53 protein-coding genes and 1 pseudogene (2 of these 54 cut by a window edge) are annotated in these 57,671 nt (G+C 46.6%); 20 read left to right on the top strand and 34 right to left on the bottom strand.

Going from position 1 to position 57,671, the window contains the following annotated elements; translation table 11 throughout:
• Both ACP4IT_RS04975 and ACP4IT_RS04970 read right to left on the bottom strand, forming a co-directional pair.
• A protein-coding gene (locus ACP4IT_RS04975) for a glycerate kinase family protein (RefSeq protein WP_011667202.1) crosses the window boundary here: on the bottom strand, positions 1-996 show its 5' portion. Its footprint begins 141 nt before the window's first position; 996 of the gene's 1,137 nt are visible here — the first part of the coding sequence; it begins with the start codon at positions 994-996; its stop codon lies off the left edge, out of view.
• 12 nt (positions 997-1,008) lie between these two features.
• A complete protein-coding gene (locus tag ACP4IT_RS04970; protein ID WP_015473273.1) occupies positions 1,009-2,313 on the bottom strand; it encodes a GntP family permease in 1,305 nt (434 codons plus the stop codon).
• 294 nt (positions 2,314-2,607) lie between these two features.
• Here ACP4IT_RS04970 and ACP4IT_RS04965 point away from each other — a divergent pair, with 294 nt between their 5' ends.
• A complete protein-coding gene (locus ACP4IT_RS04965; protein WP_011667200.1) occupies positions 2,608-3,648 on the top strand; it encodes a CdaR family transcriptional regulator in 1,041 nt (346 codons plus the stop codon).
• Between the two features lie 124 nt (positions 3,649-3,772).
• Here ACP4IT_RS04965 and ACP4IT_RS04960 read toward each other — a convergent pair whose 3' ends face one another.
• From ACP4IT_RS04960 to ACP4IT_RS04940, 5 genes are all read right to left on the bottom strand, one after another.
• Positions 3,773-4,711 (bottom strand): ABC transporter permease, encoded by a 939-nt coding sequence (locus ACP4IT_RS04960; RefSeq protein ID WP_011667199.1) that lies wholly within the window; start codon positions 4,709-4,711, stop codon positions 3,773-3,775.
• 12 nt (positions 4,712-4,723) lie between these two features.
• Positions 4,724-5,617 carry an ABC transporter ATP-binding protein gene (locus ACP4IT_RS04955; RefSeq protein ID WP_011667198.1) on the bottom strand — a complete coding sequence of 298 codons (894 nt, stop codon included), beginning with the start codon at positions 5,615-5,617 and terminating at the stop codon, positions 4,724-4,726.
• On the bottom strand, positions 5,614-5,988 hold the full coding sequence (locus ACP4IT_RS04950) for a GntR family transcriptional regulator (RefSeq protein ID WP_011667197.1): 375 nt from the start codon (positions 5,986-5,988) through the stop codon (positions 5,614-5,616). The genes ACP4IT_RS04955 and ACP4IT_RS04950 overlap by 4 nt, the downstream gene beginning before the upstream one ends.
• A gap of 152 nt (positions 5,989-6,140) precedes the next feature.
• Positions 6,141-6,860 carry a DUF975 family protein gene (locus ACP4IT_RS04945; RefSeq protein WP_011667196.1) on the bottom strand — a complete coding sequence of 240 codons (720 nt, stop codon included), beginning with the start codon at positions 6,858-6,860 and terminating at the stop codon, positions 6,141-6,143.
• A 24-nt stretch (positions 6,861-6,884) separates the two neighbouring features.
• Positions 6,885-7,598 carry a B3/B4 domain-containing protein gene (locus ACP4IT_RS04940; protein WP_011667195.1) on the bottom strand — a complete coding sequence of 238 codons (714 nt, stop codon included), beginning with the start codon at positions 7,596-7,598 and terminating at the stop codon, positions 6,885-6,887.
• A 181-nt stretch (positions 7,599-7,779) separates the two neighbouring features.
• Here ACP4IT_RS04940 and ACP4IT_RS04935 point away from each other — a divergent pair, with 181 nt between their 5' ends.
• Positions 7,780-9,501, top strand: coding sequence for an aryl-sulfate sulfotransferase (locus ACP4IT_RS04935; protein WP_011667194.1), 1,722 nt, complete (start codon positions 7,780-7,782; stop codon positions 9,499-9,501).
• Between the two features lie 78 nt (positions 9,502-9,579).
• On the opposite strand, the gene ACP4IT_RS04930 is transcribed toward ACP4IT_RS04935, so the two are convergent.
• Positions 9,580-9,795: a hypothetical protein gene (locus tag ACP4IT_RS04930; protein ID WP_011667193.1), complete on the bottom strand. Its 216-nt coding sequence runs from the start codon at positions 9,793-9,795 to the stop codon at positions 9,580-9,582.
• Positions 9,796-9,978: 183 nt separating this feature from the next.
• On the opposite strand from ACP4IT_RS04930, the gene ACP4IT_RS04925 reads away from it, so the two are divergent.
• Positions 9,979-10,920, top strand: coding sequence for a nucleoside hydrolase (locus tag ACP4IT_RS04925; RefSeq protein ID WP_011667192.1), 942 nt, complete (start codon positions 9,979-9,981; stop codon positions 10,918-10,920).
• A 69-nt stretch (positions 10,921-10,989) separates the two neighbouring features.
• Positions 10,990-11,919, top strand: a complete 930-nt coding sequence (locus ACP4IT_RS04920; RefSeq protein WP_128491724.1) for a DMT family transporter — start codon at positions 10,990-10,992, stop codon at positions 11,917-11,919.
• Between the two features lie 74 nt (positions 11,920-11,993).
• Here the strand turns inward: ACP4IT_RS04920 and ACP4IT_RS04915 are convergent, their stop codons facing one another.
• The 4 genes from ACP4IT_RS04915 to ACP4IT_RS04900 all read right to left on the bottom strand — a co-directional run bounded on the left by ACP4IT_RS04915 (position 11,994) and on the right by ACP4IT_RS04900 (position 17,238).
• A complete protein-coding gene (locus ACP4IT_RS04915; RefSeq protein WP_047021805.1) occupies positions 11,994-13,625 on the bottom strand; it encodes an ABC-F family ATP-binding cassette domain-containing protein in 1,632 nt (543 codons plus the stop codon).
• A gap of 125 nt (positions 13,626-13,750) precedes the next feature.
• Complete coding sequence (locus tag ACP4IT_RS04910) at positions 13,751-14,611, bottom strand: AraC family transcriptional regulator (RefSeq protein ID WP_047021804.1); 861 nt, start codon at positions 14,609-14,611, stop codon at positions 13,751-13,753.
• A gap of 453 nt (positions 14,612-15,064) precedes the next feature.
• Positions 15,065-16,255: an MFS transporter gene (locus ACP4IT_RS04905; protein WP_011667188.1), complete on the bottom strand. Its 1,191-nt coding sequence runs from the start codon at positions 16,253-16,255 to the stop codon at positions 15,065-15,067.
• Between the two features lie 95 nt (positions 16,256-16,350).
• Entirely contained in the window at positions 16,351-17,238 is an 888-nt protein-coding gene (locus ACP4IT_RS04900; RefSeq protein WP_082265146.1) for a LysR family transcriptional regulator, read from the bottom strand.
• A 109-nt stretch (positions 17,239-17,347) separates the two neighbouring features.
• Here ACP4IT_RS04900 and ACP4IT_RS04895 point away from each other — a divergent pair, with 109 nt between their 5' ends.
• Positions 17,348-18,379, top strand: a complete 1,032-nt coding sequence (locus tag ACP4IT_RS04895; protein WP_015473268.1) for a YeiH family protein — start codon at positions 17,348-17,350, stop codon at positions 18,377-18,379.
• A 63-nt stretch (positions 18,380-18,442) separates the two neighbouring features.
• On the opposite strand, the gene ACP4IT_RS04890 is transcribed toward ACP4IT_RS04895, so the two are convergent.
• Positions 18,443-19,048: a cadmium resistance transporter gene (locus tag ACP4IT_RS04890; RefSeq protein ID WP_015473267.1), complete on the bottom strand. Its 606-nt coding sequence runs from the start codon at positions 19,046-19,048 to the stop codon at positions 18,443-18,445.
• 71 nt (positions 19,049-19,119) lie between these two features.
• Between ACP4IT_RS04890 and ACP4IT_RS04885 the strand changes: the two genes are divergently transcribed.
• Entirely contained in the window at positions 19,120-19,458 is a 339-nt protein-coding gene (locus ACP4IT_RS04885) for an ArsR/SmtB family transcription factor (protein ID WP_015473266.1), read from the top strand.
• Positions 19,459-19,504: 46 nt separating this feature from the next.
• Here the strand turns inward: ACP4IT_RS04885 and ACP4IT_RS04880 are convergent, their stop codons facing one another.
• On the bottom strand, positions 19,505-21,040 hold the full coding sequence (locus ACP4IT_RS04880; protein WP_015473265.1) for a multicopper oxidase family protein: 1,536 nt from the start codon (positions 21,038-21,040) through the stop codon (positions 19,505-19,507).
• Positions 21,041-21,178: 138 nt separating this feature from the next.
• On the opposite strand from ACP4IT_RS04880, the gene ACP4IT_RS04875 reads away from it, so the two are divergent.
• Positions 21,179-21,862, top strand: coding sequence for a VTT domain-containing protein (locus ACP4IT_RS04875; protein ID WP_015473264.1), 684 nt, complete (start codon positions 21,179-21,181; stop codon positions 21,860-21,862).
• A 63-nt stretch (positions 21,863-21,925) separates the two neighbouring features.
• Here ACP4IT_RS04875 and ACP4IT_RS04870 read toward each other — a convergent pair whose 3' ends face one another.
• The 6 genes from ACP4IT_RS04870 to ACP4IT_RS04845 form a co-directional block, all read right to left on the bottom strand.
• Positions 21,926-23,734, bottom strand: a complete 1,809-nt coding sequence (locus ACP4IT_RS04870) for a heavy metal translocating P-type ATPase (protein WP_082265143.1) — start codon at positions 23,732-23,734, stop codon at positions 21,926-21,928.
• A gap of 136 nt (positions 23,735-23,870) precedes the next feature.
• Positions 23,871-25,202: a collagen binding domain-containing protein gene (locus tag ACP4IT_RS04865; protein WP_128491722.1), complete on the bottom strand. Its 1,332-nt coding sequence runs from the start codon at positions 25,200-25,202 to the stop codon at positions 23,871-23,873.
• A 179-nt stretch (positions 25,203-25,381) separates the two neighbouring features.
• Positions 25,382-25,786, bottom strand: a complete 405-nt coding sequence (locus ACP4IT_RS04860; protein WP_011667179.1) for an iron-sulfur cluster biosynthesis family protein — start codon at positions 25,784-25,786, stop codon at positions 25,382-25,384.
• 140 nt (positions 25,787-25,926) lie between these two features.
• On the bottom strand, positions 25,927-26,298 hold the full coding sequence (locus ACP4IT_RS04855; RefSeq protein WP_011667178.1) for a GntR family transcriptional regulator: 372 nt from the start codon (positions 26,296-26,298) through the stop codon (positions 25,927-25,929).
• Between the two features lie 38 nt (positions 26,299-26,336).
• Positions 26,337-28,148: an ABC transporter permease gene (locus ACP4IT_RS04850; protein WP_015473259.1), complete on the bottom strand. Its 1,812-nt coding sequence runs from the start codon at positions 28,146-28,148 to the stop codon at positions 26,337-26,339.
• Between the two features lie 11 nt (positions 28,149-28,159).
• Complete coding sequence (locus ACP4IT_RS04845; RefSeq protein WP_011667176.1) at positions 28,160-28,918, bottom strand: ABC transporter ATP-binding protein; 759 nt, start codon at positions 28,916-28,918, stop codon at positions 28,160-28,162.
• 170 nt (positions 28,919-29,088) lie between these two features.
• Here ACP4IT_RS04845 and ACP4IT_RS04840 point away from each other — a divergent pair, with 170 nt between their 5' ends.
• Positions 29,089-30,042, top strand: a complete 954-nt coding sequence (locus ACP4IT_RS04840) for an aldo/keto reductase (RefSeq protein WP_015473257.1) — start codon at positions 29,089-29,091, stop codon at positions 30,040-30,042.
• A 64-nt stretch (positions 30,043-30,106) separates the two neighbouring features.
• Here the strand turns inward: ACP4IT_RS04840 and ACP4IT_RS04835 are convergent, their stop codons facing one another.
• On the bottom strand, positions 30,107-31,312 hold the full coding sequence (locus ACP4IT_RS04835) for an MFS transporter (protein ID WP_011667174.1): 1,206 nt from the start codon (positions 31,310-31,312) through the stop codon (positions 30,107-30,109).
• A gap of 130 nt (positions 31,313-31,442) precedes the next feature.
• On the opposite strand from ACP4IT_RS04835, the gene ACP4IT_RS04830 reads away from it, so the two are divergent.
• From ACP4IT_RS04830 to ACP4IT_RS04820, 3 genes are all read left to right on the top strand, one after another.
• On the top strand, positions 31,443-31,805 hold the full coding sequence (locus ACP4IT_RS04830) for a winged helix-turn-helix transcriptional regulator (RefSeq protein WP_011667173.1): 363 nt from the start codon (positions 31,443-31,445) through the stop codon (positions 31,803-31,805).
• 251 nt (positions 31,806-32,056) lie between these two features.
• Positions 32,057-32,989 carry a hypothetical protein gene (locus tag ACP4IT_RS04825; protein WP_011667172.1) on the top strand — a complete coding sequence of 311 codons (933 nt, stop codon included), beginning with the start codon at positions 32,057-32,059 and terminating at the stop codon, positions 32,987-32,989.
• Between the two features lie 9 nt (positions 32,990-32,998).
• Positions 32,999-35,305, top strand: a complete 2,307-nt coding sequence (locus tag ACP4IT_RS04820) for a CDP-glycerol:glycerophosphate glycerophosphotransferase (protein ID WP_156646494.1) — start codon at positions 32,999-33,001, stop codon at positions 35,303-35,305.
• A gap of 39 nt (positions 35,306-35,344) precedes the next feature.
• Here the strand turns inward: ACP4IT_RS04820 and ACP4IT_RS04815 are convergent, their stop codons facing one another.
• Together ACP4IT_RS04815 and ACP4IT_RS04810 are read right to left on the bottom strand one after the other, a co-directional pair.
• On the bottom strand, positions 35,345-35,785 hold the full coding sequence (locus tag ACP4IT_RS04815) for an Rrf2 family transcriptional regulator (RefSeq protein ID WP_011667170.1): 441 nt from the start codon (positions 35,783-35,785) through the stop codon (positions 35,345-35,347).
• 49 nt (positions 35,786-35,834) lie between these two features.
• Entirely contained in the window at positions 35,835-36,692 is an 858-nt protein-coding gene (locus ACP4IT_RS04810; protein WP_024855191.1) for an NAD(P)H-binding protein, read from the bottom strand.
• A gap of 158 nt (positions 36,693-36,850) precedes the next feature.
• On the opposite strand from ACP4IT_RS04810, the gene ACP4IT_RS04805 reads away from it, so the two are divergent.
• Positions 36,851-37,615 (top strand): glucose 1-dehydrogenase, encoded by a 765-nt coding sequence (locus ACP4IT_RS04805; RefSeq protein WP_011667168.1) that lies wholly within the window; start codon positions 36,851-36,853, stop codon positions 37,613-37,615.
• An 80-nt stretch (positions 37,616-37,695) separates the two neighbouring features.
• Here the strand turns inward: ACP4IT_RS04805 and ACP4IT_RS04800 are convergent, their stop codons facing one another.
• A complete protein-coding gene (locus ACP4IT_RS04800; RefSeq protein WP_114670292.1) occupies positions 37,696-38,421 on the bottom strand; it encodes an SDR family oxidoreductase in 726 nt (241 codons plus the stop codon).
• Positions 38,422-38,559: 138 nt separating this feature from the next.
• Between ACP4IT_RS04800 and ACP4IT_RS04795 the strand changes: the two are divergent.
• Positions 38,560-39,299 (top strand): annotated as a pseudogene (locus ACP4IT_RS04795) (sulfite exporter TauE/SafE family protein).
• A gap of 54 nt (positions 39,300-39,353) precedes the next feature.
• Here the strand turns inward: ACP4IT_RS04795 and ACP4IT_RS04790 are convergent.
• A complete protein-coding gene (locus tag ACP4IT_RS04790; protein ID WP_011667161.1) occupies positions 39,354-41,441 on the bottom strand; it encodes a collagen-binding domain-containing protein in 2,088 nt (695 codons plus the stop codon).
• A 223-nt stretch (positions 41,442-41,664) separates the two neighbouring features.
• On the opposite strand from ACP4IT_RS04790, the gene ACP4IT_RS04785 reads away from it, so the two are divergent.
• The 3 genes from ACP4IT_RS04785 (at position 41,665) to ACP4IT_RS04775 (ending at position 43,479) form a co-directional block, all read left to right on the top strand.
• A complete protein-coding gene (locus tag ACP4IT_RS04785; RefSeq protein WP_024855193.1) occupies positions 41,665-41,898 on the top strand; it encodes a hypothetical protein in 234 nt (77 codons plus the stop codon).
• A gap of 333 nt (positions 41,899-42,231) precedes the next feature.
• Positions 42,232-42,507, top strand: a complete 276-nt coding sequence (locus ACP4IT_RS04780; RefSeq protein WP_024855194.1) for a hypothetical protein — start codon at positions 42,232-42,234, stop codon at positions 42,505-42,507.
• A gap of 195 nt (positions 42,508-42,702) precedes the next feature.
• On the top strand, positions 42,703-43,479 hold the full coding sequence (locus ACP4IT_RS04775) for a C40 family peptidase (protein WP_024855195.1): 777 nt from the start codon (positions 42,703-42,705) through the stop codon (positions 43,477-43,479).
• Positions 43,480-43,598: 119 nt separating this feature from the next.
• Here the strand turns inward: ACP4IT_RS04775 and ACP4IT_RS04770 are convergent, their stop codons facing one another.
• The 3 genes from ACP4IT_RS04770 to ACP4IT_RS04760 form a co-directional block, all read right to left on the bottom strand.
• On the bottom strand, positions 43,599-44,027 hold the full coding sequence (locus ACP4IT_RS04770) for a Spx/MgsR family RNA polymerase-binding regulatory protein (RefSeq protein ID WP_011667158.1): 429 nt from the start codon (positions 44,025-44,027) through the stop codon (positions 43,599-43,601).
• Between the two features lie 410 nt (positions 44,028-44,437).
• Positions 44,438-46,249 (bottom strand): glycoside hydrolase family 55 protein, encoded by a 1,812-nt coding sequence (locus ACP4IT_RS04765; protein ID WP_226769645.1) that lies wholly within the window; start codon positions 46,247-46,249, stop codon positions 44,438-44,440.
• A 148-nt stretch (positions 46,250-46,397) separates the two neighbouring features.
• On the bottom strand, positions 46,398-46,781 hold the full coding sequence (locus tag ACP4IT_RS04760; RefSeq protein WP_011667156.1) for a MarR family winged helix-turn-helix transcriptional regulator: 384 nt from the start codon (positions 46,779-46,781) through the stop codon (positions 46,398-46,400).
• A gap of 247 nt (positions 46,782-47,028) precedes the next feature.
• On the opposite strand from ACP4IT_RS04760, the gene ACP4IT_RS04755 reads away from it, so the two are divergent.
• The gene (locus tag ACP4IT_RS04755) at positions 47,029-47,847 is read left to right on the top strand and encodes a Cof-type HAD-IIB family hydrolase (protein ID WP_015473239.1); all 819 of its coding nucleotides are present in this window, start codon (positions 47,029-47,031) and stop codon (positions 47,845-47,847) included.
• Between the two features lie 2 nt (positions 47,848-47,849).
• Here the strand turns inward: ACP4IT_RS04755 and ACP4IT_RS04750 are convergent, their stop codons facing one another.
• The gene (locus ACP4IT_RS04750; RefSeq protein ID WP_086231795.1) at positions 47,850-48,674 is read right to left on the bottom strand and encodes an alpha/beta fold hydrolase; all 825 of its coding nucleotides are present in this window, start codon (positions 48,672-48,674) and stop codon (positions 47,850-47,852) included.
• 269 nt (positions 48,675-48,943) lie between these two features.
• Here ACP4IT_RS04750 and ACP4IT_RS04745 point away from each other — a divergent pair, with 269 nt between their 5' ends.
• The 3 genes from ACP4IT_RS04745 to ACP4IT_RS04735 all read left to right on the top strand — a co-directional run bounded on the left by ACP4IT_RS04745 (position 48,944) and on the right by ACP4IT_RS04735 (position 50,993).
• On the top strand, positions 48,944-49,975 hold the full coding sequence (locus tag ACP4IT_RS04745; RefSeq protein WP_024855198.1) for an aldose epimerase family protein: 1,032 nt from the start codon (positions 48,944-48,946) through the stop codon (positions 49,973-49,975).
• Between the two features lie 186 nt (positions 49,976-50,161).
• Positions 50,162-50,431, top strand: coding sequence for a 30S ribosomal protein S14 (rpsN, locus tag ACP4IT_RS04740; RefSeq protein WP_011667153.1), 270 nt, complete (start codon positions 50,162-50,164; stop codon positions 50,429-50,431).
• A gap of 124 nt (positions 50,432-50,555) precedes the next feature.
• Entirely contained in the window at positions 50,556-50,993 is a 438-nt protein-coding gene (locus tag ACP4IT_RS04735; RefSeq protein ID WP_156646496.1) for a hypothetical protein, read from the top strand.
• A 55-nt stretch (positions 50,994-51,048) separates the two neighbouring features.
• Here the strand turns inward: ACP4IT_RS04735 and ACP4IT_RS04730 are convergent, their stop codons facing one another.
• From ACP4IT_RS04730 to ACP4IT_RS04710, 5 genes are all read right to left on the bottom strand, one after another.
• Entirely contained in the window at positions 51,049-53,319 is a 2,271-nt protein-coding gene (locus ACP4IT_RS04730) for a maltose phosphorylase (protein WP_024855199.1), read from the bottom strand.
• 52 nt (positions 53,320-53,371) lie between these two features.
• The gene (locus tag ACP4IT_RS04725) at positions 53,372-54,745 is read right to left on the bottom strand and encodes an SLC45 family MFS transporter (protein ID WP_021742436.1); all 1,374 of its coding nucleotides are present in this window, start codon (positions 54,743-54,745) and stop codon (positions 53,372-53,374) included.
• A gap of 200 nt (positions 54,746-54,945) precedes the next feature.
• A complete protein-coding gene (locus ACP4IT_RS04720; RefSeq protein ID WP_021742437.1) occupies positions 54,946-55,911 on the bottom strand; it encodes a LacI family DNA-binding transcriptional regulator in 966 nt (321 codons plus the stop codon).
• A gap of 150 nt (positions 55,912-56,061) precedes the next feature.
• Positions 56,062-57,402 carry a HAMP domain-containing sensor histidine kinase gene (locus ACP4IT_RS04715; protein ID WP_087612658.1) on the bottom strand — a complete coding sequence of 447 codons (1,341 nt, stop codon included), beginning with the start codon at positions 57,400-57,402 and terminating at the stop codon, positions 56,062-56,064.
• Positions 57,392-57,671 carry the end of a response regulator transcription factor gene (locus ACP4IT_RS04710; RefSeq protein WP_011667147.1) on the bottom strand. The gene runs 413 nt beyond the window's last position, so the window shows 280 of its 693 coding nt (coding positions 414-693); its start codon lies beyond the right edge, outside the window; the stop codon is at positions 57,392-57,394. Before ACP4IT_RS04710 ends, ACP4IT_RS04715 begins: the two co-directional genes overlap by 11 nt.

The following is a 57,671-nucleotide window of genomic DNA, read 5'->3' as shown; positions in this document are numbered from 1 at the left end:
AATTCCCGTTCCAACATTGCCGGCTAGTCCAATGACTTTAGCCTGTGGACTGACAGCCTTAACAGCTTGGGCAGTTCCCATAGGCGTCTTCCCATACTGGGTTTGGAAATCAATTGCCCCTTCACCGGTGAACACATAGTCGGCCTGAACCGCCCGTTCTTTTAAGTGGGTTTCGCGAACGACAATCTCAATGCCTTTTTCCATCGACGATTGCGTAAAAGCTAGAAGTCCAGCGCCCAGACCCCCAGCGGCTCCGGCACCCGGATAATCGGCTAAATCTACGCCCAGAGTTTCTTGAATAATCGTCGCATAGTGTTGTAAATTCCGGTCCAATGTCGCAACCATTTCTGGTGTGGCACCCTTCTGTGGACCAAAAACAGCAGCTGACCCCTGTGGTCCGACCAACGGATTGGTCACATCCGAGGCAATCCGCACATGTACCTGTTTAACCAATGGATCAACTTGAGACGTATCGATCGTCGCAAGTTCGGCTAATCCACCACCGCCACGTTGAATGGGCTGTCCCTGTTGATTCAAGAAGCGAACCCCTAAAGCTTCCGCCATCCCTTGCCCGCCATCGGTTGTGGCACTACCACCAATCCCAATAATCAATTCCTTAGCACCATGCGTTATCGCATCCAACATCAATTGCCCTGTTCCATAGGTTGTTGTTATCAAAGGATTTTTCGTCTGGTCATTGATGAATTGGATACCACTGGCGGCTGCCATTTCAATCACAGCCGTTTGATGATCGCCCAACAACCCATAGGTTGCCGTCACGGGTTGACCTAACGGGTTGAGCACGACCGCTTGGCGAAAGTCACCCTGCGTGGCGTCAACTAATGATTGCACCGTTCCCTCACCACCATCGGCCATTGGCACAAGTTCATAAGTCGCATTAGGGAAGACTCGCCGCAAGCCTGTGGCAATTGCTTGAGCCGCCTCCTGTGCCGTTAAACTTCCTTTAAATGAATCTGGCGCAATAACAAATTTCATGATAGATCTCCTTTACAGTACAGCATACATGAGGACCCCGACAACGGTCATGGTTAACCCAACCATGGTTTCATACGGAACAGACTGCATCCGCTCCTTTAACGTCATGTTCATGGCATTAGCAGTTACGTGAAAATAATTTCCTTGTGGCAGGTGATCAATAACGGTTGCCCCCGTATGCACCATAACCGCTGCGGCCAAGGGCGCGGTTCCAAAGGCCAAAATAGCTTTACCAAATGACCCAGTAGCTAAAATAACCCCAGTAGAGGTTGAAGCCGTTGCCGCCGCCATTAGAATTCCGGCAATCGGTGCTAAGAAAGTTCCTGAAATTCCTGAAATCTTGATTAAATGGACAATAACACTTGGCAAGGTGGAAGTCGTGATTAAGCCCCCAATGGCACCAGCCCCAATCAGAATCAAAACTACGTCTGTCATTCGGGCCATCCCAGCCTTCGTATAGGCTAAGACCTGCTTACCTTGGTGCATGGCTAACATACCCACCAATCCAGCTAATGGCAGAATATACATCGCGTCCACTTCAAACTTCTCAAGTAAAGTAATGTGAAGAATATGACCAATTGGGTTCAGTAGCAGTAAGACAATCGCCAGCACTGGTGCCACAATTGCTGCCTTTAATGACGGTAACACGGACACATCACTGGCCGCTTGTTGTTTTTGATTAGCCGTAACATCAGCCATGGTGGCAATCGCACCATGATGCCGCAATAATGTGGCTAGTAATACGCTCGCGATCAAACCAAATACCGCCGGTACAAAGTCGGCAACCATGAGTTGACTAAGCTCTATATTGAAGCCGTGAGCTGCCGCAATCGTATTGGGATTCGGCGAAATAATATTGCCTGCCTTGCCCCCACCAGATAAAGCCACTAATAAGGCTAATTTTGAAATTCGCATCCGACTGCCTACCTCTAGTGCAATTGGCGCTACGATCAGTACGGCTACGGGAATAAACACCCCCACGGCTGTAATAATCATCGTCGCCAACGCTAACGAGAGAATCGCTAAACTCTCACCAAATCGATCGACGATTCCCCGAGCTATTGCATTAGCTGCGCCAGACTCCATCATAACACCAGCAAAAACACCGGCCGCTAGCACCCGAATCACTGTGCCCATAACACTCTGCGACCCAGCAACCACGATGTTAACGGTCTGTGTCAAGTTAGCACCACCAATTAACGCCCCAACAATCGTTCCCAATAATAGCGCATAAACCGGATTAAGTTTTTTGAGAATTAAACCAATGGCTAATGCTAACCCCAACAATGCCCCAATCCAACTTACAGATACTGCCATCGTACGACACTCCTTACTTTTTTATCAATTATCTCGCTAGACGTAAACCAGTCGCTTTTCTAGCTCACAATTTAGTCACTTACCGAACTAATTATTTGTTACTAATTGAGCAATGTAACTATGTCTTTAACTTTAATCGACTTTTCAAATCGGTACAATCGGCAATCTGCCCAAAAATTAGCGCTATTTTTTGGAAAATTCTCCCTGTATTTTTTCGGTCAAACGCTTATGATAATAATTGATCAAAGATTTTCTCTTTTTACGCTACCATTTTGAACAAAGGACCGGTGCCCGATGAAACTAGACCCTAAACTCGCGCAAGATATTGTGAATAAAATGATGACGCAGATCCCCTATAACGTCAATATGATGGACGACCAAGGCTATATCATTGCTAGTGGTGACCCCCAGCGGTTAAATACCTTGCATGTCGGCGCCGTGGCGGCCATCAATCAACAAACAACATTACCGATGCACGATTCTTACGGCGATCACGGCCAACCTGGTGTAAATATGCCAATTGTTTTTAACGACCAAATTATTGGCGTTATTGGTATCACTGGTGACCCTGAAAAAGTCACGCCGTTAGCCTCTCTGCTACGAGTAGCCACCGAGCTATTGCTCGATCAAAATCAGCACAACCTTCAGGAAAAGCAATACGAAACAACGTTGAATCGATTCCTATATCACTGGTCACAGGTCACCCAGCAGATTGACACGAATACAAACTTGTTACTGGAAGCGCAACAGTTGGGAATTGATATCCTCAAACCCCGTGCAGCCATTGTCTTACCCAAACAGACTTTACCCATTGGACTATTGGATGCGACCGATTTTCAGTTCGACCTTGATACGACTACTTTAATTGTCTTAACAGCCTTACCGGCAACCATTGCACGATTCACGACCTATTGTCAAACGGGACAGCACCGATTGGGCATTGGTTTATTTGATCGTAACGTTGGTAACTCTGTGCGACAGGCCCGACAGACCTTACGCATCAGCCAAATCTTTCAGCGTCCTGATTTTATTCACTACTCGCAAATCGCCTTCATTCAAGCATTACTAGATGGTCATCTGCACGTTACCGACCTACAACAACGCTTTCAGAAGTTAGCTAGTACCGCAAATGGCCGCGAATTAATTAAGACTTTAGGCATGTTTGTCCGACTCAACACCAATGTCTTGCAAACGGCCGCGGCCTTACATATCCATCGTAATACCTTGAGCTATCGCCTTGACCGATTGCAGCAGATCTTTCAGTTGGACCCCCACCAAACACTCGACCTTTTCACCCTATATGTTGGTTACCTATACTTCAAAGCTGATAAATAAGACCACAAAAAAGCTGCTGGATATTTTTCATCCAACAGCTTTTTAATACAGATGAATCATCCCCCAACGATTCATCCAACTACCCCAAGTGTTTCTTCTACCCGATAACCATCAAACTGACTCTTTAGCCATCATGCCGTGCGCGCCACTGATGCAACCGTTCCCCGATACGCGGACGCCACAACCAGGCATATCCAAAGATAACCGTGATTAAAAAGGTCACAACATCTGCCATCCAATTCGTGTCGCCCCACGAAAATATTCCGGTCACATAAATCACAAAGACAAGATACACCGGTCGTTTCAACCGGGGCACCATGAGATATTCTCCATTGTGTTCCAATGACAAGTGTTGATAAAGTACTGCTCCCCATACAAATAAAATAATCGCCGCAATCAGCCAAACACCGATTACTAACCAAGTTAATTGACTACCTGATAAGGAAAATGGTCGGTTAGTTAAGATTGGTTGGCTAATCGCTCCTACACTCATAAGTGACAAGGTAAAGCCGGTAACCGTCACGATCAACGCCCCGGTTTGCCCAATAATTAACGCCGCAAACCAACAAATCGCAAACAACCCCGTTGCCACAGCCAGTCCACTAATCCATGAGGTTAGTAATCCCGGCCAAGCTAGTGTAAAGCTAACACCGTGAGGCTTCATTAACCAATACAAGCTGTACTGCACGGCAATCGTAACGATTGAAATTCCTAATAGGACGACTAAAGATTGGCGGAGCTTTGTCCAATAAACCCGCTGACGTGAAAAACCACTGGTAAATAGGAACTGGTTAAAGTTATCCTTCAAGTCCTGATTCATTAGTAGCAATCCCGCTAACCAATAAACGAAGATTAGCCAGTAGGAATAAGCTGTAAAGTAGTCACCCTTATAGGTTGCCCAATGATGAATACTTGCGCCTACTAATTGATGGGCGCCGGCAGTTTGTCGTGAACTTAGAGCAATGATCACCATCACGACATTAGCAAAAAGTGCCAATGCGCCTAATGCCAAGAATAATCGTCGATGACGGCGCCAAATCAATCGATCCAATTGATTATGCATCTGCTAACCCTCCTATTTCATTAACTGATAACCCGTGTCGTGGGCTAAATTAGCCCGGAACAGGTCTTCCAATGTCAACGGTAATTCCTCTAACAAGACCGGATTCAATGCCCGTAATTGCTGATCTATCTCTGGTGTGTAATGGGTAATGACCACCACTAATACCCGACCAGACACACGAATAAGTTGACTATGTTCTTTGAGCACCGCCGGAATCGTTTTGTCATTGAAAACCAATTGTAATTTTTTAGCCGTCTCGCGAATCTCTTCCAAATGGTAATCTTGAACTAATCGACTGTCCTTTAACAAAAGTACGCGATCACTTAAGCCATCTAGTTCATTTAGATCATGCGATGAAATCAAAAAGCCCTTTTGTTGGTCAGCGACCTCATCGATCACCATCGTGGCAATATTTTCTCTGACAATTACATCTAGGCCATCAAAGGGTTCATCCAAAATAATGTACGTCGCATTTGAGGTTAATGCCAAGATGAGGTTAACCAACGCACGCATACCTTTAGACAACCGTCGGTATTGGCTGTTCCGATCCAATTCGAATTGAACCAGTAAGTCTTGATAACGTTGTTGATCGAACTGGGCATAAACCAGCCGGAAAAATTCGGGAATTTCCCACAATCGATAATTACTTAAAAAATTATATTGCCCATCTAAGAAGAACAACTGCCGCTGCTGTAGTGGGTGTCGAGTCGTACTCTGTCCATCAATCAGTACCTGCCCTTGCTCCGCAACGTATTGATTGGTTAGTGTTCGAAATAAGGTAGTCTTACCCACACCATTACGCCCAACCAGACCGATAATCTCACCCGGCGCCCAATCAAAACTGATATCTTCAATAATCTGTTGGTGGTTGATGGCCTTACTGAGTGCCTTTACTTGTAGCGTCATTGTTCTACCCCCTGATAAGCCTCTTTAATCCATTTAACAACTTCGTCCAACGGAACGCCTAAATAACGAAGCTCCGTTAGTAGTGTGAATAGCTGCTTTTTGGTAGCCACAACTTGTGCCGAATCTCCAGCGACCACGGCCGTTTCTCGGACGTAGGTTCCTTTACCGTGAACCGTTGTGATCACCTGTTGTGCTTCTAACTGCTTATATGCTTTGCTCACAGTATTGGGATTCAATTGTTCTTGTCGCGCCATATCGCGCACCGAGGGTAGCCGATCACCCGGTTGTAAAATCCCCTGAACAATTTGCTGTTTGACGTGCAAAATCAATTGCTCGTAATATGGTAATCCAGACTGATCATTGACTTGCATGTGTGTTCACCCCTTGGTGTTTGGCTACGTGTTCTATCTGTACTATTATACCTAGTACACTCGATTTGACAACCCCCTTTCGGATTTTTTTGGTCCAGTCCAATCAATTTTAAATAAAAAAAGACTGAGCCTAGGCCCAGTCCATTGTTAGTTTAACGATCATCGTCAGTTGATGCTACCGACTGTGTTTCACTTTGCTGCCAAACCAATTGGTTATAAAACTTCGCTCGTGCTAAATCATAGTACGGCAGAACAAACAGTCCCGCTAGGCCAAATGTTACAACCACCAGCAGGTCCCAAAGCAGAAAGCTCAAGTCCATAATAAACAAGAAACTCTTGTAGCCGTTCATCATTTCCCGCGATTGGGTAATTGCTTGTAATGCCGTCATTGATTCACCACGGTCATAAGCATCGCGGTAAATGTAAAAGGCCTGTGAGTAAGAATATGCCTTAATGATTCCGGGCACTACTAGTAAAAGGGACCAGAGGAACGTCAGAATCGCAACCAAAATACTAATAAATAGCCAGCCTAAGAAATATTGGCCCTTGTCAAACAGCATAAAGCTCCGCTGAATGGGATTGTCCATTTGCGTGCTTCCCCGGTCAATATCAATCATAGTTAGCTGCGATCCAGCCCGCAGCATAGCCGCCACGATCATAAATAATCCCGCAAATGAGAAGAGGCCGCTCAACGAAAAACCAGCGCTCCCCGCATTGATCTGCGAAATAATATTCATATTACGGGTATACATGGTATTGCCAATCCACCATAGTGCCATCCATAGAATAGATAATAAGACATAAAATTTATAGTTATCTAAAATCTGCCGTTTGGCACCGGCCTTTAGATCAGTTCGATCTTGTGATGTCATCTTTATTCCCCCTCAAATAATCAGCTAATCCTTAAACGCCACACTAGGCTGATCATGGGTCACGACGTGTAACGTTGTGCTTATCCCCAAATAATCGTGCAGCCGGGTTCGTAAAGCAGCGGTTGCCGCCACATGGTCAGCGTGGCGTTGTGGATTAACATTCTCCATATAGAATAACAGATTCTGCGTGGCTTCGGTAGCCTCAACTCTGGCACTATCCCGCCAAGCCCAGCATCGAGAGATGACATCATAAGCATCGCGGTAGATGACTTCTCCTGGCAGAGCCGTCTCCACGTCGTCTTCCCCGATGGGACGAAAACGTTCCCCACCCTGAGCAACCGTCAAATGGATATCGCCTTTGATTTGATCCATATCTTCAGCAGCCACTGGAAAGGCCCACTCAAGCGAGACCGAGTTATAAACATCCACGACTGGATTAATGGTGCCAACCCCTTTGCCATTTTTGGCCCGTTTCAACAGATTCTCGACCGCACAGCGCGCACCCTTTTTGGTTTTAAACTGTTGGAAAGCCTGTCGCCAGTCCTGGACAACTGTGTTTTGACTAATCGGATCATTCGGCACCCACTTAGTTGCGGCAACGTGATTGGCCGTCGTCAGCAAATCTGTGGGAACTTGCTCCTTAGCGTGATTATCAATGTCTTGGGCTGTCAAAAAGGCAATTTCAACCTCTGGAAACAGTTGCCAAAATGCTTCGTCTACGATAAAACTTTGTGTCATTGGTTAACCCTCCCTAAAGCTAAGCTTTTTACCCTTTTAGTATACAATTTTTCAGATCAAAGACCCACTCTCGACTGTCATTTCTCGCCTACGACTTGTTACCCATCAAAATACTTGCTAAACTAAGCAGGAATCTATCAACGAATACCAGCGTTAATTATTTAAAGGAGTTATCCATAACATGAAAAAGTTTTGGAAAATTAGTCTAGGCGTCTTGCTTATTCTGATCATTGTCGGTGGTGCTGCAGCTTATCATGAGCGTCACAAGATTCGCCGCTATCTACTCGTTCACCAGCAGTATCAAAAGACAGATATTTTACGTTTATCTCAAATCAAACTAAATTTACGACCGGCTCTATCGACTAAAAATACAACGGCAACTAATCACCTAACCACGACCTACCGGCGCGAGCTTCACCAGCTCCCAACCGGACCGCAGCACGCCAAAGTGATTGTTAATCCTTACCAAACATCTCCCCTGTCTGGGTTAATCTTGGTTAAAACCGCCGCCAAAACTCGGGTCACCTTGACCGTCCATGGTGACCGACCAGCGACGACCATCACCAAAAAGCTATCCGGCTACAAAACAGCCCATTCGGTGGGGGTCTTAGGCCTATATGCCAATCGAACCAACCGTGTCACGCTGACCTTTACCCAAAAAGACGGGCAAACCTCGCGTACCACCTACCGGTTAAAAACCGGGCACACACCGAAGGGCATTGGTAAAAATACGTTAAAAACCAGTAACCCCCAACAAATGGCTTTGGGAACCGGCCATACTAAATTAACCTTTGCCGTGTCCAGCCAGGGCTACACGTATGGACTAGATGCACGGGGAAAGATCCGGTGGTACAGTACCAATAAAATTTCCCACATTTTTAAGCAGCTCAGCAATCACCACTTGTTAATTCTCACCAAAATTTCACCCGATGAGCATAAGTACAACGCCCTGCGAGAAACCGACTTTTACGGTCGTGTCTACCGGCAATATAACTTCAGTGGCCTCTTCCCCACTCGAAAAGAACCGTATAAATTAGCGACTAACACTGTCATTCATCACGATGCCATTGAATTGCCCAATCATAACCTCTTGCTAACCGTCGATGATGGTAGTAGTAAGTACGTTGAAGATACCATGATTGAAATTAATTATAAGACCGGCAAGATTGTCAAAGTAATTGATCTCAAGCGCATTCTCCCCCGTTCAGCTTACACCACGTATACTGGCACCCATCGTCCTGACGGAAAAATTGACTGGTTCCACCAGAATTCAATGGTTTATGATAAAAAACGGGGTGAACTCATCGTTTCTGGACGCAATCAGGATATGATTTTCGCTATCAACTACAAGACCACCAAATTACAATGGATTCTGGCTGCACCACAAAAATTACCGGCATCCTATCAACACTACTTGTTGAATCCTCAAAGTAAACAGTTCCGTTATAGTGGCGGTCAACACGCCGTCAACCTGATTCATCAATCACAACATCAAGGCGCTACAATTGAACTGGAGTACTACGATAACAATGTCCCTGTTACCCGCGGAAAAACCAAGCAATCTAAGCAATGGTCGGCAGGGGAAATTGTCACGATTAACCAACTCCATAAGACCGTTAAAAAGACGTGGAGCTTTGGCAAAACGCTCGGCAAACGGAACTTTACGAATATTGTCGGGAGTAGCTACGCTGTGGGCAAAGGTAATACGCTCATTGGCTTTGGCTATGCTGACAATGGCAAGCGTAGTGAATTTGTTGAAGTCAATCGCCAAACCAACCAGATTGTCTTCGATGTCGATCGGACCAAGTTCGCCCACGGTGATTGGTCATACCGCGCACAACGCATGAATTTATACCCCGGAAGTGCTACCGTTTCACTTGCCACCATCACCACATCAAACTAAAAGACGTGTATCACCGGAGCTTTACGACAGTCCCGATGATACACGTTTTATAATCCAGCAAGCAATGGCTATTGTTCGTTAATTACTACTGCTATTTTGTTTAGGCATCCCACTCGGTTTGCCTGATGGTTGACCCTTCATATTTTTGGGGCCATTTTTCATCTGCGTCGTTTGGGCCGACTTTGCTTGTTGTTGTCCCAACATATAGCCGGTCCCACCGCCACCGACAAACAGAATGATTCCGGCTAGTAGCAGCACTAGCCAGCGTTTGGGTTCTTTACGGGCTGGTTGCATAGATCCGTCATCCTCTCTATTGATTCCTATTAATCAACTTAGAATCCAGTATACACGCGCTTCCTTAACCCTAACTAAATCCGTCATCGACTTTACTTGCAAACTATTGGTACTTTTGCTATTATGTGAACTATAATATGATATTAAAACAATAATGTTCGTAAATAAAGGGAGCGATTTCAGATGCGTAACGTGTATTTTAATCATGACGGAAGTGTCGACGATTTAGTATCACTACTACTGCTGTTACAAATGCCAGATGTCCATTTAACTGGCGTTGGTGTGGTTGGCGCCGATTCCTATCTAGAGCCAGCCCTAGCAGCTACCCGTAAAGTCATCGATCGTTTCGGTCACGATACTCACCTAAAGGTCGCCGTCTCTGACTCTCGCGGCGTTCACCCATTCCCGAAAGAATGGCGGCTAGATGCCTTTAGCTTAGATGCCCTGCCGATTCTAAATGAGTCGGGAACCGTAGTTACGCCCGTTGCGCCCAAGCCGGCACATTTAGATCTCGTTGACAAGCTCCAGACTACCTCGGAGAAAACTACTCTGGTCATGACAGGCCCTTTAACTGATCTCGCACGAGCCTTGCAGGCAGACCCGTCAATTACGGCCAAAATTGAACAACTATACTGGATGGGTGGTACCTTTGATGGTCGTGGCAATGTTGCCGAGCCTGAACAAGACGGGACTACTGAGTGGAATGCTTATTGGGACCCGCAGGCCGTTAAGACTGTCTGGGATAGTGACCTCACTATCCAAATGGTTGGACTTGAAAGCACTCGTCAAGTCCCATTGACCCCGGCCATTCGCCAGCACTGGGCAACATTACGCCAGCATCCTGCAATTGACTTTATTGGCCAAGGTTATGCCTTGGTGCCCGCTCTACAACACTTTGAGACAAACTCTACTTACTTCTTATGGGATGTGCTAACGACTGTTGCCAGCGAGTTTCCCGAGATCGTCACAACTAAACGCGTCACCAGTGATGTTTTAACTGAAGGCCCCGGTCGTGGGCGAACATTTGAAACACCGACTGGTCGGCCCGTAACCTTAGTGACTACTGTGGATCACGATGCCTTCTTTAAACGAATTGACACATTAGCTTTGCATGCCGATAAATAGGTTATACTGAAAGGGAGACGGTATTTCCAACCGCCAACCTTTTATTTTTACTCAGAGGAGGATTTTCTTATGCTTCCCGTAACCATCGGTATTATTATTGGTGGCATCATCTCTTGCCAGACCGCCATTAATTCACGTTTACGGGCCTTTATCGGCTCGCCCTATCAAGCTTCATTTGTCTCATTCACTATTGGAACGCTCTTTCTCGCCTTGGTAACCCTCGCCTCACATCAATCACTTGGTGTCTCGTCCCAGCTACTAGCTCAAGAGCCATGGTGGTTGTGGATCGGTGGGGTCCTTGGCGTCATCTTCTTAACGACCAACATCCTCCTCTTTCCCCATATTGGCGCCGTGCAAACTGCTATTATGCCGATTTTGGGTCAAGTCTTAATGGGACTCCTAATTGATACGTTTGGTTGGCTAACGGCTACCCAACAATCTCTCACACCAGCCCGGCTCTTCGGGGTCATTCTAGTGTTAATTGGTATCCTAGTGACTGTTGCCTTACCAGACATCTTACAACATCAAACTACCACGACGACCAGTGGCAATCCCTGGCCATGGCGATTGTTAGGAATTGTCGGTGGCGCCTTAGGTGCTGTGCAAACGACGATCAACGGCCATTTAGGTGTCGTTTTAAATTCGGCAGTTCACGCATCGTTCATCTCGTTTTTAATTGGTGCTATGACATTATTGGTGATTGTTTTCGTCGTTGATCGCAATCTCAGTCATATTGCCAATGCCACCGGTCACAGAAAACCGTGGTGGATTTGGCTAGGTGGTTTATTGGGCGGTATCTTTGTTTTAGGCAACACTTACTTAGCACCGATTCTCGGCACCGGCCAAACAGTAGTGTTTGCTTTACTCGGGCAGTTAACTGGTGGCCTATTGATTGACCAATTTGGGTTACTCGGAGCTAAGCGAAATCCTACGATACCGGTTCAGTTTCTAGGCCTATTGTGTTTAGTAGGTGGCGTTATTCTCATTCGTTTATTTTAAGAATAAAAAATCAGTGTTCCAGAATTCGAAAATTCTGAAACACTGATTTTATTTTTTGTCACTAAATTCGGCAATTATTCACCATCATACAAAGCTGCCACCTGAGCCTGAACCTGCTCATGACCTAAGAATTCGTCATAAGTGGTATCTGCTCGGTCAACCAATCCCTTAGAACTCACTTCAATAATTCGGTTAGCAATGGTTTGAATGAACTCGTGGTCATGTGAGGTAAAGACGATTGCGCCGTTAAAAGCGACCAAACTATCGTTCAACGCCGTGATCGATTCCAAATCCAAGTGGTTGGTTGGATCATCTAACAGCAACACATTTGCCTTACTCAACATCATTTTCGATAACATTGCCCGGACCTTTTCGCCCCCGGACATCACATCAACCGCACGATTCACATCATCCCCAGAAAAGAGCATCTTGCCCAGGAATCCGCGCAAGAAGGTATTATCACTCTCTTCTTTCGAGGCAAATTGGCGTAACCAATCCAACACGGATAAGTCATTATTGGCAAAGTAGTCATTAACATTCTTCGGTAGATACGTCGTGCTGGTGGTTTGGCCCCACACCACGTTACCACTGTCTGGTTGGACGTCACCGGCAATAATTTGCATCAACGTTGTCGTCGTCAAATCATTCCGGCTAATGAACGCCGTCTTCTCATCGGGCCGCAGAGTAATGCTCACATCATCTAAAATGGTGACGCCGTCAATGGCCTTTGACACGTGCTCGACTCGAAGCAAGTCATTACCCAAGTCGCGTTCCGGGGTGAACTTAATATACGGATATTTTCGCGAAGATGGCTTAATATCATCCAGCGTGATCTTTTCCAGTTGCTTCTTCCGTGACGTTGCCTGCTTAGACTTGGAGGCGTTGGCACTGAATCGCGCCACGAACTCTTGCAATTGTTTGATCTGGTCAGCCTTCTTGGCGTTTGCATTCGCCTTTAATTGCGCCGCTAATTCACTGGATTCCATCCAAAAGTCATAGTTCCCGACAAATAACGTGATCTTACCAAAATCCACGTCACACATGTGGGTACAGACCTGATTCAAGAAATGCCGGTCATGAGAGACCACAATAACGGTATTCTCGTAACCTGCCAAAAAGTTTTCCAGCCAGCTAATCGACTGGACATCTAACCCGTTGGTCGGCTCATCCAGCAATAGCACATCCGGATGACCGAACAAGGCTTGGCCCAACAATACCTTGACCTTTTGGGATTCGGTCAGTTCACTCATCAAGACGTTGTGTAAAGAATCATCAATCCCCAAGGCTTGCAACATCTGACTGGCTTCAGCTTCGGCTTCCCAGCCGCCCATTTCACCAAATTCGGCTTCCAATTCAGCGGCCCGAATCCCATCAGCATCACTAAAATCTGGCTTCATATAAATGGCATTCTTTTCTGTCATGATATCGTAGAGCTTTTGGTGCCCCCGAATGACCGTATCCATGACGATGCTATCTTCAAAGGCAAAGTGATCTTGATTCAGACTCGACATCCGCTCATTGGGTCCCATTGAAACGTTCCCACTGGTGGGTTTCAATTTACCTTCGATAATCTTTAGGAAAGTTGACTTTCCAGCGCCGTTAGCGCCAATGACCCCGTAGCAGTTACCTGGGGTGAACTTGAGATTAACATCATCGTAGAGTTTCCGATCGGAGAACTGCATACTGACATTATTGACGGTTAACATGAACGATTCCTCCTATTTTGACAGAAAAAACCAACGTGTCTGATTAACGGCAACGTTGGTTTCAACTTATTTTCGTTATGACATATTAGGGTAGTGTATCATAAAAAGTGCCGCCTGTCACCCGCTTAGGACCAGCTTTGCTGTGCCGAATACCGTTGGCGATAAGTCCGCGGGGTCATTTGGTAGTATTGCTTGAACGTCACAAAGAAGTTTTTCTCGGTGCTAAAGCCCGTCTTGAGTGCAATATTTTGGATTGAATCCTGTGACGTCATCAGTAGCGATGTCGCCCGTTCTAAGCGAATCTGGCCGAGATACGCCTTGGGTGAAATCCCCATATAATCCTTAAAGTAGCGGGAAAAATAAACACTGGAGTAATTTAGTCGCTCCGCTAAATTGGCAATTGAAACGGGTTGCGCGTAGTTCTCCTGTAATTCCGTAACGGCCTGCCTGAGTGGTGCTGGTAGCGGTAACTGATCACTGGTCACTTGGCCGTCAACCGTCAGATGTTGGAGTAATTGGCCGACCAATTGGTATTCAGCTCCCAAGCTCGTGAGGTAGGCTGACCGCGCTGATGAAGGCGTGATCACCCCCGCAACCAACGTCTGGACGGCCTCCGCCAGCGGTTGATACACTCCCAATTGTAGGTCAAGGTCCAACGGCCCCCAGATGGGCAACTGCTCATCAGCTACCGCATTGCGTAACCAAGACGCCGGTAAAAGCAGCGTCACAATTTGGTTATCCTCATCCAGAAACGTCTCATAACTGTGCACTACCTCCGAATTAATCACGTAGAGGTGGTCAGCCAGCATATGATAGGTCGAGCGGCCAATGTGCGCCGTTCCAGGCTGTCCTCGGTAAGCATAGGCCAATTCAACCGCGCGATGCCAGTGGGGCAAGACCATTTTTGGCCCCACCGTCCCGTGTGAAATAACTCGCAATGGCAATTCTGTCTTAAAGTTTAGTCGTTCATGATACGGATGTGGCATACTGACGCCCCTTCTTCTATCTGTCATTGAGCCATGTTTTCCCGCACGGTTTAACCGTAACCGCTTTCAGTCATAGCATAACATGTTAGGAGGCAAAATAGTTAAATTTAGTAAGCCAATTATTAGATTATGGGATTACCCCCATCCTTGATCCCCGTTATAATGAACTTGCAACATCAGGATAACAACGACGGCCATGATTGGCGTTGCCTTATCCGGTTAGGTTGCTGACCTTAACTACTATCACAACTTGGGGGAGTTATGATAGCTAGTGAATCGGTATGGCTTGAGGGGGCCTACCAACAGAATAGACGGCCATCGGGGCCTTGGGGGGAGCAGCTAGAGAACCATCTAGTTGCTTTTTAATTTGTCGTAACACCCGTTGAACTCAAAAAACGCGTGTTTCTAAGAATCTAATTGATTCCTAGAAAAACGCGTTTTTTACTATCACAGTCAATTAACGGTCGACTGCTGCTTGCCCGGTTGTTTTAGTAAAAAGGCCATCAGATACGACACAATCAAGAAGACAGCCACGACCAGATACGGAACGTGCGTATTCCAATCCAATAACATGCCGGACATAATCGGTCCCACAATATTCCCAATGCTCGTTAAGGACATATTCAAGCCGTTGATTAAGCCCTGGTCAGACTCGCTAGCCTTGGTTAAGAGCGTGGTAATGGCTGGCCGTAAGAGGTCAAACGCTGAGAAAATAATCAATGTAGCGACCATCACTTCTAACTTCGTGTGGGCCTGCGTAATCCAAATGGTACAGATTGCCGCGAGGAAGAAGCAAAGGCGAATCACCCGCCGCTCACCCCACTTGCTGACCATGGTATCGAACAACGCCACCTGCAAGAATAGTGAGATCAATCCATTCAGGGTTAATACTAAGGCAATATTACTCAGACTGAAGTTAAAGACTTCGTTAACATAAATGCTGTAAATACTTTCAAATCCCTGTAGGCCAAATGATGACACTAAAATCATCGTAAATAAAATAATAATGGGTAGCGTCCAAAACGCACGACTCATTGGGTGAGCAGTCGTTTTCGCTTGTTCGGGTTCTTCTACTACCCGCTTATTTTCAGCATCACTAGGAAGTAACGCAATCAAAACAATTGCGCTTAATAAGCCTAAGGCCCCAGCCACCCAAAATGGGGTTTTGTAGCTGATACCAGCTAATATGCCACCAATACCGGGGCCCAAAATCAAGCCACCACTAAAGGCCGCTGATAGCCAGCCAATCACCTTGGCCCGTTGTCGTTTAGTTGTAATGTCTGATGCTAACGCCATCGCAGTTGGCACAACCATGGCGGCTGATAGCCCACCAATTAGGCGGGAAATATCAAAGACCCAAAGATAGTTCGTCAGTGCGAATAGGACTTCCGATACCATATATAACAGTAACCCCACCGTCAAAACTGGCTTACGGCCAATCTTATCGGACAATCGACCGATGAGGGGTGACGCCACAAATTGTGCCAGCGCAAACAGGGCATTCATGATCCCCATATCAGTCGCCGACAAATGCAGTTCTGTTTTTAAAAACGGCATGACCGGAATCACTAAACTAATTCCCAAGCAGACTAGAAATTCACTAAAAATTAAAATAAAAATGGCCCGTTTTGTTTTGCGTGTCACAACGGTTCACCCCTTCTCCATATTTTTCGACAATAGTCTCATGCTACCAACAAAGAACCGGGTTTGTCCACTGTTAAGCTCATCTTTTAAGTGACTTAGTTACCAGGTTGTCGTAAAGCTTGTGTCCAGCGCTGATAATCCGCAGCAAAAAAGCTATCACGCGCATATACCACCGCCAATTCATGGAGCAATTGTCCCGCTGGCAAACGTAACGTCACTAATTTTCCGACCGCTAATTCACTCGCTACAACCGACCGATAAACAAAACTAACGCCGGCCCCTTGTAGCAGTAACTGACGAATTGCCGCCAGATTATTGATCGTCACCGTCTGCGAAAACTCCGCTAACGTTACATTGGCTGCCTGGGCCAGATTGGTCAGAATCTCTCGGCTACCAGATCCCAACTCCCGCAGCAATAATGGATAAGCCGTCAAGTCCGCCCAACTAACTTGTGCCTGCTGCGCCAGTGGATGATTGGCGGCCACCACGGCAACAAATGGTTCCTCACGAACTATCTGATAATCATATCGCGTCTTGTCAAAATTGCCTTCGATCAAAGCAAAGTCGCTGGTTCCGCGATCAATCGCGGTCAAGGCGGCTTGCGTGTTAGTCACCCGGCATTGAATGTCGCGAAATTGCTGGGTAGCCTGAATCGCTTGAATCAACTGGGGCGCTAAGAATTCGCTCAAGGACAGTGTCGTGCTAAAAATCACTTGCCGCGTCACCTGAGGGTGCTGTAAGGCCGTGACCACCTTATTGGCCTGCACTTGAATCCGCTGCACAAAGGCTGCCAATTCTTGACCCGCTGGCGTGATGGTCAGCCGTGGTCGTTGATACCGAACCAGTTTTACGTTCAACTCCATTTCCAAACTCTTAATCTGTTGAGACACTGCCGGCTGAGTAATAAAGAGCCGTTGGGCCGTCTGGGTATAGGATTTTGTTTGCACTAAAGCCAACAGGGTTTCGTATCGTTTATCTAGCATATCATCGCTCCTCATAAGTAAAATTTATATCGTCATTAAATATCCCAATTTTATCTTATAATCGACTTCCGGTAAACTAAGGTTATCAATCATAGAGGAGGAAATTGATATGGATATTCGCAATACCCTAGTAACCCGCAGCTTCTGGGGAGCGGCTGTCATTACGTTAATTTGTGCGGTAGCCGGTAGCGAACTGGCCCAATTGCCCTATTTGAACTTAGTTGGTGCCTTGGTCATCGCCTTATTATTAGGGATGGCTTGCCAACTCGCACCCCGGATGGTTGCCGTCAACCGGGATGGCATTGGATTCATTAGCAATAAATTTTTACGATTAGGGATTATTCTTTTAGGTTTCAAGTTAAATCTTCTGCAATTGGCCCAAGCGGGGGTCAAAACCATCACGCTGGCTGCCGTCGTCGTTACTGGGATGGTCTTCTTGACGTATAACTTGAGTCGTAAGCTTGGGGTCGACCGAGAACTAGCTATTCTAACCGCTACGGGTACGAGCATCTGTGGTGCCGCCGCCGTCATGGGCGTCTCTCCACAGATTAAAGTCCCTGCCGATCAAGCTGAACGACAACGGGAAAACGAAGTCTTGGCCGTCGCTATCGTGGCGATCTTAGGAACTGTCTTTACCCTAATTGAAATCGGGTTGAAACCTCTATTGCACCTGACTGCCGTTCAATTCGGCGTCATGACGGGGGGCTCACTGCATGAAATTGCCCACGCCGTTGCCGCAGGTAGTGCTGGGGGCCCTGTGAGTCTGGACACCGCGATTATTACCAAGTTGTCACGAGTACTCTTATTGGCCCCAGCTGCCTTGATCATTGGCTGGTGGTACCAAAGACAAACCGCCACCACAACCACAAACGATGGGCCAACTAAGTTACCAATTCCCTGGTTTATGGCCGGTTTCCTATTAACCAGTATCATTGGCACCTGGGTCCCCTTAGGAGCCACCACGCTGGCTGGTCTGGTTAAACTTGCCTACATCTTCTTGGGGATGGCAATGGCCGCTCTTGGTATGAGCGTGAATTTCCGCGTTATCTTCCAACGGGGGGGCAACGCCTTTCTAGCCGCAACCTTATCGTCCGTGGTCTTACTAGCTGGGGTCACCATTGCCAGCAAGCTATTCTTTTAAATCGTGATTCATACAAAAACCAGTATCCAGCCGGTTCATGGCCGTGATACTGGTTTTTTACGTCTATAGCCAACGCAATAGTTGGTGAATCGTCCCGTTGTCCCACAAAATATACCCGCCAAGCAGAATATAAACCACGACGGTCAGATGACGCCCCCACTTCTCTAACACACCAGCAATCACCGGTAATGTTGCCAGTCGAAATCCCAGTTCCCAAAACACAACGACCATGCCAGCAAACGTAATTAAAATTAATGGAATCTGACTGGCCGCAACAGTGGTAAATAAGGGCACATAGATTCCGATATTGTCGGCACCACACGTAGCAACGGTAATCAGCACGACACTCGCAATCAATCCCCGGGGCTGACTGACCCGGCGTTCAACCGCGGCCACATCATCGTCATCGCCTTGAAGTCCCAGCTTGATGCCTAAATAGATGGGAATTAGGCCTAATAATCCAAGAACCCAAGGGGTTGGTACAAAACCTAAGAAGAAGGCCAAGGCCAGAGAACTCCCAACCAGAATCAACGTACCGATAAAGTCACCAATTAACACGAGCCAACGATCTTGAGGCTTTACGCGACTGAAAATTATCATTAGAATAACAAGGTAATCTAATCCGGTTGAGATGTAATCCGTCACTCCGGTTAAAATTGGTCGTAGCATGTTTGGTCATCTCCAATATGTTATTTTCAACATATGTTATCATATTCATATGAAAGGAGCAACCTATTTAAATGTCGTCTACTGAAGAACCCGTCACTACCATTCAAGCGCCCAAATTGGCTGCAGCACAAGCTATTTTCAAACTTCTAAGTAATCCCACGCGACTGCAAATTCTTTATCTATTGGAACAGCGGTCACTCAACGTGGGGGAATTGGGTCAGCTCTTACAGGTCGAACAATCGGTTGTATCTCACCAACTGGCCCTCCTGAAGAAAGAACAACTGGTCACCGCCCAACGTATTGGTAAACAAAATTTCTATGAGCTTGATGACCCCCATATCTTAGATATTGTTAACGAAACCCTTGCCCACGTGGATCATGTTTTGCGAGGGAAAAAGCATGGTGAATAATAAAAAGGGCAACCACGTAATGTGATTGCCCTTTTTATTCTACTGACTACATCTCCATCCCCATCTTCTCATAGGAACTCATCCCCGCCAAATGTAAATCTTTGACGGCGATACCGCGTTCTTCAGCCACGGCCTTCATCAGCGTTTCCATATCCATTAATTTATAGGTTTGTGGGTGTTGCGGATCAAAGACCTCAATTTGGGCCATCATGCCGCCATCTTCGTGTTCGATGATGTGACAGTGATACATGTAGACCCCTGTGTGGTCAAACCAAACCTTTAACCGCACGGTCTCCCCAGGGTTAACACCGACTGTATCCTTAAAGCCGTGTTCATTCGGATACGGGGCGTGCCCGTTACGGGAGACTACTAAGAACTGCGTACCATGCATATGGAACGGATGCACCATGCCGCCGTCCATATCATTCGTATTGGTAACATCCCACAGTTCAACATTACCGACCTGCTGCTTGGCATCGATCCGTTGCATGCCAAACTTTTTGCCGTCCATCATGACCGTCTCATCCATGCCAGACATCACCACTTTACGAATCGGCATATCCGGTGTCACGTCTGGATTTGGCATCTCAACCAAATGTTCTGGGAGCACAGCCGTATCTGGCGTAAATTCATGAACTCGGAAACGAACCAACGGCACGTCGTCACTATACAGCGTGACGGTCTCTCCCGGCGCCACGTCGCCAAAATCAACAATAATTTCAGCACGTTCAGCACAGGTCAACATCAGGTGTGTAAAGGCCACCGGTTCTGGCAGTAAGCCACCATCCGAAGCAACTTGGGTAAACGGCAGATCATGACTAAAATGCAACCGCCATTCCCGCCGATTAGCGCCATCTAATAACCGTAAGCGCAGCCGTTGGGTTGTCACGTCAAAGTACGGGTTAACTGTCCCATTAATCAGTGGTGTCGGTCCCTGAACACCGTCGGGATCATAATCCGCTTCATAGTCCCACTGATTATCTTCATGGAACCGCCGATCCTGTAAAATCAGTGGAACGTCGTCAACGCCATAAGTATGTGGCAATGGCAACTGTGCCTCGTGATCATCGGTCACCAAGGCTAAGGCCGCAAGCCCCTTCCAGACCTGTTCCGCCGTTGATGGACACGGGTGCGCGTGTAACCATAAGGTCGCCGCCGGTTGGTCCACTTTAAAATCAATGTGCCGCGTCTGTCCCGGATAGACCGGTGCATGACAGCCACCGTCCGTATATGGCCCGGGGACATTTAAACCGTGCCAGTGAAATGTCGTCAGTTCTGGTAAGCTATTCTTCAAATCAATATGCATCGTTTTACCCTGCGCAAAAACCAATGTTTGTCCCAGTAGACTGGTGTTATAGCCCCACGTCTTGGTCTTCTTACCGGGTAACAGTTGGGTTTCACCAGCTTGGGCCTCGACCGTATAGTAGGTATCCGTCGCAGTTTCTTTATCTGGCTTCAATAACGGCGGAATCCGTAAGGCCTGTTGTGGTGTCTTCGGTTCTGCCAGCGGCACATACCCACCATCATGGGTGTTATAGGCCGCTTCATCAAAAAAATAATCGGTATTGAGTGATTTTGTCATTTTTCTGGCTCCCCTACGATCAGATTTCTTGTTACCCTTTCATCATACTCCCCGAACCGGCAATTACTCAATCTGTTCGTTCTCTTTCTCGTAAATTTATGGTAAGTTAAGAGTATCTAATGGCAAAGGGGCTCGCTCATGACAAATCGATATAAATACTGGCTGATTGGTCTGGGCATCGTGGGATTGGTTGCCTTGCTAAGTTGGTTGTGGATTGACTACCGCACAACTGGTACCACGATTCTAGCAACCCACTTCAATCGGGATCGCGCCGTTTTGATTAATCAGTTGCGCCATCAAGGACGACATAACGCCATTATCCTCGTTGCGGCTATTGCCATTGGTTCAGCCATTCCTGGGGTGCCAATTTCAGCAATTGCTATCTTATCTGGTATCTTCTTTGGTCGCTGGCCCGGGTTCGTGATTAACCTAACTGGTATTACACTGGGCAACCTGCTGGCCATTTACCTCATGAGCCAGTTTCCTAAGCGCTCGAAACCCAGTCGCTTTCAATACCTCACTGACAAGTTAAAGACTATGCGCCATCCGCGATTAGGACTAAGCATTGGCTATGCCATTCCGATGTTACCGACCGTACTGGTCAACTACACGGCGCTAGAATTACGACCCTCGTTTACTACCACCCTCAGCTGTATTGTAATGGGGTCTCTGCCTGTATCGTTTCTCTACGCTTTTGGTGGCGATGAACTGTTATCTGGTAACATTAAGACCGTTATCTTAGCCGTGGTCTTAGTCCTCTTATTAGTGGGATTGTATGAAATTATTCGCCGCGATCAACGGCGTAAAGCACAGGCTGACTAGTGGCCCTGACGTCAAAAGGTACGGATACTTGCCGGACAAATCCAGCAGTACCCGTACCTTTTATTAGTTCTCTAACGAAGACCGATCTGATCGGGCCCGTAACGCGTATAGGATCGTCACAGTGTCGACCACTTCTTGGAAGACCGCGCCAATAATGGCCGGAATAATCCCAGTCGTGGCAATCAGCATTAAGCCGGTACAAATAAAAATCCCAATCAATACGGACTGCCGGGCAACCCGCATGGTGTCTTGCGCAATGACCCGCGCCGTACTGACTCGCGTAAGGTCATCCTTGAGCACCACGGCATCAGCTGATTCACTGGCAGCCGTTGCCCCATGGGCCCCCATTGCGATCCCAACGTCAGCGGTTGCCAAAGATGGTGCATCATTAATCCCGTCACCGACCATCGCTACCGGCCGTTGGTTCGCAGCTAGCTGATCCAATACCGCGATCTTACCGGCGGGCAAACATTCCGCGTGAACTTGGTCTAACCCCACCTCTTGGGCAATTTGTTCTGCAATTGGCTGGCGATCCCCAGAAATCATCATCAAGTGCGCGACTCCCGCTTGGCGTAGTCGCGTCATCGTTGTAGCTGCTTCTGGTCGTACGCGATCATTAAAGCTGACGTATCCCTGATAGACGTCATCGACCGCCACATAAACAGCCGTTTGATCCGGTTTGGTGATCGACTCTGACGTGACAAATGCCGCTTTACCCGCACGGACCTGCTGGCCGTTGATAGTCGCCACTACCCCTTGCGCCGTCGTTTCCGTCACATTGGTTGCCGTTAACAATGGCAAACGATTAGCAGCAACTAACGACTGGGCCAAAACGTGGCTAGAATGCTGTTCCGCGCTGGCTGCCAGTTGTAATAGCCGATCGGCCGACTGTGACCCTTGCGGTACCACCTGATCCACCACTAATTTTCCCTGCGTAATCGTTCCCGTTTTATCAAAGGCCACTGTCTTGACCTGTGCCAATTTCTCTAGTGTCGTCCCAGTTTTGACAATGATTCCGTTGCGACTAGCCCGACTCATCCCCGAGATTAACGCAATCGGAGCCGCGAGAATTAACGGACACGGTGATGCTACGACTAAAACCTCAGCAAACCGGACTGGCGTCTGTGAAATTGCCCAGGCAATCCCCGCAATGATGTAAGCCAGAATCGTAAACGGTACAGCGTAGCGATCCGCCATTCGTACAAACTTCGCAGGTTGCGCTTCTGCTTGCTTTACCAAGCGAACGATATTTTGATACTGACTATTCTCAGCAGTCTGCTCCGCACGAAGATACACCGCCGCTTCACCATTGATACTCCCAGACATGACCATATCGCCAATTGCTTTTTCAATGGGCCGTGCTTCACCCGTCAGTGACGCCTCATTAACTGTCGTCGGCCCCGTAATCAACGTCCCATCAACAGGCATGACCTCGCCGGGCTTGACCAGCAGTCGGGCGCCCACCGTAACTGTATTGACCGCAACATCCGTAACCGTCTCACCCTCAACCACGTGGGCCGTCTGCGGCGATTGGTCAAGTAGCGTTTGTAGCTCACTATTGGCTCGCCGCGCCGCAAAGTCTTCCAGTGCATCGCCCCCCGTCAACATGAGTAAGACAATTAACGCCGCCCAATACTCACCCACGGCTAAAGTCGCCACAACAGCGGTAATCGCCAATAGATCCACACCGAATTTGCCGGAGCGTAAGGTCTTCACCATGTCTACAAACATAAGCAGGGCTAAACAAATGCCAAGGGCACTGACTAATAATTGTGCTAGCCCTGCTTGGTGTGCCAAAAACTGCAGGCCTAAAGCGATCACACCTAGACTCACCACAAACCAAAATCGTTTGTATTCCTGTAATTTTCCCATCACGGTACCCCCAAAATAATACTTTTAAGTCACTTCATTATAACAATTATTGTGATCTTTAACACATGACGGTTTCAGTCATCATGAATAAAAAGCGACTGATCCGCAACGGACCAATCGCTTTTTAAAACTATCATTAATGACGACGTAAGACCCGAACACTTCCTACAGCCAGTAGCAATCCCAAACCACTTAATGTGGCCCAAGCCACCGGTGCCTCATCAGTCTGCGGTAATTTCCGGTTATGATTAACCGTTCGACCAGCCGATTGTGTGGCGGTTGCTTTTGCGGTTGTCTTTGGCTTGGCCGTTGTCTGCTTAGCCTTAGCTGCTGTCTGTTTGGCTTTAGCCGCTTGTTTCTTTGCGGCCGCTGCTTCGGCCTCTTTAGCAGCCTCTTCTTTATCCTCAGCCTCTTCACGAGCGGCTTCTTCGGCATCAGTCTCGGTACCGTTGTCGGTATCAATCGTTCCAGTATCCTTGTCTTCAGGTTCTTCCGTGTTTTCGTTGACATCGCCACTACCAGAACCACTATTGCCCTTTGAAGAAGAAACCTTCCCATTAGCCTGTTCAGACTGCTTCGTGCCGGAGGTGCCACCACCCCAAGTCATTTCGGCGTTGTTACGGAACTTGTAGCCCGAATCAATCAATGATGGGTCGGTGATCTTGGTATAGTAATCAATCGCAACCATTTGATCTAAATCATCGTTAAAAGTCAAATCAAATCCTTGATCGTGATAGGTCACCTGATAATCATCAGCCGTCATTGCTGGCTTTTCACGCTTGTAGCCAGTTGCGCTGGTCCAATAAGCCTTGCTGACTGTGACCCCGTGAATCATTTCTTGATGATCCCCGATTGTGTCACTGATCTCAACATTCTTTAAATGTAAATTTTTCCGATTCACTAAAATGGTCCACTTGATGGTGCCATCGTCTTGAATCGTTCCACTCTTAGACAGATTGGCTTCGTTAGCAACCATATTAATGGTTGAAGTGCTACTGCCGTTATTTTCTAGTGGGAAGACCACATCTTTCTCGCCCGTATCGTCGTACCGATACTTGGTTGCCAAATTCAGGGTTAACTTTGCATTGGTTTTCCCTTCGAATGCATCGTTCATGGTGATTACCACACCGGTATCTGAGACAACGGCTTTACCAATCACCTCACCGGACTCATCCGTTACATCGAATGTATCACCAGGTGTTTTCCCTCGTAAATTCTCAGGAAAATCTAACGTAATCGTGTCGCCATTATGTAAAGGTGTCGTGCCAAAATCCAAATGATATTGGATATCAATTGTATCAGCGTGCTTGAAATCTGGCCCGTTAGTGACCTTAGCCGCTGTCGTGAAGTTCGCGCCATCATAATTAGTGGCGGCGTGGGCTGGTACTGCCCACTGGCTAATAATCAGAATGCCCAGCAAACCAATTAAGCCGATTAGTATTCGCCAACCTTGATGAATCTTTTCCAAATAAATCCCCTCCCAGAACTTTGCATACTATCAGTATACGCGTGCCACCTATCACCTGACAATAGACAGAGACCATTTTTATTCACTGTTTGAATAATTCATTTTTTAAACAAGACCGCTAGCCATGGGATGTATAAAAAAAAGCATGCGCCATTTGGCCCATGCCGACAAACTGGAAACTAGCAAATGCGTGTCCCTAAAGTTTGCATTTCTTTCTTCAAGTCTAATTTTGATTTCTCTTCAGCTGAGTACGTAATCAGTCCGACTGCGCTGTCCAAAATGCCTGTATCATCACGTAATGCCAATTGATTGAAAACCCGATCTAGCGTCAACCCATTGTTTAAATAAAGTTCCGTATCAGCGTTGGTCCACAACTGGATGCCCGCATCGTTCTCTACCGGAATGGCATAAGCCGGATCTTTTTCCGTCAGCGCGACAAATTGAAACTTGTCACCAATCGCACAGCTCCCACCGAGGGTCGAATAACGGTTAGACCCATCATCTAGCGTGAGTAACAATACAGTGTCTGGTTGAACATGGTTACGCAAAAAATCCTTAGCTGCTGCTGTCATTGTGATTTTCATCATCAAATCCCTCTTTCCGAAGATTATGCCCACTCAATTGTGCACAATTAGTTATACCGCAGTTAGCTCTATTTGTAAATCAACTTGCTTACCCCAAAAAGTGGTCACCCCATCAGACTCATAGGGGGACCACTCATTTGCTAAGCATCATGGTAACTTCGTGTTACCAGAGCAATCAATTCAGTTTCAGACAGATTTAACTTCTTGGCTTCAGCCGTAAACCGGTTGACATAACGTTCATAGAACTGCGCCCGCCGTTTCTGACGAATCGTTTCAGCTGCTGTGGCGGTGACAAACATGCCCACACCGCGCCGCTTTTCAATGATCTGGGCCGCCACTAACCGATTCATGCCTTTAAGCGCCGTCGCCGGGTTGATATGAAATTCTTTCGACATCTCTGTCGTAGACGGAACCTGTTCGCCAGCCCGGTAGATACCGGTAAAGATGGCCTCTTCTAATTGTTCGGCTACCTGCAGGTAAATGGGTTCCGGGCTATCAAAATTAAATTTCATGGCTTATCCCACATTCTTTTTTAAACTCATTTTATCGACTAATCTACTTGCTTTGGTAATACAATTCGCCAATACAGTGCCAACGTTACGACATAATAGATTGCGTACAGTCCAATGAAAATTAAGAACGTGCTCCCAATCCCCAGATATGGACTCATCGGTGCTTGCATCAACGGTTTAAACATTTGTAAACCAAACAAAACGTCAACTATACCCATGATACCAGGAATGAGGAATAAAATCCCAATTTCTTTTGCAATACCCGCACGCATCAGTCCTTGGCGAACACCAACCTTGTACAGCATCCGGTAACGACGTTGGTCGCCTGGGGCGCCAGAAAGGATCTTGAACATCAAACAAGATGCCAGCATAGCTAGAAAGGCAATCCCCAAGAAATACCCCATGAACTCAAGTCCACCAAAGAAGGCATTCATCATGGTAAAACTTTGATAACTACCGACCGTCATATTTGTCGGTAGCGGATAACGGTCAAGCTCACTTTGATTTAACTGTTTTAAGACTCGTTGATCCTGTTGCATGTTTTTTACACGTAAGGTCGTCACTGTCATGGTCTTGCCGGCTTGACGACTAAATTGCTGAGCTTTCAGAATCTTCGGTGTGTAGAACGTATAGGCTCCGCGGATAGCCAAGTTCTGGAAGTCCATGCCAGCCAATCCCTTCTTTTGAAAGGCTGACAAACTTTCTGTATAGTACTGGTTTTTACCTAAGCTCTTTCCCGTCGTACGCAATTGTTCAAACGGTTGTTGGCGCAGTTCAGTCGCATTGTAATAAACTACTTTGCCTTGCCGTTTTTGCGTATAGGTTGCTTGATGGCTAACGTGCAGTTGATTAATCAACTTTTGCTGCTTGGGGGTCACGTTGTGGACCGCCAGGGTATAAGCATCAAAACTCCCCGCCATTTGTGGCAATTGCCGATGGTATCCCGAACCAACGGTAATGGCCCCCAAGGCCATCGCAAACAGTAATGAAACAATGGTTAACATTCGCGTGTAGTTATACACCCGGAAGTTTAGTTGGCCCAATAAGAACCCGTTCAGATGCTTTTTTGCCCAACTGGTGTGCCGTAACGCCCGAATAACCACTAGTAAGGTTGCCCGGAATAATAAATAGGTGCCACAGGTGATGGTCATTAGCGCAATTGGAATAGCCATGACTTGTAGCAATTTGATCGCGGCTAAGGCCCAATAACCAATCGCTAACAAAACAATGCCCAGCAATGCCTGACCGATTTGTTTCCCTGGATTGACCTTAGGCTGGTCGGCCTGGTCATCACTGTGAAGTAATTTTAAAACCGTGGAACGGGTTAAATGCAGTAAGTTAAAGAGCGATGCCAAGACGAATAACCCTACGTAAAGGACTGCGGTCGCAATAATTGCTGGTACATAAACTGCTTGTAAGTGGGCCAAGTGAAGGCCTAATAGATTCAATAAGAAGCCCACTAGGAACTTACTCATCGCTAACCCTAAACCAATCCCGATGGCGGTCGCGATCGTCCCCAAAATCAAGGTTTCCAAAAAGACCAGTTGGCCAATTCGGCGCCGCTTAGCACCCAGCATCATGAAAACACCATAGTCATGCTGCCGCATACTCAATAAAAAGCTGTTCGCATACATAATGTAGACCAGACTAATCAAGATTAATAACACGGCCCCAAAGCCAAAGATAATAACAGCTTGTGACACCACCGCATTGGCCGAAATGAAAGCCTTGTTGGTTGCCAAGTTGGCAAACATATAGAAGATGGCCGCTGACATGGTTAACCCCGCCAATAAGACCAGATAATCTCGCCGCCGATTTTTAATCCCAGCAAGTGCTAATTTTGCTAACATGTTGCGCCCCCCTACTCGTTGAACGTTCCGAGCTCATTTAAAATTTGTTGGTAAAATGCTCGCCGATCTTGTTCCCCACGCCGTAACTCTGAACCAATCTGACCGTCTTTAATGAATAAGATCCGTTGACAGAAGCTTGCTGAGAAGGGATCATGCGTCACTAATAGGACGGACATTTTCTGTTGTTCATTGATGGTCGTCATCAAGTCCAAAAGTTCCCGGGCACTGGTTGAGTCTAAAGCACCGGTTGGCTCATCACCCATCAAAATTGCGGGGTGATGAACAATGGCCCGAGCCGCCGCTACCCGTTGTTTTTGCCCACCAGAAAGTTCAGCCGGATATTTCGTTAACAAATCGGAAATCGACAAAGTGGCTGCGACCTCGTGAATAGCTTGATCCATCACTTTCGACGATGTTCCTTTTAATGCTAACGGCAAGCCAATATTTTCTTCCGCCGTTAAACTTTCTAGTAGATTAAAGTCTTGGAAGATGAAGCCGACTTCTTCGGCCCGGAAATCCGCCAACTGGTTGCCACGCATTTTGGTCACATCATGACCATTAACCACGACGTCACCTTTAGTCGGCGTATCCAGTGTGGATAGCATGTTCAGCAAGGTGGTCTTCCCCGAACCAGATGCGCCCATGATGCCGACGAACTCCCCGGCGTCCACCGTAAAATTAAGGCCCTTTAAGGCTGTATACTGACGTTCATTAGGTTTGCCATACGTTTTCTCTAAATCGCTGACACTGACGACTGCTTTCGTTGTCATGTTAAAATCCCCCACTCGTTTGTTGGTTAGTTACTTGTGTAATTAACTATAACGGTTGCTGGCAAAAAGTCAACCTTTTTCCCCAAAAGTCATCTAGCGCGAAAAAATTAGCCGGACGGTGTACACTTAAGGATGTACGTGACTAATCTGAAAACGAAGGAGTTTTTCTGATGAAACAACGACAACTTGGCAATACTAACTGGCAAGCCTCAGCAGTTGCATTAGGAATCATGCGGATGGGCGTCTTAGAACAAGCAGACGCCGTCAAGGCTTTACAGGCAGCTCACGAGGCCGGGATTAATTATATTGATTCGGCTGACATTTATGTCAATGGTCAATCTGAAAAGACCTTTGGCGCAGCGTTGAAGGCCTCTGGTCTGAAGCGCGATGACTTCTATATTCAATCCAAGGGTGGCATTATCGTTGACCCGCAACGGAGCCATGATGACCTAGTCTTTGGGAAGCGTTATGACTTTTCTAAGCAACATTTGATCGATGCCGTCGATGGTATTTTGGAACGGATGAATATTGATTACCTGGATGCCTTTCTCTTACACCGTCCCGATCCACTGATGGAACCGGCCGAGATTGCCGATGCATTTGACACCTTGCAACGATCTGGCAAGGTTCGGCACTTTGGGGTCTCCAACTTCAACGTGCAACAATACTTAATGCTGCAAGATGTCGTTGATCAAAAGTTAATGTTCAACCAACTCCAATTCAGTGCCGCTCATACGGGTATGATTGATGCCGGACTTCACGTCAACATGACCGACAGCCGTTCTGTTGACCATGACGGGGGAATTCTTGAATTTTCTCGGCGCCACCATGTGACCATTCAAGCGTGGTCACCGTTCCAGTATGGGTTATTTGAAGGTATGTTCATTAATGACCCGAAATACCCTGAACTCAACCAAAAGTTGCAGGAATTGGCTGACAAATATGGTGTTTCTAAAAACGGTATCGCAATTGCCTGGATTCTTCGCCACCCCGCCAACATTCAAGTGTTGCTTGGTACCATGAATCCGACACACATCAAGGATAGTGCGGCCGGTGCTGATGTTACCTTAACCAAGCAGGAATGGTACGATATTTACTTCGCTGCTGGTAATGATTTGCCTTAAACTGGTCTCAAACTTAATGCTGTAAAAGCAAAAAGGACGTCCGATTATGGGCGTCCTTTTCATTTTAAAGATGATTGAATTTGTTGATTAACCGTCGAGCCGGTCGAGCCAGCCGAATCAATCCCATCGTTGCAACAATACTAAGTCCTACCATTAGTGCTCCAAAAAGTGGTGTCCATGCTAAGCCAAATTGACTGGTCACTTGACCGCCAATCGCGGACCCCAATGCGATCCCCACATTGAAGGCTGAAATATTTAATGCGGAAGCCATCGTGATATCTTGTGGCGTCTGTTGTTCGGCCACCTGTACGATGTAGAGTTGTAGTCCCGGAACATTCATAAAGGCAAAGAACCCCATGACTAGCACAGTTAAGAGACCCAGCCACTGACTGTGTAACGTTACCGTTAATACCAACAAGGTCACCATTAAACCAACGAACATCTTCAATAAGGCTGGTAAGGGATGGGCATTAGCCCAGCGACCACCTAGTGTATTTCCTAACGCCACCATCGCCCCGTAAACAACGAGAATCACAACGACCGCCTGAGCTGACCAACCCATCTTCGTTTCTAATAATGGCGACAGATAGGTGTAAGCCACAAAAGTTCCACCATAACCCAACGCCGTCACTAATAAGGCCAATAATAGTTGTGGTGTCTTTAAGACCCGCAAAATCCCTTTAGCTGTTGCACGACTTGGTAACGGTAACTGGCGTGGAATTAAGATGTAGTCGGCAACCAGTCCGATCACGCCAATCACGCTGATAAAGATAAAGGACCACCGCCAACCGCCCAGTTGCCCAATCATAGTCCCCAATGGCACACCCGTTACAGTGGCCACCGTCAGCCCGGTAAACATAACTGCAATCGCCGATGCCCGTTTAGCCGGGGCCACAACATCCGCAGCAATGACGGACGCCACCGTCATGAAAATGCCATGAGCTAAAGCCGCAACCACGCGACCAGCTAATAGGATACTAAATGTCGGTGCCAAAGCGGCCAGTAAATTACCAGCAATAAACAATCCCATAATCATCAACATTAAGGTGTGCCGATTCATTTGACCGGTTAGTAACGTCATCAGCGGCGCACCAATCATAATGCCCAAGGCATAGACAGAAACCGTTAAGCCGGCTTGTGCCAAGCTCACATGGAAACTTTGAATGAGCATGGGAATTAATCCCACACTAATAAACTCCGTTGATCCAATTGCAAATGCACTTACAGCAAGTGCCAATAAAGTTAACGTTGGTGAAATCTTTTTTGTCATAGGAACCTCCTCTAGATACCAGTTGTCTGTTGTATGAGTTATGATTATACTGGTTAAGATATCCAGAACAAGAACCCACTTTAAAGTGCGATACCCACCAAAAGGTAATAATTAATTAGGAGGCGCTTTGATGAGCACAAAAACCTATCATATTGGTGTTGAAGCAACGATGGAAATTATTGGCGGTAAATGGAAATCCATTATTTTATGCCACCTACGTCATCAAACCATGCGAACTGGTGAACTGGCGCGGGCCATCCCCCAAATTTCACAAAAAATGTTAACGCAACAACTACGGGAGTTGGAAGCCGCCAATATTGTCGAACGTCACGTTTATAAGCAAGTACCACCTAAAGTCGACTATACCTTAACCGACTACGGCCAGAGTCTGTCCGGTATCCTGCACGAACTCTGTGTTTGGGGCGAGCAAAACATCGATCGCCGGCAAGCACAAGGAGAGGCCATTACCTTGCTGAGCCGCGATGACGTCTAAATTCAACAAGATTTCTCGATAAATCTTATTCATCACACCTGCCAGATTATCCCGTCTAGCAGGTGTTTTTGTGTGCCAATTATGCGATAACATGACTCAGATCAAAAAAGAAACCCTAAGAATCGTTTATCGGTTATTATCATTGTCGACAATTGGCGTAAAAATGGCTGGTAACCCATCCATAAGCGGGTATAATAAACCTTGAAATTATTATTTGTTAATCTAATTTACTTATCGGAGAAGGAAAAAACATGCCTATATATCTTAATATCGTCCCACAGGCACAGTTGGACTGGGCGCAACTCACTACGCTCATCGGGGAAACCAACAGCCAACACGTTACGGACGTTTCTTTAAGCCTGCAGTTACCTAAGGGCCAAACACTGACCCAGGCACAACAACGACAAGCGGCCGCATGGTCATTAACCATCGGTCGCCCAACTATCACACCAAGCGAACAAACCTATTTAATTAATCTACGGGAAACAGATCGATTATTGCCGGGTGCCCTTAAACAGTGGCAACAGGTAATCCAACAACATCCCAATCGCTTGATCAGCTTAGCCACTTTTGACAGCGGTCAACCGCTAGCCCCACAAGTCCAAGATTACCTTGAACAGCACGCTGATAGTCGACTCCATCTCACCTTACAGCAGCTAGCTGACTCTAAATTAACGACCGCTAACGCCCAACAGCTAACACTTTGGGGTCTTCAAAATTACAGTGTTCAGACAAATCTGCAAAGTTTGAAGTACCTCGATCAACGATTACGACCAACCGGGTTATTACTACCCAGTATGCAATTATCCCCTAACTTACCATTAGCATCGCTGCAACAAACTTTACCAATTCTACAATCAGCAACTGAAGTCATCCGACTACACGTTCCCACCATCGCAAGACAGTCATGGGCGGTTACAACGCCCCTAACGTGGCTCACTAACCTGCAGGCAATTGATTTGGACCATCTAGCCTTGGGCTGGGGTCCCCTTATCGCTCAGTACCAACAACATCAGCTTAATCAAATCCTGAATATTGCTGGTCGCCATCAGTTATCAAGACCTGTGCATCTTCAGTTACTGACGCAAATCAAACAAACTCAGACGCCCCCGATCCATCGGTGGTCACGCTTAGGTTTGCTGCGGATGCTGTCACCTCGAGTGGCTCATCAGTTATTCTACTAGGGGGATCTCATGAAATTTAGTTTGATTACACCGTACTTACCCAGCGAATATGACCAATTATTGGCATTAAAAACCAACTTAGCGGCCCAAACGACCACTGATTTTGAATGGTTGATTGCGGGTTCCTTACCGATTGACTTGGACCAGACGGAATGGCAAGCGCCATTCACCATTCGTCAGGTACACCCCAAAGCTTCAACCGTTGGCGCCGCCCGCAACGCCGCCATGACTGTTGCTCAGGGCGACTGGTTGGTCTTTGTTGATAGTGATGATTACCTGCTTCCAACGGCGTTAGCAACGGTTACTGCGCTGGAAGGCCTAAAATCCACAACCTTTATCGACTTAAATCAATACCCGACCTATGAACCACACGTTTCTTTTGTCAACAGTCTCACGCAGACCTCGGCAACTGATACACTACCCAAGTGGGGTGGTCCTAAACGCCTGCGTCTGCGGAATCGATCACTTAATTTACCCGCTGACTTGCTGACGGAGCTACCGACTACCACACCAGCTTCTTCCGCGGTTCAGAACTGGCTCACCCACAAGTATTTGTTATTCACTGGCGAAGATCGATTTGAACAATTTGGTCGTCAGGCTAAAATAACGGGCAAGATACTCAATCGCCAACTGGTCGAGCAACATCATTGGCAATTTGATGAGGCCAACGCCCTCTACCCTGATTACCACTTCCTAACGCAGGCAATGCTGGCAACGCCGACCTATCTGCGACTAGCCGATCCCCTATATGTACGTGTTAAACACAATGATCCCATCAATCAACCGTCCATTCACCAATTAGAGGACCCCCATCGCTGGCACCACCGGCTTGCTGCTTGGCAGTTGGCTCTGGTGGACTTACCGGTCGGTCCGTTACATGTGGCCTTCAGTCGATTCACTTTGGATCGGTTACACCGCTATCTCTATCAAGCGTTAGCGACCAGCTCCGAAACTACCGTTGCTGATAGTCCTGCGTTAATGGACCAGTTGCACGACTATTTACAGCTCGTTGATCCTGATACCTTACGCGAGTTACCCCACAATAGCCGTCAAATCTTACGCGCGATTCGTCGCCAACCACGCGTTCTTCAATTTCAGATCAACGTATTGGTTCGCTTACGACAGTTGAATCGTGTGATCCGTCACCGGGGGCGAGGTATTACCCGCTTGGCCTACAACTGGTGGTTCACCAAGTTGCCCATTAAACCCCGAACCATTTTGTATGAGTCTTTTCTCGGTCGCAACTTTTCTGATAGTCCTAAAGCCATTTATAACTACCTTGAAAAGAACTATCCCGGTCGCTTCCACCACGTTTGGGTGATGAACCCAGGGGTCAGTGAAACGCCGGCCGGTCGGCCCAATACCAAGGTCGTCAAGCGCTTTGGTTGGCGTTACATGTATTACTTAGCTACCGCCAAATTTCAAGTCATTAACATGCGCCAACCGAAGTGGTTCATCAAACGACCGGGCACTAAATTTCTAGCGACTTGGCATGGCACACCGTTGAAACACTTGGTGTTTGACATGGATAACGTTGCCAGTGCCAACCCGCTGTACAAATCGATTTTTTACCAACAATCGCGTCAGTGGGACTATCTCGTTACGGCTAACCAATTCTCCGTCGACGTTTTTGAACATGCCTTCATGTACCCCACCGATCAAATGTTACCATCGGGGTATCCGCGCAATGATATTTTGAGTGCGCCAGATAAGGACGAGCAGGCCCAACAAATCAAACGTAAGTTGGGGATTCCCCTCGACAAAAAAATTATTCTCTACGCCCCGACTTGGCGTGATGATGATTACTACGGCGTTGGGGATTACAAATTCACGTTAAAGCTAGATATTGATCGACTAAAACGAGAACTCGGTGACGAGTATGTCTTAGTTCTCCGCACGCATTACTTTATCACTGAACACTTAGACACAACCGGCTTTGGTGATTTTGTCTACAACGAATCTAGTTACGATGATATTAGCGAATTATACTTAATTGCCGATGTCTTAATTACTGATTACTCCAGTGTCTTTTTCGACTACGCCATTTTAAAACGGCCCATTCTGTACTTTGTTTATGACTACGAAAAGTATGGAAGTGTCCTCCGGGGATTTTACCTCAACATGGAGACTGATCTGCCGGGGCCCCTACTCAAGACTAACGACGACGTTTTGGCCGCCCTACATGATTTACCAGCCGTTACGCAACAATACGCTGCGGCCTACCAACGATTTAGCCAACGCTTTAACGCTTGGGAAGATGGTCATGCCAGTCAGCGCGTCGTTGATACTTTCTTCGCTGATGAACTTCATCATTAATTGCCACCAAAAAAGGTCCCGACAATCGTCGCGACCTTTTTAGTGTGTGCTACTTTTTTCTCGTTCACGCGTCCAAATATCCGTAATTAGACTTGCTAACGTTATCTGCTGCATCTGCCGCTCCGCTGCCTGTTGCACCTCACTATAGGCCGTCTCCAAAGTGGCTTGAATATTGCCACCAACAATGCATTTTGGATTGGTCTCCTCATCAACGTGTAGCAGATCCCCCGGATTTTCCACCGCTCGATAAATATCCAGCAACGTTATCAAGGCAGGATCACGTGCCAGTTTTGGTGCCGCTGCACCTTGCGTCGTGGCTAACAGGTTAGCCCGTCGCAAAGCGCCCATCAATCGACGAACCAGCGCCGGATTAGACGTAACACTCGCCGCAATGGCCGCACTAGATAAATCATGATCCCGGTAAATAACAATATAGGCCAAGATATGAACTGCATCACTAAGCTTATGTGAATAGCGCATCATGAGTCCCCCCTAAATATCTTTACCGAATAATTATACCGATCCCGCCTTACTTCGCAAGTGTCGCGCTTAAAAAGTCTGGTAAGCTCTGCGCTGGACGCCCCATGATCTGCCGAAAGTCCGCGCTAACCGTCGCCAATAACCCTTGCGCACCACCGGCATACATTGACGCTAACATATGACCCTCATTTCCTTCGTTATATAACGCGGCAAACTGGGGCAACGTTACCGGTGCATACCCAATCTTAGCCTCACTAGCAGTACTCAAAACCTCAGCCAAAGCGGGCATCGTATACGAACGTTCCTGAGTCAAGGTGTAAATAGGCTGATGCCATAACGGCGGCGTCACCGCTAATTGCGCGAATGCCGCTGCGCTTTCCGCCAGACTAATAAAGCTTAGTGACGCATCGCCCATCGGATAGATAACATTACCACGCGCAATCAGTTCTGGTAGATAAGGGACTAGCGGATCAGCATACAGCGCGTTACGGACGACTGTATAGTCCAACGTACTGGCTGCTAAGCGACGGGGAACATAGCCATAAAACGCCGATAGATCAAACGGATTATTCACTTGATCGGCAATAAAGCCCATCACCAGTAAGTGTTTGACCTGCGCCTGTTCTGCCGCCGTCACAACATTTTCAAATTCACTCACGCGACTAAAACTATCATGACTCTTGCTGGGCACATAAATCGCCACATCAGCCTGACGCAAACTGGCTACCAAACTGGTCACATCTTGGTAATCCAATGGTAGAACCGTCATCCCCCGCTGAACAAATTCAGTGGCTTTACTGGGCGTATGCACCCCCAGCGTCATTTCTTCAGGTGCTACTCGCTGCGCTAACTGGCGGGTAATTTGACGGCCAAGATGACCAGTCGCCCCGGTAATAACATATTTCATCGTTCATCGCTCCTTTTTGTTACTTTTATTGTTACATGAAAGCCGATTGACGTCAACGATGATGACCTCTGGTCTATCAAGCGCTTTCTTTAGTAAATAAGACTATAATAAACTTAAGCAATTAGATGCTAAATCAATAACCGATAGGAGTGAGTTGAATGGTTCAACAATTAGTCGATAAAGTGGCAATTATTACGGGGGCTGGCTCTGGTATGGGGCGATCAATGGCCGAATTATTTGCCAAAGAAGGCGCCAAGATCGTTGCCGCTGACATTAATCAGGACCGCTTAAATGAGGTTGTAACGGCCATCACCACAGCTGGTGGTCAGGCAATTGCCAGTGTAACCAATGTGACCAAAGAGGCTGACGTGGTCGCTATGGTTCAAAGCGCGGTTGACCATTTCGGTCGTCTCGATATTTTGGTCAATAATGCTGGGATCATGGATAATATGGCTCCAGTTGGCACACTCACTAATGAATTGTGGGATAAGGTCATGACGGTTAATACCACTAGCGTCATGCTGGCAACCCGAGAAGTCCTAAAGATTTTCACTAAGCAAAAGTCTGGCGTCATCTTGAACATTGCTTCTGTCGGTGGTTTAGGTGGCGGGCGGGCCGGCGCAGCTTATACCGCGTCAAAGCACGCCGTCGTTGGCCTTACCAAAAACACCGCCTACATGTATGAAAACATGGGCATCCGAACCAATGCGATTGCTCCCGGTGGCATCAAGACGAACATTGCCGAATCCATGACGGGTGTCGATCAGGAAGGCATGGCCCGTCAAAATGTGGGGATGCCATTATCCCCTGAACCCGGTACGAGTGCCGAAATCGCGCAGACCGCTTTGTTCCTCTGTTCCGATGCAGCTAGTTACGTTAATGGGACCGTCGTCCCCGTTGATGGCGGCTGGACCAGTTATTAATTTTTAAAAATGCTTTGTATATAATGTATCTAGTACTAAAATGTGGGCCAAGGGGCGCTAAGCCCTTTTTGGCCCATTCGTTATCTGACACCCAAATCCACACCGCCATCAACATGAAGCACCTGGCCCGTTACGAAATCATTGCTCATTAAGTACAGATAGGCCGAAGCAACCTCGTCTTTAGTGGCGACTCGCTGTAGGGGCACCCCTTTTGCAAACGCAGCTGATTGTTTCTGAATTGCCTGCGGGGTCAACTGCCGCCACAATCCTGTTGGCGTCCAAGTCGGGGCCACCGCATTGACCCGATAGTGCGGCGCCATTTCCACCGCTAAACCGGCGACTAACGTATTGATCGCCTGGTTACCAATAATGGCTCCAGACGCGTCGGCCGGGTGCCCGCCAGCACCTGATGTTAGGATCAATGAACCACCATCAATAAGATGGGTGGCTGCCATCTTTGACAACTGTAAATTGGCAAAGAATTTATCTTCAATCGCTTGGCGAATAGCCGCGACTGAATTATCCAAGAAGCCACCACCCATTGCCCCACCCAAAAACGATAAGACGTGATTGAATGCCGACTGTTGCTCAAAAAAAGCCGTTAAAGCTGCCTCAGATTGTGCATCTAATGCCGTTCCTTTAATGGCCCCTAAACTTCGTAATTGAGCAATGGTGGTATCGACATGTGCTTGCTGGTGGCCAATAATATGCACTTGGGCACCAGCCTGTAGTGCCTGTCGCGCTACTGCTTTACCAAACCCTGACGTTCCACCGACAATTAATACGCGTTGCTGTTCTAATTTCATTGTCTGCCTCCTGAATCCTATGTTGCCTTTCATCATACAACAAGATCCAACTTTTGGTCGCAGACATTGACGATATTTCCGTTAGTCGTTAAACTAATCAATAAAGTTCTTACAAACAAGGAGACGACACGGTTGCTCATGTGGTTAGGCTTAGTATTAATCGGATTTTTAGTCGGGATTTTAGTCTTGTCAACTGGTGGTGGGGGCGCCGCCATTTATCTGGGCTTATTAACCAGTGTTTTTGGTTTAGCGCCAGCCGTGGCAGCATCCACGTCCTTATTCACGGCCTTTCCATCTCTAGTGGTGGGGGCTTATGGTCATTACCGAACTGGCCAAATCCACTTCAGAGTTGGTAATCAGATGTTACTCACCGCCATTCCCGCAACCATTGTGGGGCGCTGCTTGCGCCATACATTCCCGGTAAGCTTTATACTTGGCTGGTCGCCTTTATCTTAATGGGCTTGGGTCTTCAAATCCTGATTAAGCGATTCCTTAGTCACAATGATCGCCCCGCGCCCCATCAACGGTCACAGGCGGCCATTTATGGGGCACTCAGTGGCATTATGGTTGGTGTCGCTGGACTTAGCGGTGGTGGACCTATTATTGCTGGGTTATTAGTTCTAGGACTTGATATGTTACCAGCAGCGGCTACTTCCGCTTACGTCTTAGTCGGAACCTCCCTAGTCGGACTCCTATTTCACCTGTCCGCTAACAATATTGACTGGTCCGTTGGTCTGAGTCTCATGATTGGGGCTGTCTTAGGGGCGTTGTGTGCCCCACGCTTACTGATGCATATTGATCCACAAAAACTCAATCAATACGTTAAGCCGTTCATGGGGCTGTTGCTCATCGTGATGGGACTGCGCATGATTGTCTAATAACAAAAAAGGAGCCGTGACCTATTCGTCACAGCTCCTTTGATCTTCTTTGCGTTAATCTTGCCGTTTCCGGCGAATAACGGTTGTCCCTAGCAGACCACTAGCTAATGCCAAGCCAAGCACTTGTAACCAGCCTTGATGGGCTTCACCCGTTTGTGGTAAGCCATCGGCCAGTCCCAAGGCTGCCAGAATCTCACCACGGACTGTTTGCAATTCAGCAACTAAAGTTTGGTTTCCTGCCGCCTTAGCTTGAGCAATTGCCGCATCAACCTTATTGAGCAAGGTTTCTTCGGCTGCTGTGTTGCCTTCTTCTTCAAAATCAATCAGATCGTCTTCGTATTCATCAGCCAAATTAGGACGCTCATGTTCATACGTCGTTTCTTCATCAGTTGGTTCTTCAGTTTGCGGCTCCTCAACAGTTGGTTCCTCGGTATTCGGTTCCTCGGTATTTGGCTCTTCAGTATTTGGCTCTTCGGTATTCGGTTCTTCGGTATTCGGCTCCTCAATACTTGGTAACTCAACGCCAATCCCGGGAAGAGTCATAACATCTTCATATTCCGGTTCATCTTCGGCGTCCGTATTGTCTTGCAAGTCCCACCGGTGGGTTTCCGCATTGACAATCACTTTGTCAGCAATGATATTGCCATCCAAGTTTTGATTAGCCACTACTGTCGCAGAAGGCGCGAGGACACTTCCTTGGAACGGTGCGTTAACGTTAATCGTGCCGCCATACTGTTTATCACTAGCGGTACTATCATAAAAGTTCCACAGTAGGTGATTATCACCAAAGTCTTCGGTCTCTTGATTATTTCGTTCCGTTCCATCACTGTAAATGATTTTAATTTGCGACTTGATCGTGTAGTCCGATTGGCCACCCGTATCCACGTTAATAATCACCGTTGTCCCATCAGCATCTGGTGACAATCCGGAAATGGTTAACGGTGTGTCCCCTGCCAAAACATCCGGCGTCACATTAATGACAATTTGATTATTGGCGTTCGGCGTCATGGTGCTGATGTCAATGACCCGTTTATTTAAGTCGTCAAAATCACTATTCGAATAGGTCGCTTCACTCGCTGTATTTGCTAATGACTCATTGAGTGCTTTTAACTTAGCAAACTCAGCATCAAAATCAATGTACGTTTGCCCATTTTGATCTTGATAAACTTCTGAGGCTAGCAAGTGATCAATATAGACGCCATTGACCATCGGCCGGTTAGGATTACTAATATCTACTTCAATGCCGTCCCCGAAGATCACCTTGTTTTCACGGGTATCCCCCCCTGAGACAAATGAACTACCAGCAATATTGGTCAGGTTTTGTATGTAAGAAATATCTTTATCCAATAGTTCTTCAATGATGTTTGTTCCGAAGTTCACGTTGCCAATCAAATTTTGTACCGCAACGTTACCATTTGTGTGGGCGTTCAACTCAGCTTCCCGCGCAAAGATATGAAAGACTGAGGAGACCCCCAGTAAATTATCTAAATCCGGGAAATCATCGTAGACACTCCCACCTGCTTGAATGCCGCTGTCCGCATATGGCGTTAATGCCGTAGTGGTTGCCGGCGTTTGATCGGCCAGTTTTTGTAACAAACTAGCAACGGTTGCCTTAGCCGTCCGGGCCTTGGTAGCAGCAGAACTGAGTGCGTTCGTGTGCCCCAACTGTTGTTTACGCGTTGCACCGGTATGTGTTTTAGCTTTTAAGGTATTTGCCAAAGCTAGACTTAACCGACTCCCCGGAACAACTGCGGTTGTCGTGTGGGTCGTCGCTTTAGCCTTCTTTGCCTTGGCTATTGTCTTAGTCGCTGCGGTTGCCGTCTTTTCGGTTGTTGACTCAGTCGTCTGCGTAGCTGTAGATGTCTGCGTTGTACTGCTACCGTTCTCCTGAGCCACTGACGTACTACTTTGACTAGTGGCACTGACGCTTGACTGACTCACCGCACTACTCGTCGCACTAGTACTACTCTCTGATGACGTCGCTACCTGACTGCTAGTCGTCATACTAGAACTGGTATCATCAGTTACGTCAGCTTGTGCCGTTACCGTTACGCCACCTGCCAAAGCTGCAATGACCGCACAGGCAAATACCCAACGGCGACCGCTTTTATACATCTTAAAATGGGTACGTTTAGTTTCCATATCGTTTAATCCCTACTTTCTTCATAAAAGTTTCCAACCTTATTCTCGCGCTACTCCTCCTAACAATCAACAGGCAATCACCCATTAATTGGTAAACGGCTAGTTATTTTGACGGATATTTCACCACCACAACGGTTCTTGCTAAAAAATAGATGTGTTCATTTGTCACTATTAATTTTTATGGCCTATACTAAGCTTAATTTTTCTAAGAAGGTGACTCGCTTTGACAACTATTTATCCCCTATTACACCAGCTCGCCAAGACACGAGAGCTACCACAACAATTAGAGCATCGGCACCCTACCTTGTACGGTGATCCTCACCAACCACAAGGATTGGTTACGACTTGGACAAACGCCCTTCATCCCCACGCGCTATACTTTGCTGGCTACGTTGACCCAACGAGTTCCAACTTTACGTCTATCAGCCAACAAATTCTCACAGATGTGACGCAGTAAGCATTAAGCGGGCACCATCAATCCCTCATCACCCGTGACTTTGCACCGCAACATCCCTTTAATCTCTGGCTAACTAAGCACGAATTCTATCTTATTCGCACGACCTATCTTCCCCAATTAACACTGACAACAACTGGATTACCGGATGCCCATGCAACCGTCTTAAGTGCGGCGCAAGTCTTAGCAAATCCAAAGCTCTGTCAGCAACTGAGCGCTTGGGCTTATCAGGACTATGCCCAGACACACCTCAATAACCCCGTAATCTCCCAATCACCTGAAGAGTGGCAAGCTCGTATTTTTAGAGATCAAATTCTTGAGGCACCACTGGCCTTAATGGTCAATGAACACCTAGAAGCTTGGCTATTTTCCTTTGCCGACTCCCCCACGTCCGTCGCAATCGCTTGGCCAGGAGAACGGCACAGTGGCCAATTAGACCATCTATTACCAGTCATTTTAAGTTGGCTACAACGGCATTTTCACACACTAACCGGTGAATTTGATACGACTGATCCTTTGGCTATGCACTTACAGTCCCGACTACCCTTTCCACCAACAGCCGCCTATATGACTTACCAGCGGCAATTGCCGATTAGCAACAAGCGCATCTAATTTTTAATCAATCTAACTGGGCAAACACCTAGTATAAGTGGCCCAAGCCTTGTAATGTTACGATTACGCACAAAATAGTAATGCCAATGATTTTGCACCGTAACCATTCTGTAACTCATAACGACTATCTTAGTAACTGTACTTTGATAACACTACTGAGATCACAACAATACATATGAGGGATGGAATTGCAAAATGAAGACACTACAAAAAGTTAGTTTCACCGTGGCATTTGCCGCCGCTTTAGTACCCGCATTGAGTCAAAGCACCACCGCTCATGCCAATAGTACAAATACAATTGTTAGTACCAGTAACATGACTAGTACCGCCTATACACGCAAGAGCGCGACGGGGTGGACCTACAACTTAGGGGGAACGGCCACTAACATGACCTTTGGGAAGAAGACCCACTACTTAAAGAATTATCCCAACACCACGTGGCATGCCACTAAAAAACGTTACATCATCAAAAAGAATGGGATTAAATACCTCTACTACTATGTCACCAACGGCAGAAAGACTGCTGCTGGTTGGATCTGGCACGGGTATTTGCAAAAGAAGAGCTATGCCCACACGGCAACAACAACTTCATCTACAGGGACCGGAACCTATGATTCTATTTTAAAAGCTGCCAAGACACAATTAGGCAAACCTTATGCCTACGGCGGTAACGGACCAAGTGCCTTTGATTGCTCGGGCTTTACCAAATATGTCTTTAATCAAGCTATTGGGCAAACGCTGCCACGAACGGCGCAAGCGCAATACGATAGCTACACCCACGTTAGTGCCGCTAATGCCAAGGCCGGTGACTTAATCTTCTTCGGTACCAGCGCTAGCAATATTACACACTGTGGGATCTACCTGGGTAACCACAAAATGATCGACGCCCAATTAAACGGTGTCATTACCGAAGCCACAAATGTTTCCTGGTGGCATACGGTCGGGTATTCCCGTCCGGCAACATTGAGCTAAATCCACTACAAAAAAGCCGTGCTACTACGTACGGCTTTTTTGTATACGCCTATATTTTCTCACGATTACGGCACTAAAAAACCGTGATCCACTGACCACGGTTAATCCTTAATCTTCTATTATGCTGGTGACACACCTAGACTGTTCTTGCTACCATTCAAAATCTTGAAGAAACTAGCCAATTCTTTTTTCCGGTAAGAAGCCGGCACGAATTCGCGAATCGTTTCAAGGTCGAAACCAGTGGCTAATTTGTTGCGATCAACCACAATCGGATTCTTCAAGATTCCGGGATTCTTTTGCAGCAAATCAACCAATTCATTCATGCCCATGTCTTGCACAGAAGCTGGTAATGCTTTGTAGGCCTTAGAACGGGTCGAAATCAAGTCATCCGTTCCTTCTTCAGTTAAAGATAGCATGTACAGAATTTCATCCCGGGTTAATGGTTGTTTTTTAATATCACGAGCTGTAAATTTGGCATCATGGTTAGCCAACCATTTCATTGCCTTGGTAACAGCCGTCGTTTTTGCGTGAAAGTACATTTTAATCATAAAATCGCCCTCCATTTTAACTCTATTCGATGAGGTACTTGGTATTAGCACTCTTTTCTATGAGTGCTAACTATGGTAAGTATTGTACACCACAATCGGTAACGATGAAACCCATTACCCTCGATTTCGACCGACTTTTTAAAAAAACGCAAGCTTTCTCGTCTTTTTGTGGTCTAACCAACCCTGTAATCCTACTGTAACAAACGAATCCGAACGTTTTTCGCTGTAAATTTGAAGAAAACGTGAAATTATGCGCTTACATACTTTTATTTTACCAGAATTGTCGTTCTTTTTCTGCTTTGTGCATCTAATTTTCTTTTATATTTATCTAAATTGAAAGCCACCGCAACAATTACCAGACAAAAAGACACCGCCAACAGTCTGCTAGCGGTGTCTTTTTCAATTATTCATTATGAATCTAAATCAAACGCCAATGCTCGCGTCCATAACCCATTGTCCATTTGGTAATAGGTCGTTACCTGACCATTGGAATCGGTTCGTTTCGCTCGATGCGTAATCGTTACCCGCCGGTCCGAAATATCGGCGGTCGTTCCCTTAGCCTTGGCTAGTTGCGAATCATTAAATGGTAGGGAGTAGACCGGATAAACTTTCATCAAGTTTAAATCACGATCATATTCTTCAACCGTAATTTTATCAAAGTCTAAAGCGCCCTTTCGAATCCAATACTTCGTTGTGGCATTCTTACTGAAGCGAATCCGGTACCATTGACCAGAATCAGCCGTCGCCCGCATATCAATGTAAACACGTTGACTCTTAATCTTCTTCCAGTCGAATTTCATAATGTTCCAGTTCTTATGACCGCGAATGTGATTATAGAGAGAATAAGTCTTGTAATTACTCTTCAACTGCGCGTGTTGCGTTGCCAAACCACTGACATACTTTTCCGTCTTATTGGTTTGTTTACGCTTCTTGAGCTTTTGTGCATTTTTGTTAACCTTGGTCGTTGTAATCTTTTGCTTTGGCTTAACCGTAGTGGTCGTTGCCTTTTGCTTCTTAACTGAATTGCTGGCAATTTTGATACCATCACCGGTCAAATCAAAGTTACTATTAACAAATGGGACAATTGATCGCTGCGTTGTGGCTTTATTTCCATTAATTGTCACATCAGTCATCGGATTTTGCGCCGTACTGCTGTCCAGGTAAATATATTGTTTAGTCGGATTAACATTTGTAAATGTATTATTCGTGATGTTCAGGTTCGTCATTTGATAGTCTGCTTCAGAATTGTATAAATAAATATAGTTTCCTGAACCTAAAACATGTTGGTTAATGAACTTGTTCCCCGTGATCCACAAGTTAGAAATTCCCTTGAAGTGGATCGTAGCCACACCATTCCCCAACAATGGTTTGGGATCAACAACCGTATTGTTCGTAAAGTGAACATCATGAATGATTCCAGCCGCACCATGCCCATAGATGACGTGCTCACCAATTGGGTTAGGGGCATATGATTGAACTTGACCAGACTTCTTAGAAACTGGTAAGAATTGGTTATTGTCAACCGTAACATCATAACTAGGTAAGTTATCGTACTGGTCGCCCGCGTTCTTGTAGGACATTGCCTTTTTATTCGAGTAATCTACTTGAATGGCTTCCTTATAGTCCTGTGAACCATTAAAGCCCGTGAATACTGAATTGGTAATGTTCACATTGTGGCTACCATCGATATCAATGTAGTGTCCAGTTGGTGATTCAGCATTATCGAACACACACTTATCAAAGTTGACGTTCTGGGCATGGTGAATACTTTGCGTAAAGACACTTTGACCGGCACTGGTATTATCACCTTGGAAGGTCGCATTTTGCCACGTCACATTACTAATTCCACCATCATAACCAGCTTCTGGACTTGGGTAAACAAAGTTAACCCGTTGACCGCCAGTGATCCGAAAAACGGCACCTTTATCAAACTTAAAGGTAATATTTGAATGTAATTTAATATTACCCGCATCAAATAAGTACGTCCCCTTAGAAACATGAATGGTCACATTATCTGACCACTTATCAATCATGGCCTGTAAGGCGGTATTATTACTGGTGGCACCATCACCCACCAAACCTTGATGCTTAGCATTAATCGTCGCTGCATACGCAACACCAGTTGTTGATTGCTGCGATGTCACACTTATTGGATTCAGTCCCAACAGCGTTGCCCCCATAGCAACGGTTGCTATTAGACCTAGTTTAACCCGTAATTTCAAAAAATCCCCTCCACTTCCAAATTCTTCCTTCATAACCATTATAGCTAAGACATCTAACCGTTGGGTCGTCTTAACCTAATTGTTACACGATTGAAAGATTTCGGTTGTGGCGGGGCTTATTTTTTAAGAGTAACTTAAGTCGCTTTGCTTACATTAATTTGGCAATATCATCATGCAAGCCGTTCAACCGGTCAACCACTTGACCCCGAACTTGCGTGTATACTTTGACACCATCTGGCGTCAGCTTCAGGTTGTGTTGCCGACGATCAATCGTAGAAGCAATGCTTTCGATTAACCCTGCCCGCAACAACCGGGAAATTTGACCAGAGATCATTGATTTAGATACCCCAATTTGGCCAGCAAATTTAGTTGGCGTAAAATCATCCTTTTGGTCAGTGATCGCATGCAACAAGTTAAACTGTTCTAACGAGATCGTGATATCCTCCGTTTTGATAGTCGTCACTGGCCGCATAATCTTTTGAAGTTGGGAGAACCATTCTAAGGATTGATTCAAATCATTTGTTTGCGTCATTAAGTAAGTCTTCCTTTCTGCCTTATAATTACGGTTAAAGTTACTATTCTTACCCGCTAATCATTTATTATAGCCCTTATTTTCCGCCTATATGTTACTGATTTATTAATAGTTTATAGCATACCAAATAAAAAAACCAGCAATTTGCAACTTTTTTGTCATATTTCTCATTAACTCCCCCATTGAATTCCCACTACGAAGCCTTTATCATTAATGTTAAGAAATTTTAAAACTAAGGGGGAACTTTATGACACGTATTAAATTGATTGCTACAGACGTCGATGCTACCTTTCTGAATCAACAACGCACCTACAATCACAATCGGTTCGCTGCTCAGCTGAATCGCCTATCGTCCGCTGGCATTCGCTTTGTCGTTGCCAGTGGCAACCACCTCGGCCATCTAAAAGATGTGTTTGCCCCGACACCCCAGGTGCAAACCTTTGTTGCCGAAAACGGTGGCTTGATCGTTGATCATAACCGTACCCTTGCCGAAGCCCAATTACCACTACCCGTGGTCCGCGAGGTGGTTCAGGCTATTTTAGCCGATCAGACGCTTCGTCCGCAACTTTTACGCCTCTCGGGTGCTCACGGCACCTACCTTAATCGCCAAGACCGCTCTCTCGACGAGGCCAGTCAGGACTATTTCTTTAATAATTTAGTCCGCGTTGACGATCTAACTCAGGTCAACGATACCATCTATAAAATTAACGGTGAGTGGCCCAACGACAGTATTCAGACTATCGCAGCCAAACTCAACGCCCACTTTCCTGGTTTAATTAATGCCACTGCCAGCGGATTTGGTAGCATCGATATCGTCGCCCCTCATATGAACAAAGCTGTGGGATTAACCCAACTAGCGGCCACTTGGCACATTACACCGGCGGAAATTGCGGCATTTGGTGATAACGACAACGATCGGGAAATGCTTGCCCACGTTGGTTTGGGCGTTGCCATGCGCAACGGGACTGACTCGGTTAAAGAAGTCGCCGACCTCATTACTCCCCATGATAACAACCACGAAGGTGTATTAGACGTCATTGATACTATCTTAGCAGATCAAGGTTAACGTTAATTAAAAACCTGATCTGGTGACCACAATAGGTGGGCAATCAATTGCCACATTTGTGGGGCCGAATGCAAACGACCATGACCAATTCCTGACACTGGATGTTCGCGGTACTGCAAGGGACTATCGCAGACAACGGCACGTAATGCTGTAATCTGGTGAACCGGTACTTCCCCATCCGTTAATCGGCCAGCTAATAGGCCATACACGTTGTGGATGATGCCCGGTGTAATGGCTGCCAGATTTTGTTTAGTTGCCGTTAGACGCTCGTACATGGCATCTGGCTTGGTCGGTGTGGCTTCGTTAACCGGTGCCCCCAGCAAGACCAGTCGATTCAAACGCGGTAAATCTGTTGTGCCCCCCTGCCGAACCAATTGATTAACTGCTGCACTACCACCCCAAGAGTGGGCGACCATATTATAGGTCGCCACTTGGGTGTGGCTTTTTAATTCTCGTAAAACAGTCGTCAACCACGCAATCTGCTGTTGATAGTCCCGCGTGAACGGGTGCGCAAATAGAACTTGAATCAACGGATTGTCAGCTTGCATTGACCAATCCCCTTGAACCCGCAATTGGCCCCGCCGGTCAACCACTATGGTCATGACCTGATGACCATAGCCGTGACGGGCTAACCAACGTAAAAGACCATTGTAGGTCCAAGCATTACCACCCCATCCGGGAATAAATAAGGTCGGGGTAGTTGTATAAGGTACGTCAGTCCGTCGATGATTTAGGGGAACCTTGACGGCAGTTCGTTGACTTAGCCACCGATAGCTCCACCATACACCCACACCAATCAAACCACTTTTCAGCAAAAACTTTCTCATTACGCCGCCTTCTTTAACTTATTCATTATGCCAGTTTCCTCAATTGTACACAAGTGAAATTATCTTCACCGTTGCATTTGTTATTTCACTATCAATATGTTATTAAATTCGTCCGAATAATTTTTAGGTCTTAAAATAGCTTGTATCAAAGCAAATATAAAACTTCTCTATTTAATTTGCTAGAATTAAAGTTGACAATTGTCCGGATGAAAATATATGATAGAACTAAATTGAAAACGCTTTAAATTAAAAGAATCGAGGACTATTCTATGCAAACGACAACAAATCATTGGGATACTTATCAGGACCAGGCTGTCACTGAATACACGATTGAAAATGACAACGGTGTTAAATTATCCATTCTCAGTTGGGGCGCCACCCTTCATAAATTAACGGTACCGACGGGAAACGGCGACCATAATTTGGTGCTATCTTACCACAAATTGGCTGATTACCTCGACAATCCGTTTTACGTTTGCATGGGCATCGGTCGGACTGGCGGCCGAATTACCCGAGGGCAAGTCACTTTAAACGGAACGACAACTCAGTTAGATACCAATGAAGGCCACAATACGTTGCATGGTGGCCCGCATGGATTCAACACAGTCAACTGGGCTGGTGCGCTCGACACAAGCGATCCCCAGCAAGCCAAGATCATCCTAACCCATACGTTTAAGCATACTGATGACTCATTTCCTGGCGATTTAACCGCCAAAATGATCTATGCTTTAGACAACCAGGATCGTGTCACCTTAACGTTTGAAGCTAATTCAACGGCCCTCACGCTCTTCAATCCAACACTTCACGTTTACTTCAACCTCAGCGACGACCAGCTGATCTCGGGGCAGACGTTGCAAGTCAACAGCCAAGAACATTTAGCACTTGATGATGAAAAACTCCCCACCGGTAAAATGATTGCCAATGCGGGAACCCCGTACGATTTCGCCGATGGACAAAATCTTGGGCAAGCCATCCGGGGTCTACAAGACATCCCTGAAAAAGGGTTTGATGATGTCTACCACGTTGTTCCTGGTACTGATGGCACAATTGCCAAGCTAAGTGATCCCCAAACCAACCGCGCTGTAACAATTAAATCACAACGCGATGGTCTGGTGGTCTTCACGGCTAATTCCTTTACGTCAGATATGAAATTAACCACGGGTGCTGGTCAGCCCTACATGGGAATCGCGCTGGAAGCCCAGAGTCTTCCTGATTCACCCAATCACCCTGAATTCGGTGACGTCTCGCTTCCAGCTGGTGAAACCAAGCGTTATGACATCACTTATGAATTAACCTATTAAGCGTCGATTTAGTAAGTCCTGGACAGGTGTTCAGGACTTTTTTGTGGCCCTTGCCTGCGGTTGAAACGTGTCTCAATGAAAGACTAGCAACACACTCGTATAATCGAAGACACATTAATTGACTGGACAAATCTGCTATGCTAAATTGATAAAGCGTAATAATTACTATCAAAGGAGATTCATTTATTGGCTAAGAAATCCAAAATTGCGAAAGCAAAACGTATTGAAGCAACTGTTGAGAAGTTTGCCAATCGTCGTGCAGAGTTAAAGGCCGCTGGTGACTACGCCGCGTTAGCCCTTTTACCACGCGATGCTTCCCCTACTCGTATCCATCGCCGTGACCATCTTGATGGCCGACCACACGCGTACATGCGGAAGTTTGGCCTCTCACGGTTGAACTTCCGGCAACTTGCCCACGAGGGTAAAATCCCCGGGGTTCAAAAGGCCAGCTGGTAATCTAACGTTAAACCAAACTCAGCCACATCAGTCGCTTAACCGCGTTTGACGTGGCTTTTTTCATGCCGTACACTAACACTAATTAACAGCAGCTCGGCTGCAAAAAACAAAGGACTGATCATCAATGACCGAAGTTTATACCATTCTCCGTGAATTTCCAATTTTTGGTTACGCCAAAAACACCCCTGAAAGCTTGGACGAGCCGACAATCAATGCCCAATTTGTTGGAGTTGCCAGTGCCATCGCCTTTGACGCCAACAATCAACCCAAGTTGACGCGCCAGCACGAACGTCAGCTTAAAGCGATTGAACATGCGATTCGTGAACAATTTGAAGATGAGCTTATGGACTTAGGTGGCGACAACTTGCAGGCTAACTTAACAATTATTGGTGACCTGCTAGCGGCATTTAAGCACCGCCTCGAAAGTGACCTTTTGATTCAAGATCAGCTGGATCTCGAAAGCTTAACCATTTCTGGGGAATGGCTTACTTACTGGCAAGCAGATGCGCCGCTGCCTAGGGCTAAAGCATTCCAACAAGATTTTTTGCCTAATGACTTCTAAACACCACACAAAAAGGACGACCGAGATTAATTTCTCAGTCGTCCTTTTTTTTAGATTAAGCTGTCACGTTTTGGGTTAATTCAACCTTTTCACCAGCCACATCAATCGTCAGTGGTTCGCCACTGAGTAGCTTGAAGTGAGGGCCATCTGCGTGAACGCTGACTTCAATCAGCCGATCACGGAAGACTTGCCGGAAGGTGTAGCTTGTCCACGTCTTTGGCAAGAATGGGGCATAATGCAACTGCCCATCGCGAACCCGCATGCCCGCGAAACCTTGAACTACCGCAATCCAGCCACCAGTCATGGCCGTAATGTGTAGGCCATCTGTCGTGTCATTATTGTAGTTATCCAAATCCAGTCGTGCCGTCCGTGAGTACAATTCTACGGCCTTATCCTCATAATGCAAGTCAGCAGCTAATACCGAGTGGATTGCTGGGGACAAACTAGATTCGTGCACCGTCAGTGGTTCGTAGAAGTCAAAGTTGGCCTTCTTTTGTTCTGGCGTGTAGTCATCAATAAAGTCCCAGATTCCTTGCAAGACATCCCCTTGCTTAATGTAAGGCGACCGCAAGATCTTATCCCACGACCAGTTTTGGTTAATTGGCCGTTGGTCAGCTGGAATCGAGCTGACGGGTTCGATATCCTTATCCAAGAACCCATCGTGTTGAACAAAAATGTTCAGATCCTTATCGTAAGGCAGATACATCCGATCGACAATGTCTTGCCACTTCGTCTTTTCCTCATCGGAAACATCCAATTGCTTGGCGGTATTCTGATCAACCTTACCCAATATTTCTAGTGTGTACTTCAACGTCCACTGAGCCAACATGTTGGTATCCCAGTTGTTATCAACGTTGTTTTCATACTCATCAGCGCCCGTAACCCCATGAATCATATACTGGTTATTACGCTTACTGAAGTGAACCCGGTCGGCCCAGAACCGAGAAATTTCGGTCAGCACCTTGGCCCCTTCATGCAAGACATAACTGTCGTCACCGGTGTAACGTGTGTAGTTGTAGATGGCAAAAGCAATATCACCATTTCGGTGAATTTCTTCGAAGGTGATTTCCCATTCATTATGGCATTCAATCCCATCGAAGGTCACCATTGGGAACAAGGCCCCTTTGAGCCCTTGTTCTTGTGCGTTGATGTAAGCACCGTCTAATTGCTTGTAACGGTACATCAAGAGGTTACGCGTGACCTTAGGATCAGTAATCCCAAGATAAACAGGGAAAGCAAAGGCTTCGGTATCCCAGTAAGTTGCACCACCATATTTCTCGCCCGTAAAGCCTTTAGGTCCGATATTCAAGCGTGCATCGTCACCGTAGTACGTGGAGAACAACTGGAACAGGTTAAAGCGAATTCCTTGTTGTGACTCATCGTCACCTTGGATCACAACGTCAGATTTTTCCCACCGTTGGGCCCAGATGGCCGTGTGTGCGTTCAACAAGTCTTCATATGAAGATTGGGCCACTTTGTCGCTCAACTGATGCATGGCTGCCGTTAAGCTTTCTTGTGTGTCGTAATCCCGTGACGTTACCACAATCACGCGCTTTTCTAATTCAGCGCTTGCCTGTGGGGCCAGCTTACCGGTATACGCCGTCGTCACTTCTTTTTCATTTGGTTGCGTGATGGCAACGTTCTTTAAGTCCGTTACCAACCGCATTTCCATCCCGGAAGTAAACCGGGGTGTCCCAAATGGATTAGGCGTGGTCTTGGCAACGATACTCCCCCGATCTGCCTGTTGGTCAGTGGCCAAGACATCCCAGAAGCGTTCATCGTAATTAGCTTCTTCGTTCATCACATCGGCATCGATACTTGGCTTTAGGGTCACGTCAACCTCAGCATCGCTCAGGTTCTTGACCGTTACTTTTTGTACGGACAATTCTGGCTGAGCAACACTTAAGAAACGTTGGAAATTCAAGGCGACGCGAACAGCACCGCGTTCAACAACAAATGACCGGTTCAAAACACCCTGATGCATATCAAGGTCTAAGGTAAAGTCACTGATCTTATCTTTTGCTAAATCAACGGGTTCACCGTTAATTTCAATCGGTAACTTGATAAAGTTGACGGCATTGACGACCTTACCAAAGTACTTCGGATAGCCATTCTTCCACCAACCAACCCGAGTTTTGTCTGGATACCAGACACCACCCAAGTAAATGCCTTGGAGGGAATCGCCACTATAGCCTTCTTCAAAGTCACCCCGCATCCCCATGTAGCCATTACCTAAACTGGTCATGGATTCTTGGAGACGTTTGTCTTTGGGGTCAAAAGTATGCGTAATTACGTTCCATGGTTGGACCTCAAAAATTCGTTTCATGGTTGACATTACTCCTTTTTATTCATTTCTAATTGTTCAATCAACACTCAGACTAAGCGCGGAATGTTTCTTTAATCGTTCCAACGGACAAGGCACCGATTGCCATGATGATCCCAGCTAACAAGAACATGTTGGCTTGAGCACCGCCCAATAATGGGAACAAAGCAAAGCTGGCCAGAGAAGCCACAATTTGTGGTAAGCAGATAGAACCGTTGAACAGCCCTAAGTAAGTCCCCATGTGGGCACCTGACAAGGCGTTGGTTACCATCGTCAATGGGTAAGTGTTCATCGCAGCCCAAGCAATACCGACTAAGATAAAGGAAACAATCAAGGCGTATTGGTTGTGTAAGAAGAAGACGGATAAGAACCCAAGAGCACCTAAACCAAGACTCCCAGCATAACCCAACTTGTGCATGCTGTTTGGCAACTTAGCCAAAACGTAAGACCAAACCACCGCGGCAATTGATTGAACGGCTGCTAAGACACCGTACCAGTTACCAGCTGCTTGGTAGCCAGCTGAAGCAGCGTTGGTTGTGTGCCAAACGTTGGCCGCAATCGCACCAGCAGAGTAAGTCCACAAGTACTGAAAAGCAACCCAGCAGAAGAATTGAACCAAGGTTACCGTCCAGAAGACCTTTGGTGCGGACTTCAACAATGTCCACCAGTTACCACCTTGGGCGTTATCTTCTTTGGTAATCCCATGGTATTTGGCATAAGTATCTGGATCATATTCTTTAACACGGAAAATCGTAAACAAACTTGTAATAACTAACAGTGCGGCACCAACATAAAAGGCCACCTTAACTGTTGCCGGGACAACCCCTTTAGCAGCAGTGTTGGCAATCCCAATCATTGCAAACAGGAATGGGAGGATCGCAGCAACCACAGCACCCGTGTTAGATAAGAAACTTTGGATCCCGTAAGCATAACTCTTTTGGTCATCATTGACCATGTCCCCAACCATCATCTTGAAGGGTTGCATGGCAACATTGGAAGAAAGGTCCAAGAACGCCACTGTAATTGCACCAAATAACAGCGCTGCTAATGACGCATAGCCAAAGCCTAGACTCCCAGAATTAGGCAACAGACACATAACAATCACCGCAACAATCGTTCCTAGTAACAGGTACGGTAACCGGCGACCTCCTAATTTAGGCGCCCATGTTCGATCAGAGTAATATCCAACAATCGGTTGGACAATCAAGCCAGCTAATGGTGGCAAAATGAAGAACCACCCCAAGCTATTCGGATCGGCCCCAATAGTTTGGAAGATCCGGCTCATTTGTGAACTTTGCAGGGTAAAGGCGGTTTGCACCCCTAAGAACCCAAAGTTAATCATCCAAATGGTGCTGGCAGGAAGCGTCGGCAACCCGTTTTTCTTTTTGGCTGCTGCCGCAGACGTATCTTCAGTCACAACATCTGACATACGAAAACCTCCTCAAGGTTTATAAATAATTGCTAATATAAAGTACCCCACTATTATGGCACCGCTTTCATTTTAATGCAACCGATTGCGCAAACTTTTTTTAAAATTTATTGGATCGTTCCAGTTCAAAATAAGAACCACTGACAATTAAAAAAGCCCACCACCGGCGATTGGCGTCGATGATATGGGCTGTTAATAACCTATTTAATTTCAAATGGAATTTTTATTTGTCCCGGTGTCGGTGTCTCTAATGGCTCCTTGTCACTAAATAATAGGGCCACTGTCGCCGATCCCATCTTCTCAGGAAATAAGTTCACGGAATGTAGATCCGCATCCGTTAGCCCATTGGGTAACGACTGGTTGAAACTAACCATTGGAAAATGATTAATTCCATACTGTTCGCGCATCAATCGATAGAATTCGATACCGTTAAAATCGTCAGTCGCCATAATCCCATCAATCTCAGGGTGCCGCTTGATAAATGCCCGCACGCGGTTCAACTCGCCTAGCCGACACGTCAACGGTTCGACATTAAAGGTTGCCGCCACCCGTTCATATCCCTGTCGCCGTTGTTGCTCGTAAGCCCAATCATGGGCTGATTCGACAAATACGGGATGCTTCACCTGCAATTGATTGAGTAGAAAGGTCGCCCCACCAATCCCCGCTTCTAAGTTGTCATTATCTACAAAATAGTCATTGGCATTGTCATCCGGCTGACCAATCGTTACGAAGCGGAGATGATGCTGCCGTAAAAAAGCTGCGATCGGATCATCCTGGTGAGCATATAACAACACAAACCGCTTAATTTTCCCCTGAGCAACCATGGCCTTAACATTCTTCAAAAGTTCATCAGCCGTTTTGCTAATGGCAACTGACAGGACATAGTCTCGTTGCACCAGCTGCGCATTGATTCCTCGAAGAATATCAATAAAGAAAGGATTTTCTGGTTGACTGCGATCAGCCGTAGCAAAAACAACCCCCACGGCATTAGACTCTCCGGCAGTCAGATTTTTCGCATTATAATTTGGTAAATATCCCTCGGCTTCAGCCAATGCTTGAATCCGCTCACGGGTTGCCTGACTGATACGGGGATTATTATTTAAAGCCCGCGACGCGGTGGATACGGACACACCAGCCTTCGCAGCAATATCACGGATAGTTAACATCTTTATTTACAAGCTCCTTATGCACTAACACTTCTCAATGACTCAAATCTTACCATACAACCGCAATCTTTGAAACTTTTTCCCATAATGTCAACCTTAGCCACACCAAAAACGGGTCAGCCTATGGCTAGCCCGTGTCAGGAAGCTATCTCACTGTTTCTTGTCCCGTCGTCCGGTCAGACTCGCACTGGGATTCAGTGGAAAAGTCGCCACAAATTGTGTCCCTTGAGGTAAATTGTCTTTGACAACAATTGTGCCATGATGCAGGCCCACAATCCACTGGGCAATCGACAATCCTAGCCCATTGCCACCGGTTTGCCGACTCCGTGACGTATCTACCCGATAGAACCGATCAAAAATCCGTCGACGATCGCCTGCTTGAATCCCAATTCCCTGATCCGCAACGATCAACTGCCATTTTCGGCCAATCAGTCGCGCAGAAATGGTGATCGCGCGCCCCTGTGGCGAGTATTTAAGCGCATTATCAATCAGGATATTCATCAACTGGTGAATAAGGTTTTGATCCAGCGTCGCCTTAAAGTCAGTCACCGGCGTTAATGACAGAGATTTTCCCTGACTTGCGGCAATCTCACTGTAAGGTTCCACTATATCCGTCATAAACCGAGCCAATCGCGTCACTTCAAAGTTGGTTTGCACCGTATTAGAATCCGAACGCGCTAATGCCAGTAAATCTTGCGTTAATTTTTGCAATCGTTGGCTTTCACTATTGGCAATGGCAATATTTTCCGCCTGGTCAATGATCTTATCGTTGGGTTTGGTCAATAATAACTCCAATTTATTTTGGATAATCGTTAGTGGCGTTCGCAATTCATGGGCCGCATTCCCCACAAATTCAGTTTGCCGCTCCCACGACCGTAAAATAGGCCGCATCGTCAGCCGGGACATCCAGACGCTCATCAAAATTGATAATAACCAAAAAACGCCCATCGTCATCAACATCACTCGGGTAAAGCTACTCATCGCCGCTTTTTGCGGATCAATGTTTTCCAAGATCATCAGGTAACGGCCAGCAACCGTTTTATCTCCATTATCTTTGGGAATTTTAACTAACAGTGTTCGGAAGTTATACTTGCCATTTACCACAACTGACCGAATCTTTCCAGTCTCTGATTTGTTCAACGTCAATGTTTTCAGGGTGTCATAACGTGACCCCAACTGGGCCCGATTAAGGATTTTACCATTTTGGTTAAAGACTACCGTAGTCGTCATAAACGGATGAGTCGTCTGCTGTTGACCCCGTTGCAAGTCCCGGGTAGCTTGCCCAAACGGCCGTTGAATTCGTTGCTTTTTGGGTGGCCCCGCCAACCGAGCACTCCGCTCGACTTGTAAAGCCTGATCCGTGCTCGTTAAAATTGCACGTCGAAATAGCACAAACACGATGACTCCTAATAAGATAAAGATAATCGTAAAGCCAATGAAGCTACTTAAAAACAAGCGCCGTCGTTGGGCCCGATTAACCTTATTGCTCATCTGGGGCCTCCACAATGTAACCCGCATTACGAATCGTTCGTAATGACAGATCACTGCCAGCGTGTTTGAGCTCCTTTCTCAGGTTACTCATATACACTTCAACCACGGAAAGGCTGGTCTCGGAATCAAATCCCCAGAGCCGATTGAAGATTTGTTCCTTGGTAATAATGGTCCCTGGATTCCCTACTAAGTAAGCTAGCAAATCAAATTCCCGCCCCTTTAACGTCAGTGGTGCGCCATTAAAGGTGGCCAGATGTTTACTGGTGTTA

Origin of the sequence: Levilactobacillus sp. LN180102 (assembly GCF_050106635.1) — a bacterium.
Taxonomy (GTDB): domain Bacteria; phylum Bacillota; class Bacilli; order Lactobacillales; family Lactobacillaceae; genus Levilactobacillus; species Levilactobacillus brevis.
Note: the sequence above shows the minus strand (reverse complement) of the source record. Positions and strands in the feature narration are given on the sequence as shown.

Excerpts from the sequence above, each read along its gene's own strand:
- ACP4IT_RS04970 (WP_015473273.1), bottom strand. The coding sequence starts at position 2,313 with ATGGCAGTATCTGTAAGTTGGATTGGGGCATTGTTGGGGTTAGCATTA.
- ACP4IT_RS04965 (WP_011667200.1), top strand. The coding sequence starts at position 2,608 with ATGAAACTAGACCCTAAACTCGCGCAAGATATTGTGAATAAAATGATG.
- ACP4IT_RS04960 (WP_011667199.1), bottom strand. The coding sequence starts at position 4,711 with ATGCATAATCAATTGGATCGATTGATTTGGCGCCGTCATCGACGATTA.
- ACP4IT_RS04955 (WP_011667198.1), bottom strand. The coding sequence starts at position 5,617 with ATGACGCTACAAGTAAAGGCACTCAGTAAGGCCATCAACCACCAACAG.
- ACP4IT_RS04950 (WP_011667197.1), bottom strand. The coding sequence starts at position 5,988 with ATGCAAGTCAATGATCAGTCTGGATTACCATATTACGAGCAATTGATT.
- ACP4IT_RS04945 (WP_011667196.1), bottom strand. The coding sequence starts at position 6,860 with ATGACATCACAAGATCGAACTGATCTAAAGGCCGGTGCCAAACGGCAG.
- ACP4IT_RS04940 (WP_011667195.1), bottom strand. The coding sequence starts at position 7,598 with ATGACACAAAGTTTTATCGTAGACGAAGCATTTTGGCAACTGTTTCCA.
- ACP4IT_RS04935 (WP_011667194.1), top strand. The coding sequence starts at position 7,780 with ATGAAAAAGTTTTGGAAAATTAGTCTAGGCGTCTTGCTTATTCTGATC.
- ACP4IT_RS04930 (WP_011667193.1), bottom strand. The coding sequence starts at position 9,795 with ATGCAACCAGCCCGTAAAGAACCCAAACGCTGGCTAGTGCTGCTACTA.
- ACP4IT_RS04925 (WP_011667192.1), top strand. The coding sequence starts at position 9,979 with ATGCGTAACGTGTATTTTAATCATGACGGAAGTGTCGACGATTTAGTA.
- ACP4IT_RS04920 (WP_128491724.1), top strand. The coding sequence starts at position 10,990 with ATGCTTCCCGTAACCATCGGTATTATTATTGGTGGCATCATCTCTTGC.
- ACP4IT_RS04915 (WP_047021805.1), bottom strand. The coding sequence starts at position 13,625 with ATGTTAACCGTCAATAATGTCAGTATGCAGTTCTCCGATCGGAAACTC.
- ACP4IT_RS04910 (WP_047021804.1), bottom strand. The coding sequence starts at position 14,611 with ATGCCACATCCGTATCATGAACGACTAAACTTTAAGACAGAATTGCCA.
- ACP4IT_RS04900 (WP_082265146.1), bottom strand. The coding sequence starts at position 17,238 with ATGCTAGATAAACGATACGAAACCCTGTTGGCTTTAGTGCAAACAAAA.
- ACP4IT_RS04895 (WP_015473268.1), top strand. The coding sequence starts at position 17,348 with ATGGATATTCGCAATACCCTAGTAACCCGCAGCTTCTGGGGAGCGGCT.
- ACP4IT_RS04890 (WP_015473267.1), bottom strand. The coding sequence starts at position 19,048 with ATGCTACGACCAATTTTAACCGGAGTGACGGATTACATCTCAACCGGA.
- ACP4IT_RS04885 (WP_015473266.1), top strand. The coding sequence starts at position 19,120 with ATGTCGTCTACTGAAGAACCCGTCACTACCATTCAAGCGCCCAAATTG.
- ACP4IT_RS04880 (WP_015473265.1), bottom strand. The coding sequence starts at position 21,040 with ATGACAAAATCACTCAATACCGATTATTTTTTTGATGAAGCGGCCTAT.
- ACP4IT_RS04875 (WP_015473264.1), top strand. The coding sequence starts at position 21,179 with ATGACAAATCGATATAAATACTGGCTGATTGGTCTGGGCATCGTGGGA.
- ACP4IT_RS04870 (WP_082265143.1), bottom strand. The coding sequence starts at position 23,734 with ATGGGAAAATTACAGGAATACAAACGATTTTGGTTTGTGGTGAGTCTA.
- ACP4IT_RS04860 (WP_011667179.1), bottom strand. The coding sequence starts at position 25,786 with ATGAAAATCACAATGACAGCAGCAGCTAAGGATTTTTTGCGTAACCAT.
- ACP4IT_RS04855 (WP_011667178.1), bottom strand. The coding sequence starts at position 26,298 with ATGAAATTTAATTTTGATAGCCCGGAACCCATTTACCTGCAGGTAGCC.
- ACP4IT_RS04850 (WP_015473259.1), bottom strand. The coding sequence starts at position 28,148 with ATGTTAGCAAAATTAGCACTTGCTGGGATTAAAAATCGGCGGCGAGAT.
- ACP4IT_RS04845 (WP_011667176.1), bottom strand. The coding sequence starts at position 28,918 with ATGACAACGAAAGCAGTCGTCAGTGTCAGCGATTTAGAGAAAACGTAT.
- ACP4IT_RS04840 (WP_015473257.1), top strand. The coding sequence starts at position 29,089 with ATGAAACAACGACAACTTGGCAATACTAACTGGCAAGCCTCAGCAGTT.
- ACP4IT_RS04835 (WP_011667174.1), bottom strand. The coding sequence starts at position 31,312 with ATGACAAAAAAGATTTCACCAACGTTAACTTTATTGGCACTTGCTGTA.
- ACP4IT_RS04830 (WP_011667173.1), top strand. The coding sequence starts at position 31,443 with ATGAGCACAAAAACCTATCATATTGGTGTTGAAGCAACGATGGAAATT.
- ACP4IT_RS04825 (WP_011667172.1), top strand. The coding sequence starts at position 32,057 with ATGCCTATATATCTTAATATCGTCCCACAGGCACAGTTGGACTGGGCG.
- ACP4IT_RS04820 (WP_156646494.1), top strand. The coding sequence starts at position 32,999 with ATGAAATTTAGTTTGATTACACCGTACTTACCCAGCGAATATGACCAA.
- ACP4IT_RS04815 (WP_011667170.1), bottom strand. The coding sequence starts at position 35,785 with ATGCGCTATTCACATAAGCTTAGTGATGCAGTTCATATCTTGGCCTAT.
- ACP4IT_RS04810 (WP_024855191.1), bottom strand. The coding sequence starts at position 36,692 with ATGAAATATGTTATTACCGGGGCGACTGGTCATCTTGGCCGTCAAATT.
- ACP4IT_RS04805 (WP_011667168.1), top strand. The coding sequence starts at position 36,851 with ATGGTTCAACAATTAGTCGATAAAGTGGCAATTATTACGGGGGCTGGC.
- ACP4IT_RS04800 (WP_114670292.1), bottom strand. The coding sequence starts at position 38,421 with ATGAAATTAGAACAGCAACGCGTATTAATTGTCGGTGGAACGTCAGGG.
- ACP4IT_RS04790 (WP_011667161.1), bottom strand. The coding sequence starts at position 41,441 with ATGGAAACTAAACGTACCCATTTTAAGATGTATAAAAGCGGTCGCCGT.
- ACP4IT_RS04780 (WP_024855194.1), top strand. The coding sequence starts at position 42,232 with ATGGTCAATGAACACCTAGAAGCTTGGCTATTTTCCTTTGCCGACTCC.
- ACP4IT_RS04775 (WP_024855195.1), top strand. The coding sequence starts at position 42,703 with ATGAAGACACTACAAAAAGTTAGTTTCACCGTGGCATTTGCCGCCGCT.
- ACP4IT_RS04770 (WP_011667158.1), bottom strand. The coding sequence starts at position 44,027 with ATGATTAAAATGTACTTTCACGCAAAAACGACGGCTGTTACCAAGGCA.
- ACP4IT_RS04760 (WP_011667156.1), bottom strand. The coding sequence starts at position 46,781 with ATGACGCAAACAAATGATTTGAATCAATCCTTAGAATGGTTCTCCCAA.
- ACP4IT_RS04755 (WP_015473239.1), top strand. The coding sequence starts at position 47,029 with ATGACACGTATTAAATTGATTGCTACAGACGTCGATGCTACCTTTCTG.
- ACP4IT_RS04750 (WP_086231795.1), bottom strand. The coding sequence starts at position 48,674 with ATGAGAAAGTTTTTGCTGAAAAGTGGTTTGATTGGTGTGGGTGTATGG.
- ACP4IT_RS04745 (WP_024855198.1), top strand. The coding sequence starts at position 48,944 with ATGCAAACGACAACAAATCATTGGGATACTTATCAGGACCAGGCTGTC.
- ACP4IT_RS04735 (WP_156646496.1), top strand. The coding sequence starts at position 50,556 with ATGACCGAAGTTTATACCATTCTCCGTGAATTTCCAATTTTTGGTTAC.
- ACP4IT_RS04730 (WP_024855199.1), bottom strand. The coding sequence starts at position 53,319 with ATGAAACGAATTTTTGAGGTCCAACCATGGAACGTAATTACGCATACT.
- ACP4IT_RS04725 (WP_021742436.1), bottom strand. The coding sequence starts at position 54,745 with ATGTCAGATGTTGTGACTGAAGATACGTCTGCGGCAGCAGCCAAAAAG.
- ACP4IT_RS04720 (WP_021742437.1), bottom strand. The coding sequence starts at position 55,911 with ATGTTAACTATCCGTGATATTGCTGCGAAGGCTGGTGTGTCCGTATCC.
- ACP4IT_RS04715 (WP_087612658.1), bottom strand. The coding sequence starts at position 57,402 with ATGAGCAATAAGGTTAATCGGGCCCAACGACGGCGCTTGTTTTTAAGT.